At 59.1% G+C, this 57671-nt stretch carries 48 protein-coding genes, 6 tRNA genes, 1 pseudogene and 1 riboswitch (2 of these 56 running past the window's edge); of the genes and pseudogenes, 26 read left to right on the top strand and 29 right to left on the bottom strand.

Features of this window, described 5'->3' with window-relative positions:
- The 11 genes from IWX87_RS04405 to IWX87_RS04355 form a co-directional block, all read left to right on the top strand.
- A protein-coding gene (locus tag IWX87_RS04405) for an efflux RND transporter permease subunit (RefSeq protein WP_196862303.1) crosses the window boundary here: on the top strand, positions 1 to 1243 show its 3' portion. The gene continues 1982 nt to the left of window position 1, outside the view; only the last 1243 of its 3225 coding nucleotides appear in the window; its start codon lies off the left edge, out of view; it ends in the stop codon at positions 1241 to 1243.
- Between the two features lie 122 nt (positions 1244 to 1365).
- Positions 1366 to 1452: transfer RNA gene (locus IWX87_RS04400), tRNA-Leu, on the top strand.
- 111 nt (positions 1453 to 1563) lie between these two features.
- Positions 1564 to 2874 (top strand): trigger factor, encoded by a 1311-nt coding sequence (gene tig / locus IWX87_RS04395; RefSeq protein WP_196862302.1) that lies wholly within the window; start codon positions 1564 to 1566, stop codon positions 2872 to 2874.
- A gap of 93 nt (positions 2875 to 2967) precedes the next feature.
- Positions 2968 to 3618 (top strand): ATP-dependent Clp endopeptidase proteolytic subunit ClpP, encoded by a 651-nt coding sequence (clpP, locus tag IWX87_RS04390; protein WP_370583759.1) that lies wholly within the window; start codon positions 2968 to 2970, stop codon positions 3616 to 3618.
- A gap of 129 nt (positions 3619 to 3747) precedes the next feature.
- Positions 3748 to 5013 carry an ATP-dependent Clp protease ATP-binding subunit ClpX gene (gene clpX, locus IWX87_RS04385; RefSeq protein ID WP_196862301.1) on the top strand — a complete coding sequence of 422 codons (1266 nt, stop codon included), beginning with the start codon at positions 3748 to 3750 and terminating at the stop codon, positions 5011 to 5013.
- Between the two features lie 120 nt (positions 5014 to 5133).
- Positions 5134 to 7563, top strand: a complete 2430-nt coding sequence (gene lon, locus IWX87_RS04380) for an endopeptidase La (RefSeq protein WP_196862300.1) — start codon at positions 5134 to 5136, stop codon at positions 7561 to 7563.
- A 62-nt stretch (positions 7564 to 7625) separates the two neighbouring features.
- A tRNA-Gly gene (locus IWX87_RS04375) sits at positions 7626 to 7701 on the top strand.
- A 70-nt stretch (positions 7702 to 7771) separates the two neighbouring features.
- A tRNA-Cys gene (locus tag IWX87_RS04370) sits at positions 7772 to 7845 on the top strand.
- A 78-nt stretch (positions 7846 to 7923) separates the two neighbouring features.
- Positions 7924 to 7999, top strand: a tRNA-Gly gene (locus IWX87_RS04365).
- A 70-nt stretch (positions 8000 to 8069) separates the two neighbouring features.
- Positions 8070 to 8143, top strand: a tRNA-Cys gene (locus IWX87_RS04360).
- Positions 8144 to 8228: 85 nt separating this feature from the next.
- Positions 8229 to 8315: transfer RNA gene (locus tag IWX87_RS04355), tRNA-Leu, on the top strand.
- Between the two features lie 38 nt (positions 8316 to 8353).
- Here IWX87_RS04355 and IWX87_RS04350 read toward each other — a convergent pair.
- Both IWX87_RS04350 and IWX87_RS04345 read right to left on the bottom strand, forming a co-directional pair.
- On the bottom strand, positions 8354 to 9205 hold the full coding sequence (locus IWX87_RS04350) for an alpha/beta fold hydrolase (RefSeq protein WP_196862299.1): 852 nt from the start codon (positions 9203 to 9205) through the stop codon (positions 8354 to 8356).
- The gene (locus IWX87_RS04345; protein WP_196862298.1) at positions 9202 to 10785 is read right to left on the bottom strand and encodes a benzoate-CoA ligase family protein; all 1584 of its coding nucleotides are present in this window, start codon (positions 10783 to 10785) and stop codon (positions 9202 to 9204) included. The genes IWX87_RS04350 and IWX87_RS04345 overlap by 4 nt, the downstream gene beginning before the upstream one ends.
- Positions 10786 to 11114: 329 nt before the next feature.
- On the opposite strand from IWX87_RS04345, the gene IWX87_RS04340 reads away from it, so the two are divergent.
- The 6 genes from IWX87_RS04340 (at position 11115) to IWX87_RS04315 (ending at position 19072) form a co-directional block, all read left to right on the top strand.
- Positions 11115 to 12089, top strand: coding sequence for a helix-turn-helix transcriptional regulator (locus IWX87_RS04340; RefSeq protein ID WP_196862297.1), 975 nt, complete (start codon positions 11115 to 11117; stop codon positions 12087 to 12089).
- Positions 12090 to 12194: 105 nt separating this feature from the next.
- Positions 12195 to 13850 (top strand): 2,3-epoxybenzoyl-CoA dihydrolase, encoded by a 1656-nt coding sequence (gene boxC / locus IWX87_RS04335; RefSeq protein ID WP_196862296.1) that lies wholly within the window; start codon positions 12195 to 12197, stop codon positions 13848 to 13850.
- A gap of 97 nt (positions 13851 to 13947) precedes the next feature.
- Positions 13948 to 15375, top strand: a complete 1428-nt coding sequence (gene boxB / locus IWX87_RS04330; protein ID WP_196862295.1) for a benzoyl-CoA 2,3-epoxidase subunit BoxB — start codon at positions 13948 to 13950, stop codon at positions 15373 to 15375.
- Positions 15376 to 15580: 205 nt separating this feature from the next.
- Positions 15581 to 16873 (top strand): benzoyl-CoA 2,3-epoxidase subunit BoxA, encoded by a 1293-nt coding sequence (gene boxA, locus IWX87_RS04325; protein ID WP_196862294.1) that lies wholly within the window; start codon positions 15581 to 15583, stop codon positions 16871 to 16873.
- Between the two features lie 184 nt (positions 16874 to 17057).
- The gene (locus tag IWX87_RS04320) at positions 17058 to 17594 is read left to right on the top strand and encodes a TlpA disulfide reductase family protein (RefSeq protein ID WP_196862293.1); all 537 of its coding nucleotides are present in this window, start codon (positions 17058 to 17060) and stop codon (positions 17592 to 17594) included.
- A gap of 359 nt (positions 17595 to 17953) precedes the next feature.
- Positions 17954 to 19072 (top strand): transglutaminase-like domain-containing protein, encoded by a 1119-nt coding sequence (locus IWX87_RS04315; RefSeq protein WP_196862292.1) that lies wholly within the window; start codon positions 17954 to 17956, stop codon positions 19070 to 19072.
- Positions 19073 to 19536: 464 nt separating this feature from the next.
- On the opposite strand, the gene IWX87_RS04310 is transcribed toward IWX87_RS04315, so the two are convergent.
- From IWX87_RS04310 to IWX87_RS04290, 5 genes and pseudogenes are all read right to left on the bottom strand, one after another.
- Positions 19537 to 20445, bottom strand: coding sequence for an RluA family pseudouridine synthase (locus IWX87_RS04310; RefSeq protein ID WP_196862291.1), 909 nt, complete (start codon positions 20443 to 20445; stop codon positions 19537 to 19539).
- The gene (gene trmB, locus IWX87_RS04305) at positions 20442 to 21206 is read right to left on the bottom strand and encodes a tRNA (guanosine(46)-N7)-methyltransferase TrmB (protein ID WP_196862290.1); all 765 of its coding nucleotides are present in this window, start codon (positions 21204 to 21206) and stop codon (positions 20442 to 20444) included. The genes IWX87_RS04310 and trmB overlap by 4 nt, the downstream gene beginning before the upstream one ends.
- A 178-nt stretch (positions 21207 to 21384) precedes the next feature.
- A pseudogene (locus IWX87_RS04300) lies at positions 21385 to 22247 on the bottom strand (DMT family transporter).
- 105 nt (positions 22248 to 22352) lie between these two features.
- The gene (gluQRS, locus tag IWX87_RS04295) at positions 22353 to 23378 is read right to left on the bottom strand and encodes a tRNA glutamyl-Q(34) synthetase GluQRS (protein ID WP_280757859.1); all 1026 of its coding nucleotides are present in this window, start codon (positions 23376 to 23378) and stop codon (positions 22353 to 22355) included.
- Positions 23379 to 23668: 290 nt separating this feature from the next.
- The gene (locus tag IWX87_RS04290) at positions 23669 to 24640 is read right to left on the bottom strand and encodes an NAD(P)/FAD-dependent oxidoreductase (protein ID WP_231374598.1); all 972 of its coding nucleotides are present in this window, start codon (positions 24638 to 24640) and stop codon (positions 23669 to 23671) included.
- Between IWX87_RS04290 and IWX87_RS19550 the strand changes: the two genes are divergently transcribed.
- Positions 24542 to 24880: a hypothetical protein gene (locus IWX87_RS19550; protein ID WP_231374608.1), complete on the top strand. Its 339-nt coding sequence runs from the start codon at positions 24542 to 24544 to the stop codon at positions 24878 to 24880. The two genes, IWX87_RS04290 and IWX87_RS19550, sit on opposite strands and share 99 nt — an antisense overlap.
- On the opposite strand, the gene IWX87_RS04285 is transcribed toward IWX87_RS19550, so the two are convergent.
- Positions 24875 to 25828 carry a LysR family transcriptional regulator gene (locus tag IWX87_RS04285; RefSeq protein ID WP_196862287.1) on the bottom strand — a complete coding sequence of 318 codons (954 nt, stop codon included), beginning with the start codon at positions 25826 to 25828 and terminating at the stop codon, positions 24875 to 24877. The genes IWX87_RS19550 and IWX87_RS04285 overlap by 6 nt on opposite strands.
- Before the next feature lie 108 nt (positions 25829 to 25936).
- Between IWX87_RS04285 and IWX87_RS04280 the strand changes: the two genes are divergently transcribed.
- The 6 genes from IWX87_RS04280 (at position 25937) to IWX87_RS04255 (ending at position 29474) form a co-directional block, all read left to right on the top strand.
- Positions 25937 to 26638, top strand: coding sequence for a pirin family protein (locus IWX87_RS04280; protein WP_196862286.1), 702 nt, complete (start codon positions 25937 to 25939; stop codon positions 26636 to 26638).
- A gap of 236 nt (positions 26639 to 26874) precedes the next feature.
- On the top strand, positions 26875 to 27288 hold the full coding sequence (locus tag IWX87_RS04275; RefSeq protein WP_196862285.1) for a DoxX family protein: 414 nt from the start codon (positions 26875 to 26877) through the stop codon (positions 27286 to 27288).
- Positions 27288 to 27866 (top strand): flavodoxin family protein, encoded by a 579-nt coding sequence (locus IWX87_RS04270; protein WP_196862284.1) that lies wholly within the window; start codon positions 27288 to 27290, stop codon positions 27864 to 27866. Before IWX87_RS04275 ends, IWX87_RS04270 begins: the two co-directional genes overlap by 1 nt.
- A 55-nt stretch (positions 27867 to 27921) precedes the next feature.
- Complete coding sequence (locus IWX87_RS04265; protein ID WP_196862283.1) at positions 27922 to 28329, top strand: OsmC family protein; 408 nt, start codon at positions 27922 to 27924, stop codon at positions 28327 to 28329.
- Entirely contained in the window at positions 28326 to 29201 is an 876-nt protein-coding gene (locus IWX87_RS04260) for a pirin family protein (RefSeq protein ID WP_196862282.1), read from the top strand. Before IWX87_RS04265 ends, IWX87_RS04260 begins: the two co-directional genes overlap by 4 nt.
- Before the next feature lie 39 nt (positions 29202 to 29240).
- The gene (locus IWX87_RS04255) at positions 29241 to 29474 is read left to right on the top strand and encodes a hypothetical protein (protein WP_196862281.1); all 234 of its coding nucleotides are present in this window, start codon (positions 29241 to 29243) and stop codon (positions 29472 to 29474) included.
- On the opposite strand, the gene egtB is transcribed toward IWX87_RS04255, so the two are convergent.
- Both egtB and IWX87_RS04245 read right to left on the bottom strand, forming a co-directional pair.
- Positions 29468 to 30778, bottom strand: coding sequence for an ergothioneine biosynthesis protein EgtB (egtB, locus tag IWX87_RS04250; RefSeq protein WP_196862280.1), 1311 nt, complete (start codon positions 30776 to 30778; stop codon positions 29468 to 29470). The two genes, IWX87_RS04255 and egtB, sit on opposite strands and share 7 nt — an antisense overlap.
- A 32-nt stretch (positions 30779 to 30810) precedes the next feature.
- Positions 30811 to 31587 (bottom strand): sulfurtransferase, encoded by a 777-nt coding sequence (locus IWX87_RS04245; protein WP_196862452.1) that lies wholly within the window; start codon positions 31585 to 31587, stop codon positions 30811 to 30813.
- Positions 31588 to 31678: 91 nt separating this feature from the next.
- Between IWX87_RS04245 and dnaE the strand changes: the two genes are divergently transcribed.
- Positions 31679 to 35191 carry a DNA polymerase III subunit alpha gene (dnaE, locus tag IWX87_RS04240; protein WP_196862279.1) on the top strand — a complete coding sequence of 1171 codons (3513 nt, stop codon included), beginning with the start codon at positions 31679 to 31681 and terminating at the stop codon, positions 35189 to 35191.
- 68 nt (positions 35192 to 35259) lie between these two features.
- On the opposite strand, the gene tolA is transcribed toward dnaE, so the two are convergent.
- The 19 genes from tolA to IWX87_RS04145 form a co-directional block, all read right to left on the bottom strand.
- The gene (gene tolA / locus IWX87_RS04235; RefSeq protein ID WP_196862278.1) at positions 35260 to 36417 is read right to left on the bottom strand and encodes a cell envelope integrity protein TolA; all 1158 of its coding nucleotides are present in this window, start codon (positions 36415 to 36417) and stop codon (positions 35260 to 35262) included.
- A 36-nt stretch (positions 36418 to 36453) separates the two neighbouring features.
- Positions 36454 to 36888 carry a biopolymer transporter ExbD gene (locus IWX87_RS04230; RefSeq protein WP_196862277.1) on the bottom strand — a complete coding sequence of 145 codons (435 nt, stop codon included), beginning with the start codon at positions 36886 to 36888 and terminating at the stop codon, positions 36454 to 36456.
- A gap of 175 nt (positions 36889 to 37063) precedes the next feature.
- Positions 37064 to 37756, bottom strand: a complete 693-nt coding sequence (gene tolQ, locus IWX87_RS04225) for a protein TolQ (protein WP_196862276.1) — start codon at positions 37754 to 37756, stop codon at positions 37064 to 37066.
- 19 nt (positions 37757 to 37775) lie between these two features.
- Positions 37776 to 38192 carry a tol-pal system-associated acyl-CoA thioesterase gene (ybgC, locus tag IWX87_RS04220; protein WP_196862451.1) on the bottom strand — a complete coding sequence of 139 codons (417 nt, stop codon included), beginning with the start codon at positions 38190 to 38192 and terminating at the stop codon, positions 37776 to 37778.
- A gap of 200 nt (positions 38193 to 38392) precedes the next feature.
- Entirely contained in the window at positions 38393 to 39589 is a 1197-nt protein-coding gene (locus IWX87_RS04215) for a pyridoxal phosphate-dependent aminotransferase (RefSeq protein WP_196862275.1), read from the bottom strand.
- A gap of 35 nt (positions 39590 to 39624) precedes the next feature.
- Positions 39625 to 40146, bottom strand: a complete 522-nt coding sequence (nusB, locus tag IWX87_RS04210; RefSeq protein ID WP_196862274.1) for a transcription antitermination factor NusB — start codon at positions 40144 to 40146, stop codon at positions 39625 to 39627.
- Positions 40147 to 40179: 33 nt separating this feature from the next.
- The gene (gene ribH, locus IWX87_RS04205; protein ID WP_196862273.1) at positions 40180 to 40644 is read right to left on the bottom strand and encodes a 6,7-dimethyl-8-ribityllumazine synthase; all 465 of its coding nucleotides are present in this window, start codon (positions 40642 to 40644) and stop codon (positions 40180 to 40182) included.
- A gap of 12 nt (positions 40645 to 40656) precedes the next feature.
- A complete protein-coding gene (ribBA, locus tag IWX87_RS04200) occupies positions 40657 to 41784 on the bottom strand; it encodes a bifunctional 3,4-dihydroxy-2-butanone-4-phosphate synthase/GTP cyclohydrolase II (protein WP_196862272.1) in 1128 nt (375 codons plus the stop codon).
- A complete protein-coding gene (locus IWX87_RS04195; RefSeq protein WP_196862271.1) occupies positions 41785 to 42441 on the bottom strand; it encodes a riboflavin synthase in 657 nt (218 codons plus the stop codon).
- 102 nt (positions 42442 to 42543) lie between these two features.
- Complete coding sequence (gene ribD, locus IWX87_RS04190) at positions 42544 to 43668, bottom strand: bifunctional diaminohydroxyphosphoribosylaminopyrimidine deaminase/5-amino-6-(5-phosphoribosylamino)uracil reductase RibD (RefSeq protein ID WP_280757665.1); 1125 nt, start codon at positions 43666 to 43668, stop codon at positions 42544 to 42546.
- Between the two features lie 4 nt (positions 43669 to 43672).
- A complete protein-coding gene (locus IWX87_RS04185; protein ID WP_280757664.1) occupies positions 43673 to 44152 on the bottom strand; it encodes a type IV pilin protein in 480 nt (159 codons plus the stop codon).
- A complete protein-coding gene (locus tag IWX87_RS04180; RefSeq protein WP_196862270.1) occupies positions 44149 to 47931 on the bottom strand; it encodes a pilus assembly protein in 3783 nt (1260 codons plus the stop codon). Before IWX87_RS04180 ends, IWX87_RS04185 begins: the two co-directional genes overlap by 4 nt.
- A gap of 21 nt (positions 47932 to 47952) precedes the next feature.
- Positions 47953 to 48729 (bottom strand): PilX N-terminal domain-containing pilus assembly protein, encoded by a 777-nt coding sequence (locus tag IWX87_RS04175; protein WP_231374579.1) that lies wholly within the window; start codon positions 48727 to 48729, stop codon positions 47953 to 47955.
- Positions 48704 to 49780 carry a PilW family protein gene (locus IWX87_RS04170; protein WP_196862268.1) on the bottom strand — a complete coding sequence of 359 codons (1077 nt, stop codon included), beginning with the start codon at positions 49778 to 49780 and terminating at the stop codon, positions 48704 to 48706. The genes IWX87_RS04175 and IWX87_RS04170 overlap by 26 nt, the downstream gene beginning before the upstream one ends.
- Positions 49777 to 50367 carry a type IV pilus modification protein PilV gene (pilV, locus tag IWX87_RS04165; RefSeq protein ID WP_196862267.1) on the bottom strand — a complete coding sequence of 197 codons (591 nt, stop codon included), beginning with the start codon at positions 50365 to 50367 and terminating at the stop codon, positions 49777 to 49779. The genes IWX87_RS04170 and pilV overlap by 4 nt, the downstream gene beginning before the upstream one ends.
- Positions 50368 to 50386: 19 nt before the next feature.
- The gene (locus IWX87_RS04160; protein WP_196862266.1) at positions 50387 to 50941 is read right to left on the bottom strand and encodes a GspH/FimT family pseudopilin; all 555 of its coding nucleotides are present in this window, start codon (positions 50939 to 50941) and stop codon (positions 50387 to 50389) included.
- An 87-nt stretch (positions 50942 to 51028) separates the two neighbouring features.
- On the bottom strand, positions 51029 to 51478 hold the full coding sequence (gene nrdR, locus IWX87_RS04155) for a transcriptional regulator NrdR (protein WP_196862265.1): 450 nt from the start codon (positions 51476 to 51478) through the stop codon (positions 51029 to 51031).
- Positions 51479 to 51605: 127 nt separating this feature from the next.
- Positions 51606 to 52850, bottom strand: a complete 1245-nt coding sequence (gene glyA, locus IWX87_RS04150) for a serine hydroxymethyltransferase (protein ID WP_196862264.1) — start codon at positions 52848 to 52850, stop codon at positions 51606 to 51608.
- A 59-nt stretch (positions 52851 to 52909) separates the two neighbouring features.
- Positions 52910 to 53041: riboswitch (ZMP/ZTP riboswitch) on the bottom strand.
- 38 nt (positions 53042 to 53079) lie between these two features.
- Entirely contained in the window at positions 53080 to 53964 is an 885-nt protein-coding gene (locus IWX87_RS04145) for a lytic transglycosylase domain-containing protein (protein ID WP_196862263.1), read from the bottom strand.
- A 1084-nt stretch (positions 53965 to 55048) separates the two neighbouring features.
- Here IWX87_RS04145 and IWX87_RS04140 point away from each other — a divergent pair.
- Positions 55049 to 57671, top strand: partial view of a DUF349 domain-containing protein gene (locus IWX87_RS04140; protein ID WP_196862262.1) — the 5' portion only. It continues 239 nt past the right edge of the window; only the first 2623 of its 2862 coding nucleotides appear in the window; the start codon lies at positions 55049 to 55051; the stop codon falls past the right edge of the window.

Raw genomic sequence — 57671 nt, 5'->3', positions numbered from 1 at the left:
GCAGACCAATGTGTCGCAGATGATCGTCCTGTCCAAAGACCTGACGGTGCGCGAATCGCTGCGCATCAAGCTCCCGGCCTTGCTGGCCACCGAATTCCCCGAGGTGCGCGGCCGCGTCAAGCTGCTGCCCAATGGGCCGCCGGTGCCATACCCGGTGCAGTTTCGCGTCGTTGGCAGCGACCCGCTGGTACTGCGCCAGCGCGCCGACGAGGTCAAGGCGCTGATACGGGGCAACGCCAGCATGCGCGGCGTCAATGACAACTGGAACGAGTCGGTCAAGGTGATACGCCTGGAAGTCGACCAGTCGAAAGCGCGCGCGCTGGGCGTGACCAGCCAGTCGATTGCGCAAGGGGCGCGCACGCTGCTCAGTGGCTCGACGGTGGGCCAGTTCCGCGAAGGCGACAAGCTCATTGACATCGTGCTGCGCCAGCCGCTCGACGAACGCAACGCCATTACCGACATCGGCAACGCCTATCTGCCGACCGCCTCTGGCCAGTCGGTTCCGCTGACGCAGATCGCCAAACCTGTGTTTGCCTGGGAGCCGGGCGTGATGTGGCGTGAAAACCGTGACTACGCCATCACTGTTCAGGGGGACATCGCCGAAGGCCTGCAAGGCGCGACCGTCACCGCACAACTGCTGCCCGCGCTCAAGGCGCTGGAAGCCCAATGGCACAGCAATGGCATGGCGGGCTACCGTATTGCCGTGGCCGGTGCGGTCGAGGAAAGCAGCAAGGGTTCGGCGTCGATTGCCGCCGGCATCCCTATCATGCTGTTCCTGACCTTCACGCTCTTGATGCTGCAACTGCACAGTTTCAGCCGGGCCATGCTGGTGTTCCTGACCGGGCCGCTGGGCATCGCGGGCGTTGCCGGGGCCTTGATATTGTTGGGCCGGCCGTTTGGCTTCGTGGCCTTGCTGGGCGTGATTGCGCTCATGGGCATGATCCAGCGCAACTCGGTCATCCTGATTGACCAGATTGAGAAGGACCGGGCCAGTGGCATCCCTGCCTGGGACGCGATTGTCGAGTCTGCCGTGCGTCGTCTGCGGCCCATCGTGCTGACGGCGGCAGCGGCCGTGCTGGCGATGATTCCCCTCTCGCGCAGCGTGTTCTGGGGACCGATGGCCGTTGCCATCATGGGCGGGCTGATCGTGGCCACAGTGCTGACCTTGCTGGCCTTGCCGGCGATGTACGCGGCCTGGTTTCGTGTCAAGCGGGAAGAGGGCGCCACCTCAGCTGTTGCTTGATTCGGCCCTGCGCAATGTATTGTCAAAAAAAGCGGCTCGCGGATACAGGCTAAAATATAAAGTTGACCGATTTCAAGCGGGAATCTGGAGCGTAATCCGGATTCCCGCTGTTTTTTTCAGGAGCGCGGGTGGCGAAATTGGTAGACGCACCAGGTTTAGGTCCTGACGGTAGCAATACTGTGCGGGTTCGAGTCCCGCCCCGCGCACCATCCCTGAGGCTTTGCCATGGCAGTTGTGCCGCTGGCCCTCAGAAGCTGCTTGACAGCAGCCGAACAGGCAAAAGCCCAGTTTTGAATATCTTTGATTTTTAGGAAACCATCATGGCCGTGACTGTTGAAAATCTTGAAAAGCTCGAGCGCAAAATGACGCTCACGCTGCCCCTCAATACCATCCAGTCGGAGGTCAATACCCGTCTGAAGAAGCTGGCCCGTACCGTCAAGATGGATGGTTTTCGTCCCGGCAAGGTGCCGATGAGCGTGGTCAGCCAGCGCTATGCCTATTCGGTGCATTACGAGGTCATGAACGACAAGGTCGGCGAGGCTTTTGCGGTCGCTGCCAACGAAGCAAAACTGCGCGTGGCTGGCCAGCCCCGCATCAGCGAAAAAGAAGATGCGCCTGAAGGCGAACTGGCCTTTGATGCGATTTTCGAGGTCTACCCTGAAGTCAAGATTGCCGACCTGGCCAACGCCGAAGTCGAAAAAGTCAACGCAGAAGTCAGCGACGCCGCCATCGACAAGACGCTCGACATCCTGCGCAAGCAGCGCCGCACCTTCGCCCAGCGCGCAGCCGATGCGCCCGCCCAGGACGGCGACCGCGTGACCATCGACTTTGAAGGCAAGATGGACGGCGAGACTTTCGCTGGCGGCAAAGCGGAAGATTTCCAGTTCATCGTTGGCGACGGCCAGATGCTGAAGGAATTTGAAGATGCAGTGCGCGGCATGAAAAACGGTGACAGCAAGACATTTCCGCTAGATTTTCCAGCCGATTACCACGGCAAGGATGTCGCCGGCAAGCAGGCCGATTTCCTGGTGACGGTCAAGAAGATCGAAGCTGCGAACCTGCCTGAAGTCAACGAGGCGCTGGCCAAGTCGCTCGGCATTGCCGTCGCCACGGTCGAAGGCCTGCGTTCAGACATCCAGAAGAACCTTGAGCGCGAAGTCAAATTTCGCCTTTTGGCCCGCAACAAGAATGCGGTCATGGACGCGCTGGTGGCCAATGCCGAACTCGACCTCCCCAACGCCAGCGTTCAGGCCGAACTTGAACGCCTGGTCGAAGGCGCACGCGCCGACCTGAAAAAGCGCGGCATCAAGGACGCCGACAAAGCGCCCATTCCCGATGACATCTTCCGCCCACAAGCTGAAAAGCGCGTTCGACTGGGTCTGGTGGTGGCGGAATTGGTTCGCGCCAATGAGTTGCAGGCCAAGCCAGAACAACTCAAGGCGCACATCGAAGAACTCGCCGCCAGCTATGAAAAGCCTCAGGAAGTCGTTCGCTGGTACCTGAGCGACAACACCCGCATGGCCGAAGTCGAGGCTGTGGTGATTGAAAACAACGTTACAGACTTTGTCCTCGGCAAAGCCAAGGTCAGCGAGAAGGTAATTTCGTTTGACGAACTGATGGGCCAGAACTGAGGGGCTGACTTCTCCTGACGCTGGGGCTTGTGCTTTGCGGTACAGGCCCCAACTCATTTTCGGTACAGTACACATATCACTGGAGAAAAATCAATGGTCAGAAATATCAATTACGGTGGCTATAGCAGCCCCCAATCCGCCAGCCAGGAAATTCAGGGCCTGGGCATGGTCCCCATGGTCATTGAACAATCCGGCCGTGGCGAGCGTTCTTACGACATTTATTCGCGACTGCTGAAAGAGCGCGTGATTTTTCTGGTTGGCCCGGTCAACGACCAGACGGCCAACCTGGTGGTCGCGCAGTTACTGTTTCTGGAAAGCGAAAATCCTGACAAGGATATTTCCTTTTACATCAACTCGCCTGGCGGTTCGGTCACCGCCGGTATGGCAATTTACGACACGATGCAGTTCATCAAACCCGACGTGTCGACGCTTTGCGTGGGTATGGCGGCCAGCATGGGCGCATTCCTGCTGTCAGCCGGTACCAAAGGCAAGCGCTTTTCGCTGCCCAACTCGCGCGTCATGATTCACCAGCCTTCGGGTGGTGCGCAGGGGCAAGCGTCGGACATCGAAATTCATGCACGAGATATTCTGAAGACACGCGATCAGTTAAACCGCATATTGGCAAAAAATACCGGCCAGACAGTTGAAAAAATCGAGCGCGACACCGAGCGCGACTATTTCATGTTTGCCGACGAAGCCCAAGCTTATGGCGTGGTCGATCAGGTAATTTCCAAACGACCCTGATCGGCCCTGTAGAGCTTCGAACGGCTTTGCAACAACGGCGTTTTTCTGTTACAGAAACGCCGTTTTTTTATTGGTTATTATTGGCGAAGCGCATAGTTTCACCACGTCACGTTAAAGGTGTCCCCCACAATGGCAGAGAAAAAAGGCTCCTCCAGCGAAAAGACTTTGTATTGCTCTTTTTGCGGCAAAAGTCAGCATGAAGTCAAAAAATTGATTGCTGGTCCATCCGTTTTTGTCTGTGACGAATGCATTGATCTGTGTAATGAGATCATTCGTGACGAACTGCCTGCAGGCGGCGAGGTCACCGAGACGCGCAGCGATCTGCCAACACCAGCAGAAATCAAGGCGACACTGGACGGATATGTGATTGGCCAGGAACCTGCCAAGCGTACATTGGCCGTTGCTGTTTACAACCATTACAAGCGTCTACGTCATAAGGAATCAGCCAAAAAGGATGACGTCGAACTAACGAAAAGCAACATCTTGCTGATCGGGCCAACAGGTTCTGGCAAAACGCTGCTGGCACAAACACTGGCCCGGACCCTGAATGTGCCTTTTGTGATGGCCGACGCCACCACCCTGACCGAAGCTGGTTATGTCGGTGAAGACGTGGAAAACATCATCCAGAAACTGCTGCAAAGCTGTAACTACGAGGTTGACCGCGCCCAGCAGGGGATTGTCTATATCGACGAGATTGACAAGATCTCGCGCAAATCGGACAACCCGTCAATCACTCGCGATGTGTCCGGCGAAGGCGTGCAACAGGCGCTGCTCAAACTGATGGAAGGTACGATGGCTTCGGTGCCACCGCAAGGTGGACGCAAGCATCCAAATCAGGATTTTCTGCAGGTTGATACCACAAACATCCTCTTTATATGCGGCGGTGCTTTTTCTGGTCTTGAAAAAGTCATTGAAGGACGCACGGAAGCCTCGGGAATCGGGTTTGGCGCAGCTGTAAAGAGCAAAAAGACCCGCAGTTTGACTGAAGCATTCAAGGATGTCGAACCCGAAGACTTGATCAAGTTTGGCCTGATTCCTGAACTGGTGGGGCGTATGCCAGTCATTGCCACCTTGGCCGAACTCAGCGAAGACGCGCTGGTGCGAATTCTGACGGAGCCAAAAAATGCCGTGGTCAAGCAGTTCAGCAAACTGCTTGCCATGGAAGGTGTTGATCTGGAAATCAGACCGTCGGCCCTCAAGGCCATTGCCCGCAAAGCGCTCGCTCGTAAAACTGGTGCACGCGGCTTGCGTTCGATTCTGGAGCAATCCCTGATTGACACCATGTTTGATTTGCCAACTACCAGCAATGTCGACAAGGTGGTCGTTGATGAAGCGACAATCGAGGAAAACAAGCCGCCTTTGCTGGTCTACCGCGAAGCCGCCAAGAAAGCCTGAGTCCCTACCGTACGAGGCAGGTGCCTGCAATGGCAAGCCGGGCCTCCGGTTACTACAATTTCGCACTGCCCCTAAAGGGAATGTGGCGTTCTGCCTTCTTATGAAGGTTTAAGGTTTTATATGTCTGCACAAACTTTTCTTCCTGCAATTCCTCTCGAACTGCCGCTACTGCCGTTGCGGGACGTTGTTGTCTTTCCGCATATGGTGATCCCGTTGTTTGTGGGCCGTCCCAAGAGCATCAAGGCACTTGAACTGGCCATGGAGTCTGAGCGCCGAATCATGCTGGTGGCCCAGAAAACCGCTGCCAAGGACGAACCTTCGGTCGATGACATGTTCGAGGTGGGCTGTGTGGCCACAATCCTGCAACTCCTGAAATTGCCAGATGGAACGGTCAAGGTTCTAGTCGAAGGGCAGCAGCGCGCGCGGGTTAACAAGATTGAGGAAGGCGAGCAGCACTTCACCGCTAATGTGTCACCGGTCGAGCCACTGGTTGATGTCGCAGGTGACAAGGGCAGCGAGATCGAGGCGCTGCGCCGCGCCGTGACGCAGCAGTTTGACCATTACGTCAAATTGAACAAAAAAATACCACCTGAAATACTGACATCGATCTCTAACATCGACGATGCCGGGCGGCTTGCAGACACGATCGCTGCGCATTTGCCGCTCAAGCTGGATGCCAAGCAGGCCATTCTGGATCTGGACAATGTCAAGGCGCGCCTTGAGAACCTGTACGAGCAGCTCGAGCGCGAAGTTGACATTCTCAATGTAGATAAAAAAATCCGTGGGCGCGTCAAGCGTCAGATGGAAAAGAACCAGCGCGACTTTTATTTGAACGAACAGGTCAAGGCCATCCAGAAAGAATTGGGAGAGGGTGAAGAAGGCGCTGATCTTGACGAAATCGAAAAGAAGATCAAGAGCGCCAAAATGCCGTTGGAAGCCCGTAAAAAGGCAGAAAGCGAACTGAAAAAACTGAAGCTGATGTCACCCATGTCGGCGGAAGCAACGGTTGTTCGCAGCTATATCGATGTGCTGCTGGGCTTGCCTTGGAGCAAGAAAACCAAGATCAAACATGACTTGGTGAATGCTGAAGCAGTGCTTAATGAGGACCACTATGGCCTTGAAAAGGTCAAGGACCGTATTGTCGAGTATCTTGCAGTTCAGCAGCGGGTTGACAAACTGAAGGCTCCTATTCTGTGCCTTGTAGGCCCTCCGGGTGTTGGAAAGACGTCGCTTGGCCAGTCGATTGCAAAAGCCACCGGCCGCAAGTATGTTCGTATGGCCTTGGGGGGTATGCGCGACGAGGCAGAAATCCGTGGACACCGCCGTACTTATATTGGCGCTTTGCCGGGAAAAGTTTTGCAAAACCTGAGCAAGGCAGGTACACGCAATCCGCTGTTCCTGCTTGACGAGATTGACAAGCTTGGCACTGACTTTCGGGGCGATCCTTCAAGTGCGTTGCTCGAAGTGCTGGACCCGGAACAAAACCACACCTTTGGCGACCACTATGTCGAAGTCGATTTCGACTTGAGTGACGTGATGTTTGTTGCAACATCGAATTCGATGAATATTCCACCGGCGCTTTTAGACCGTATGGAAGTCATCCGCTTGTCTGGTTATACCGAGGACGAAAAAACCAGTATTGCCATGCGTTATCTGTTGCCCAAGCAGGTCAAGAACAATGGCGTGAAAGATGAAGAACTGGAAGTGCAGGAGCAAGCGGTTCGTGACATCGTGCGCTACTACACGCGCGAAGCGGGTGTCCGCTCACTGGAGCGGGAGTTGTCCAAAATTTGCCGCAAGGTGGTCAAAGGCATACAGCTGAAGAAAATGACGCCCAAAGTGCTCGTCACGCCTGATAACCTGAATGAATTTCTGGGTGTCCGTAAATACGACTACGGCCGTGCAGAAAAAAATAATCAGGTGGGCCAGGTCGTCGGGCTGGCCTGGACTGAAGTGGGCGGTGACCTGCTTACGATCGAAGCAGCCGTCATGCCGGGCAAAGGCGTCATCACCCGCACCGGGTCATTGGGCGATGTCATGAAAGAGTCAGTCGAGGCCGCACGGACCGTTGTCCGCAGCCGGTCCAGGGGTTTGGGCATAAAGGATGAGATGTTTGAAAAGCGTGACATCCATATCCATGTTCCTGATGGTGCAACGCCCAAGGATGGCCCTAGCGCCGGAGCTGCCATGACTACCGCGTTTGTTTCTGCATTGACAGGCATTCCTGTCCGTGGCGACGTGGCAATGACAGGTGAAATAACCCTGAGGGGAGAAGTCACGGCCATTGGCGGTTTGAAGGAAAAGCTGTTGGCTGCCTTGCGAGGAGGCATCAAGACAGTACTGATTCCGCAAGAAAATGCCAAGGATCTTCAGGAAATTCCGGATAACGTTAAAGCGGGTCTGGAAATCATTCCGGTGAAGTGGATTGACCAGGTGCTGCAGGTGGCCCTTGAACGGCAGCCAGTCCCGTTGACTGATGAAGAAGTTGCGTTGATTGCCGCCGCCAGTGCTGCCCTTCCTTCACCAGCCGTCGGTACGGTCAAGCACTGAGCAAAGTTCTCAAATTTTGATGAGTGGGTTGAAAAACCACGCTATAATATGAGACTAGACTCGCGGGAGTAGCTCAGTTGGTAGAGCGCAACCTTGCCAAGGTTGAGGTCGAGAGTTCGAGCCTCTTTTCCCGCTCCAATTCAAAGGGCAGCACTTCAAAATGCTGCCCTTTTTGGTTGGAGAGTTTGAAAAATAAAGCGAAAAAGAGGGCGCGGTAACAAAGCGGTTATGTACCGGATTGCAAATCCGGCTAGCCCGGTTCGACTCCGGGCCGCGCCTCCAGGAATAAACAGACGTTTAAGTTTTTCATTTGATTAACTTGAACGTCAAAAAACCAAGCTATAATTTGCAGCTAGACTCGCGGGAGTAGCTCAGTTGGTAGAGCGCAACCTTGCCAAGGTTGAGGTCGAGAGTTCGAGCCTCTTTTCCCGCTCCAATTCAAAGGGCAGCACTTCAAAATGCTGCCCTTTTTGGTTGGAGAGTTTGAAAAATAAAACGAAAAAGAGGGCGCGGTAACAAAGCGGTTATGTACCGGATTGCAAATCCGGCTAGCCCGGTTCGACTCCGGGCCGCGCCTCCATCAAGTTATTGCCATCTGCACATCAAAAAGACGTTCTGTTTGACGATAACAAGCAGATGAAGTCGGAAACTCCTGATTGCTAACAGCGAGAGTGGCGTAATCGGTAGCCGCAAGAGACTTAAAATCTCTCGTCCTCACGGGCATACGGGTTCAAGTCCCGTCTCTCGCACCATTTTTTTGCAACAGCGCTTTAGTTTCGGTTTGCGCATTTCACAACCCGGTGTTGTCATGCGCATACCGAACTGCGCGATTTAATTGCTGGTGGTTCTTGTTTACGAAGCCATTAATAGCCGCAATCAGCTTTTCGGGTTGGTCACGCTGGGGTGAATGCCCGCAGCAGGGTAGTTCCAGCAATTCGGTCTGCGCTACCTGCCGGGCAATGCCGCGAATCTGCTCAAGTGTGCCGTATTTGTCGTCCAGTCCCTGAACCGCCAGCAGCTTGCAGCGAATGGCACCTATTTCCTCCTCTATCGTCCAGAGCCTGAACGCCGGCATGAGCCAGATGTCATTCCAGCCCCAGAAGGATGAGTCTGGATCATCATGATGACGCGCCAAGCGTTGACTAAGATCGGTTTGCAAATAAGCGGCACGCACTTTTTCGATGCTGCAAACCGATATATCTTCAACCAGGATATGTGGTGCCAGCACGACGGCGCCTGCAATGCTTGACGAAAAGTGGGCCGCGTAGAGCAGGGCGATAGAACCGCCGTCGCTGTGGCCCAGCAGCCAGGGTTTGTCTGTGGTGGTATCGATGCCCAATGCGTCCAGCAGGGCGGGCAGCACTTCAAGCGCTTGCCGGTGCATGAAGTCTGTCCCCAACGCTTCTTCGCGTGCGCGCGGCGTCGAGCGGCCATAGCCGGGGCGCGAATACACCAATCCCCTGCAAGCTGCTGCTGCGCACAGGCGATGCGGAAAATCTTGCCACATCGAGAGCGATCCCAAGCCTTCGTGTAAAAAAATGATCAGTGGCCCGGCGGACTGGTGGCGGTTAACCCAATGGTGTTCAATGCGTATCTGGCGGCCAGCCCAGTTGATGTCGACGAACTCTACTGCCGGATTCATTGGGTCGGGCTTTGCAGGTCACGCAGCTTGAAGCGCTGGATCTTGCCGGTGGCGGTTTTAGGCAACTCAGACAAAAACTCAATCGAACGTGGGTACTTATAGGGCGCAAGCCGCTCCTTGACGAAGGTTTTGAGTTCGTCTTCGCTGACTTGCCGGCCTGATTTGAGGACGACATAGGCCTTGGTTTTGGTCAGGCCTTCGCCATCGGGTGCACCGATGACGGCAGCTTCCAGAATCGCCGGGTGCTGCGACAGCGTGGCTTCAACCTCGAAAGGCGAGACGTAAATGCCGCTGACCTTCAGCATGTCATCGCTGCGGCCCGAATATGTGTAAGTGCCATCAGGATTGCGCACATACTTGTCGCCGGTTTTGGTCCAGCCTCCCTGAAAAGTATCACGCGACTTGTCGCGGTTGCCCCAGTACATCAAGGCGGCGCTGGGCCCTTTGACATACAGCTCGCCTGTGTCGCCGTCGGGTACGGCGTGGCCGTCATCATCGCGCAGTTGCACCTCGTAGCCGGGAACTGGCCAACCCGTGGTGCCGTAGCGCACCTTTCCCGGAAGGTTGGACAGGTAGATGTGCAGCATCTCGGTCGAACCGACACCGTCGATGATCTCGACACCAAAGTGGGCGGTAAAGCGCTCGCCCAGATTTGCCGGCAATGCCTCTCCCGCCGAAGATGCCAGTCGCAACGACACCTGGCTTTTGGCGGGCAGGTCGGGCGCTGCCAGCATGCCTGCAAAGCCTGTAGGCGCGCCAAAGAAAACCGTAGGCTGGTGCTCCACCCAGCGTTTGAATGTGGCAGCGGGCGTGGGCCGCTCGGCCATCAGCACCACAGTCGCGCCCACGCTGAGTGGAAAACTCAGCGCATTGCCCAGACCATAGGCAAAAAACAGCTTGGCAGCTGAAAAACACACGTCACGTTCAGTCAGCCCCAACACAGGCTTGCCGTAAAGTTCAGCCGTCCAGTACGGATTGGCCTGAGTGTGCAGCGTGCCCTTGGGGCGGCCGGTAGAGCCGGACGAATAAAGCCAGAAGCCCGGGTCGTCGGGACAGGTTGCGGCCGACGGGCGCATTGGCGGATGCTGGCTCAGCAGCGTGTCCATGGCCACGGCGCCAGCAGGCAATTCACCAGGCGGATGTGAAACTATCAGCGTCTTGACCTCATGAGCGGCAATGGCCAGAGCTTCATGCAACAGCGGCAACAGCGCACCTGAAACCATCACCGCCTGAGCACGGCTGTGTTCCAGCATAAAGGCATAGTCTTTGGCAGTCAGAAGGGTGTTGACCGCCACTGGAACGATGCCTGCGTACATTGCCCCCAGAAAACTCACTGGCCAGTCATTGCAGTCGTGCATCAGCAGCAGTACCCGCTCTTCGCGACGCACGCCACAAGCGAGCAAACTGCTCGCAAGACTGCGTATCCGGCGCTCCAGCTCTCCATAAAGCAGACTTCCCGTGTCGTCGATGTAGGCGATGCGATCGGGATGCGCTGCATTGCGCGAAATCAGATGCTGCGCGAAATTAAAGCGATCGCCTGGCGGATTCAACGGGGAAATGATTGGGAATTCTGTAGCCATGCTGTTTCCTGCGGTTTTCTCAAACTGGCGTTGTCTGCAGATGATCCTGCACAGCGGTGTTCACCTGCCAGTGGCAGCACAGGCAATGGGAAAGAAATTCGTTGATGGATTGGTTTTCCTGAAAAATTGCTGACTGACAAATTGGAGGCTGACTTTGGCCAAGAAATTGAGCGTCGATAGTGTTTGCTGGAAACTGTTGACGGCCATTTGGTTCATTTTTTGGCTTGATTGTTCAGAGATGAATGTGTTTTCCGTACAGTGGCTGAACTTGTCAAGTCACATAATATGAATTATTGTGCTTGTATCAACCTTAAATCTTGAAAAACATCATGTCAAGCAATATATTGCATGTATCGGGGTTAACACCTGTTTCTTCTAAAGTACCGTTTTCCACGAACGATGCCCCGCTTTCTGCACTCCACGATGCCGAAGCAGATGAAAAAAACCCCTTCCTTGTTGCCTTGGGCGAGCGTGTCAAGGTCCTGCGCGCACGTCGCGGCATGACCCGCAAGGCCGTGTCGGTTGCGGCCGACGTGTCCGAGCGGCACTTGGCGAATCTTGAATATGGTGAAGGCAATGCGTCCATTCTTGTTTTGCTGCAGGTGGCGAGGGCACTGCACTGCTCGCTGGCCGAACTGATTGGCGATGTGACGACCTCGTCGCCAGAGTGGCTGTTGATTCGCGAATTGCTGGAAACCCGCGATGATGCATCGCTGCGCCGTGTGCGCATAGCCGTCGCCGAATTGCTGGGCAACGGCAGTGGCCACACCACGCTTTGCACCCGCGTGGCGCTGATTGGCTTGCGCGGAGCGGGTAAATCCACGCTGGGGGCTTTGCTGGCCGAAGACCTGGGATTTCCTTTTGTGGAACTGAGCCGTGAAATTGAAAAAATTGCTGGCTGCAGCGTGTCGGAAATCCAGGCGCTTTATGGCATGAATGCCTACAGGCGCTATGAACGTCGCGCGCTGGAAGAGGTGGTGCAGATTTACCCGGAAGCCGTTATCGCCACGCCAGGCGGTCTGGTGTCAGACCCGGCAACCTTCAACCAGTTGCTGTCCCACTGCACCACCGTCTGGCTGCAGGCCGCCCCTGAAGACCACATGAAACGCGTGCTGGCGCAGGGTGACTTGCGCCCCATGGCCGCCAGCAAGCAGGCGATGGAAGACTTGAAGGAAATTCTTTCCGGCCGTGCGGCCTTTTATTCAAAGGCCCAGTACAAGGTGGATACCAGCGCCCAGCCGCAAGAGGAGGCATTCCAGATTTTGCGCCAAACGGTGCGGCAGGCGTTGCACCTGTCAGTCTGAAATTTTGCAAAATAATGCTTGCATGAAAAATATTTTATGCATTATTATGCTTATACAAAATTTTAATGACTGCATTTTTATGCATTGAACCAAGGACGACAGGCCATGACCGTGTCAAGCGTGAATTACCAGACAGACCCATCACAGTACAAACACTGGAAACTCAGTTTCAATGGCCCCGTCGCCACGCTGACGGTCGATATTGATGAAAACGCGGGTCTGCGTCCAGGCTACAAACTCAAGCTCAACAGCTACGACTTGGGCGTTGACATCGAACTGAACGATGCCATCAGCCGCATCCGCTTTGAACACCCAGAAGTCCGTACGGTGGTGTTGACCAGCGCAAAGGAAAAAGTTTTTTGCTCCGGGGCCAACATCTTCATGCTGGGCGTTTCCAGCCATTCCTGGAAAGTGAACTTCTGCAAGTTCACCAACGAAACGCGCAACGGTCTGGAAGATTCCTCACGCTACAGTGGCCTGAAGTTCCTGGCGGCCGTCAACGGCGCTTGTGCCGGTGGCGGGTATGAGCTGGCGCTTGCCTGCGATGAAATCATTTTGATCGATGACCGCTCCAGCGCCGTCAGCCTGCCCGAAGTGCCTTTGCTCGGCGTGCTGCCCGGCACTGGCGGCCTGACCCGCGTCACTGACAAGCGCCATGTGCGCCATGACCTGGCCGACCTGTTTTGCACCAGCGTGGAAGGTGTGCGCGGCCAGAAGGCCAAGGACTGGCGTCTGGTCGATGACATCGCCAAGGCCGTCGATTTTGCCCAGAAGGTACAAACCCGTGCGCTGGCACTGGCCGAGCAGAGCGACCGTCCCGCCGACGGCAAGGGCGTGGTCTTCAAGCCGTTGCATTGCACCGTTGAAGCCGATGCGCTGCGTTATTCCAACGTGACTGTCGAAATCGACCGCGCCAAACGCACCGCCACCTGGACGGTCAAGGCGCCCACGGGCGAGCAGCCCTCAGACATCGCCGGCATTGAAGCGCTGGGTGCCGACTGGTTTGCGCTGGTGTTGGCGCGCGAGCTTGAAGACGCAATTTTGATGATGCGCACCAACGAACTCGACATTGGCGTCTGGCTGATCAAGACCGAAGGCGATGCAGCCGCTGTCTTGGCGATGGACGCCGTGTTGCTGGCAAACCAGCACCACTGGCTGGTGCGCGAAACCATTGGTCTGCTGCGCCGTACGCTGAGCCGCCTTGACTTGTCGTCGCGCAGCCTGTTTGCGCTGATCGAGCCCGGTTCGTGTTTTGTCGGCACGTATCTGGAACTGGCCTTGGCCTGCGACCGCAGCTACCATTTGGCGCTGCCGGATGACGAAGAACGTGCACCCAAAATCACCGTGGCCGACACCAACTTTGGCCTGTACCCGATGGTCACCGGCCAGAGCCGCCTGGGTCGCCGCTTCTACGACGAGCAGCCGGCCCTGGAAGCCGTGCGCGCCAAGGCCGGCCAGCCGCTCGACGCCGACGCCGCGTTCGCGGTTGGCCTGGTGACGGCCAACCCCGACGACATCGACTGGACCGACGAAGTGCGCATTGCCATCGAAGAGCGCGTGTCGATGTCGCCCGATGCACTAACCGGCATGGAAGCCAATCTGCGCTTCAACGGGCCCGAAAACATGTTTACCCGCATTTTCGGCCGCCTGACTGCCTGGCAAAACTGGATTTTCCAGCGGCCCAACGCCGTCGGTGAAAAAGGCGCACTCAAGGTGTATGGCAAGGGCGAAAAATCCCAGTTCGACTGGAACCGCGTTTAAAAACGCCTGTATTTTCTCGTTGTGCGGCGCGGTCCGGGTGGCGCGCCGCAACCGAAATTCAGCCCCCGAATCCGTCAGTTATTTTTGGAGCCCCCTCATGTCCAGCATTAATTACAGCGAAACGATTCCCAACAACGTCAACCTCGGTGAAGACCGCACGCTCAAGCGCGCGCTGGAGCAGTGGCAGCCGAACTTTCTCAACTGGTGGGATGACATTGGCCCGGAAGGCTCGACCAATTCAGATGTCTATCTGCGAACCGCTGTCAGTGTCGATCCACAGGGCTGGGCGCAGTTTGGCCATGTCAAGATGCGCGACTACCGCTGGGGCATTTTCCTGAATCCGGGCAGCGCCGACCGCGACATTCATTTTGGCGACCACAAGGGCGAAAAAGCCTGGACTGAAGTGCCCGGCGAACACCGCGCCAACCTGCGCCGCATCATCGTTACACAGGGCGACACCGAGCCGGCATCGGTCGAGCAGCAGCGCCACCTTGGCCTGACCGCACCCAGCATGTACGACCTGCGCAACCTCTACCAGATCAATGTCGAGGAAGGCCGTCACCTGTGGGCGATGGTGTATCTGCTGCACAAGCATTTCGGCCGCGACGGCCGCGACGAAGCCGAAGGCCTGCTGGAGCGCCGCAGCGGCGACGAGAACAACCCGCGCATTTTGGGCGCTTTCAATGAAAAGACGCCGGACTGGCTGAGCTTTTTCATGTTCACCTATTTCACCGACCGCGACGGCAAGTTCCAGCTGGCCGCACTGGCCGAAAGCGCGTTTGATCCGCTGGCCCGCACAACCAAGTTCATGCTGACCGAGGAAGCGCACCACATGTTTGTCGGCGAAAGCGGCATTTCCCGCGTCATCCAGCGCACCGCGCAAAAGATGAACGAGCTGAAAACCGACGATGTCGGCAAGCTGCGCGCTGCTGGCGTGATCGACTTGCCTACGGTCCAGCGCTATATCAATTTTCATTACAGCGTCACCATCGACCTGTTCGGCGCCGACGAGTCGAGCAACGCCGCCACCTTCTACAGCTCGGGCCTCAAGGGCCGATACGAAGAAGGCAAGCGCGTCGATGACCATGTGCTCAAGGGCCAGACCTACAAGGTCATCGAGGTCAAGGACGGACAGCTGGCCGAAAAAGAAGTGCCGATGCTCAACGCGCTCAATGAAGTGCTGCGCGACGACTACATCCGGGACTCGGTGGCCGGCGTCGAGCGCTGGAACAAGGTGCTGGCCAAGGCCGGCGTTGCGGTCCAGCTCAAGGTGCCGCATAAGGCGTTTCACCGCAACATTGGCGCATTGTCTAAAGTCAAGGTGTCGCCTGATGGCCGCGTGGTGTCGGACACCGAGTGGAACGCCTGCGTCAACCAGTGGCTGCCCAGCAGCGAAGACCGCGCCTACGTGGCCAGCCTGATGGGCCGCTGCATCGAGCCCGGCAAGTTCGCCAACTGGATTGCGCCGCCAGTCATGGGCATCAACCGCCAGCCGGTGGATTACGAGTATGTGCGATTTAACTGACCCCCACGCTCCCCACTGCGTGTGGTTCGCTGCCCCCCGAGGGGGCCGCTGCGCCTGCGGTCCGGCAAAGCCGGTCCCGTGGCCCCTGCTGGTGGGGAGACAAAACGCCCGCGCTTGCTGAGAGTGCGGGCTTTCCCTCTCAGTTACAGGCTTTGTCATTCACCTTTAACGCGTAGTTGCCTTCAAGCCCCTATCGGAAACCGCCATGGACATGACCGAAATTCACGTGATCAAGCAGCATCTGATTGACCCTGAAATCTGCATCCGCTGCAACACCTGCGAAGCGACCTGCCCGGTGCAGGCGATCACGCATGATTCGATGAACTATGTGGTGGATGCCGACAAATGCAATTTCTGCATGGCCTGCATTTCCCCGTGCCCGACGGGCTCGATCGACAACTGGCGCACGCTGCCGCGTGTCATGGCCTACAGCCTGGAAGCTCAACTGGGTTGGGACGAGTTACCGGTTGAACTGACCCCTGAAGAACTGGCTGCCGAAGGCGTTTCTGCCGGTGCCGTTCCCGACATTGAACCGGTGGCGCCTTCGCTGCCGGCTGCGGCCACCGGCGAGGCGGTTTTCAACAGTGCACAGTACGGCGCAATCTTGCCGCCATGGTCGGCCGTGCATGCCTATGTCAACCTCTACGGCCCGAAAGCGGCTGAAAAATCCATCACCGCCACCGTGACCGGCAATGTGCGGGTCACCGAGGTCGGTCTCCAGGCCGGCAGCGACTACGACACGCACCACCTGGTACTTGACTTCGGCCGGATGCCTTTTCCAGTGCGCGAAGGCCAGTCCATCGGTATCCTGGCACCGGGCGTGGATGCACATGGCCGGCCACACCATGCACGTCAGTATTCGATTGCCAGCCCGCGCAACGGCGAGCGGCCCGGCTACAACAACGTGTCGCTGACTGTGAAGCGTGTGCTTGAAGACCACCAGGGCAAGCCGGTGTGCGGCGTGGTGTCCAACCACTTGTGCGACCTCCAGGTCGGTGACAAGGTCGAGGTGATTGGGCCGTTTGGCGCGAGCTTCCTGATGCCGAATCATCCGCGCTCAAACATCGTCATGATCTGCACCGGCACCGGCAGTGCGCCGATGCGGGCCATGACCGAGTGGCGTCGGCGGCTGCGCAAGTCAGGCAAGTTTGAAGGAGGCAAGCTGATGCTGTTTTTCGGAGCCCGCACCCAGCAGGAACTGCCTTATTTTGGCCCGCTGCAAAGCCTGCCCAAGGACTTCATCGACATCAACTTTGCGTTTTCCCGCACGCCGGGGGCGCCCAAGCGCTACGTGCAGGACGTGATGCGCGATCGAGCGGCTGACCTGGCGCTGCTGCTGCAGGACTCTTCCACCTTCTTTTATGTGTGCGGCCTCAAAAGCATGGAAGAGGGTGTGGTGCTGGCGCTGCGCGATGTAGCGCAGCAAGCGGGGCTGGACTGGGAAACCCTCGGCGCGGCGCTCAAGTCCGAAGGGCGGCTGCATTTGGAGACTTATTGACTGCCAGAGCGCATTGGTTTCAATCAATGGGTTGATTTTTAATGAAATAGGCCTCCGGCGCATATCTGGTATGGGTAAGAAGCTATTAATTCAGTAGCGATCGAGTTTTATCCGACTTGTGCGCCATCAGGGTTTTCGCTCCACCATATGGGCGGCTAAAAATTCTTTGTTACGCTTGCCACCCATGTTTGCTTCATTTCCTGTTCCAGGCTCACGCCGTTCCTTTTTGCAGGCCTCGCTTGCCACCCTCGGCGTGGCTGTGTTGCCGCAAGCTGTTGCCACCGAAGCTTACGACGTCAGTCCGTGGGCCGGTCCGGTGGCGGCTTTCCAGTTGGTGGACACCACCGGCAAGGTCTGGCGACCTGCCGATTTCAAGGGGCGGGCAGTGTTGCTCAATTTTTGGGCCAGCTGGTGTGAACCCTGCCGCGCCGAAATGCCTTCGCTCCAGCAGGCAGCCGCCCTGCATGGCGCCGACAAGCTGCTGGTGCTGGCCATCAACTTCAAGGAAAAACCGGCAAGTGCCTTGCAGTTTGCCCAGCAGGCTGGCATCACGCTGCCGGTATTGCTCGATGTCGATGGCCAGTCCGCGCGTCAATGGGATGTCAGGATTTTTCCGACCACGCTGACCCTCGACCGCCGGGGCCAGCCAAAGCACCGGGTGCGAGGCGAGCTGGACTGGGCTGGCCCGGCCGCCAGCAAGCTGATTGCCAGCCTGCTTTAAGCCTGCAATCGACATTGGTTTTTTCAGCGTTCTTCCAAGGCATGGCATGGCATTTTCAGCCTGCGGGGTGCCTCGCGAATGTTGCGTGCGTGCACACGGCCGTGTGCTTGCTACAGGGTTGACGGGAATCACTTTGGCTGGCCAGTCGTGGCAAACGCCGGGCATTGACCAATTCCGCATGAGAAGCCGGCAATCCGCCGTGACCCAATCCGCTCCAGAGCGTCTCCAGCCATAATCCAGTGCTGCCGGTGGCTGGCACATTGCCTTGCAGTGGGCGTGCAGCCCGGCACCACTTCCCGGTGTTTCTTTCCCTGCGCCGGTGCTGTGACCCTTTCACCATCCTTTGCCGGAGTTCATTGATGACCACACTACGCCGCAACTTCCTGAAAAACACGGCTGTCACTGCCTTGGCCGCTTCTCTGCCAGGCCTTGGTTTTGCCCAAGCAACATTCCTTGCCTCGCGCGCCCTGTTTGCACCGCAAAGCGGCGCCTGGCGTACGTTCGAGGTCACGACCCGGGTAGACATTGCCCAGTTGAATGGTGCCACCCGCGCGTGGCTGCCGATTCCCTCGGTGAACAGCGACTACCAGCGCTCGCTGGAAAACAGTTTCTCCAGCAACGGTGCAGCCAAGATCATGGAGGTCGGCCAGGAGGGCGCCATGATGCTGTACGTTGACTTTGCTGCCGGCGAGGCCAAGCCGTTTGTCGAACTGACCAGCCGCGTGCAGACGCAAAACCGGGCAACCGACTGGTCGCAAAAGACGGCATCTACCGAAAATGCCGACACGCTGCATTACTTCACCCGCGCCACTGACCTGATCCCGCTTGACGGCATTGTGCGCACCACCGCGCTGGAAGCGACCAAGGGCGCCGAGACCGACCTGCAAAAAGTCCAGCAAATCTACGACTGGGTGGTCACCAACACCTACCGTGAGCCCAAGGTACGCGGTTGCGGCGAAGGCGACATCCGGACCATGCTGGAAACCGGCAACCTGGGCGGCAAATGCGCCGACCTGAATGCGATCTTTGTCGGCCTGTGCCGCGCCGTCGGCATTCCGGCACGCGACGTGTATGGCATCCGGCTGGTGCCGTCAGCCTTTGGCTACAAGGAACTGTCGGGCAACCCGGCCAGCCTGAAGGCCGCGCAGCACTGCCGCAGCGAAGCCTATCTGAAGGACTACGGCTGGGTGGCGATGGATCCGGCCGATGTCGCCAAGGTGATGCGCATGGAAACCGCCGACTGGATCAAGAACACCACCAGCCCGGTGGTCGCGCCGGTCAACAAGGCGCTGTTCGGCGGCTGGGAAGGCAACTGGATGGCCTACAACACCGCGCATGACGTGTCCTTGCCGAATGCCAAGGGCAGCCCGCTGGGTTTCTTCATGTACCCCGTGGCTGAAAACGCTGCCGGACGCTTCGACTCGTATGCGCCGGATGATTTCAAGTACCAGATCACGGCGCGGGAAATCAAGGCTTGAAGCTGATTTTTGACAACTGCTAACGCTTGCGCATTGATGGCTCTTTTTTTGTACTTCGGCATGGGGCGCTGGGTAATATCTTCTGTGGTTTGAGGGGTGAGCGCCTTCCCGGCGGGGGGTAACTTTCTTTTCTGGCAAAAAAGAAAGTCACCAAAGAAAGTTGCCTTGGGCAGCGGGAGCGGATCAGAGCTGAACGCTCTGACGGGCCATCGCTTCGCTTGGCCTTGGGTTCTCTGATCGGCAGCTAGGGACCCATGCCTTGGCTTGCTGGTTTGACCGCTCGTTCGCCAACAGCTTCACGCTCTGCTTGATCGTTACTTTTGTGCCTCAAGCACTGCTGACGCGACAGATGTCAGGTTGGCGAAGCCTGACCCGACATCTGCGACTTATGCAACTTATGCCAAACAGGCGTTTTGCGCTTTCTGAATAAGCATAGCGTAGCTATCAAAATGAAAGTTTTTTACTCATTCCAGGCTTAAACCGAGCCGGCTTTCAAACCGGCGCGGCTTGCCTGTCAGCGGGTCGGTGAATGCAATCGACCGGGCCAGCAACTGCAGCGGCTGGGTGTAGTCATCATCCGGTGTCACATCGACCGGCGGGTACATCCGGTCGTTGCGGATCGGCAGGCCCAGCGCATTCATGTGCACCCGCAGCTGGTGCTTTTTCCCGGTGACAGGGCTTAGCGCATAAAGCGCCTGCTCGCCACGAATTTGCAGCACATCGATCAGCGTTTCGCTGTTGGCTTCGCCCGGCACTTCGCGCTGCCGGAAAAAGGGCTCGTCTTCCACGATGCGGGTCTTGCGCAGCAGGGGAAACTGCAACTCGGGCCGCCAGGGCGCAACCGCTTCGTAATGCTTGACGATTTCATGCTGCCGGAACAGCGCCTGGTAGGCGTTACGTTCTTCGGGCCGGACAGAAAACAGCACCAGGCCGGCGGTTTCGCGGTCGATGCGGTGGATCGGAATCAAGCTGTCGATGCCCAACTGGTTTTTCAGCCGCACCAGCAATGTTTCCTGCAGGTAGTGGCCCGAAGGCGTGACCGGCAGGAAATGCGGCTTGTCGGCCACCACCAGGTGCTCGTCCTGGAACAACACGGCGGCTTCGAACGGAATGCGCGCCTCGAAGGGCAGGTCGCGGTAGTAGTACAGCCGCATGTGGCCTTGGTACGGGCGCTGGGCTGTCACTTGTGCGCCAAATTCGTCAGCCACCAGGCCGGCGGCCATGCGCTCCAGCCAGGTGGCCCGCATGATGGCCGGAAAGCGTTCCGCCAAAAAATCGGTGAAGGTCGGCCAGCTGCCCGCCGGCAGGCTGACGCAGCTCGGGCCGACGCCGTGGCGCGTGGGCAACCCGCCGTGGGCCAGAGGCGGGTTCACGTGCGCGTGAACACCAGATCCCACACGCCGTGGCCGAGCTTGATGCCCCGGTTTTCAAACTTGGTCAGCGGGCGGTAGCCGGGCTTGGGCGCATAGCCCTCGCCAGCAGGGCCAGCCGTGTTCACCAGCAGGGGCTCGGCTGCCAGCACTTCCAAAATCTGCTCGGCATACGGCTGCCAGTCGGTCGCGCAGTGCAGGTAGCCGCCCGGTTTGAGGCGCGCGGCCAGCTTGGCGATCAGGGGCGCCTGGATCAGCCGTCGCTTGTTGTGCTTGGTCTTGTGCCACGGGTCGGGAAAAAAGATGTGCGCGCCGTCCAGGCTGGCCAGTGGCAGCATGTGGTCGATCACCTCGACCGCGTCGTGCTGCAGGATGCGGATGTTGCCAAGTGCCTGCTCGTCGATGCGTTTGAGCAGCGCGCCGACGCCGGGCGTGTGCACTTCGCAGCACAGAAAATTCTTTTCCGGCATCAAGGCGGCGATGTGCGCGGTGGCTTCGCCCATGCCAAAGCCGATTTCAAGAATCGTCGGGACGTCGCGTTCGTAAACCGCCGTGAAGTCCATGGGCGCGCCGGTGTAGGCCAGCAGGAACTTGGGGCCGACATCGGCAAAAGCCTTGGCCTGGCCAAGCGTGGTGCGGCCGGTGCGGCGCACGAAACTGCGGATGGTGCGGTGATGGCTCACGTCGGCCGGAACGCCTTCGTGAAGGTTCGGCGTGGCGGGGGTGGCGGTGGCGGGCGGGGTGGGGGAGGAAGATTCAATCACCCGGCGATTTTAATGTGCATTCATTTCGGCTAGAAAACCAGGTTTTACGCATTAAAAAGGCATCTTGCGCGTGCTGTGTCTGCGCTAACAGCTATTGTTTAAGTAGCAAAAATATTGATTTCCTGCATGCAGGATTGCTCGCCAAGCAGGTTGACGCCTAGTCATCGTCTTTTCCCCGTCAGGATGCAGGCACGCGCACAACCCGTTTTTGCAGCACCACCAGCGCGATGCCACCCAGAATGGCGACCGATGTCAGCGTCAGGCGCAGGGTCAGCGGCTCGCCAAGAAAGGCAATGCCGCCGAGCGCGGCCAGTACCGGAACGCTCAGCTGCACGCTGGCTGCGGTGGTGGCTTTCAATGCAGGCACCACGGTGTACCAGACCGCATAGCCGAAGCCCGAGGTCAGTGCGCCCGACGCCACCGCCAGCCACAGACCCGCTGCGTCCAGCGATGCGCCGCGTGACAGCAGCATCACCAGGCCCAGCCCCGCGGCCAGTGGCGCTGCCCGCAAAAAGTTGCCGGCAGTCACCCGCGTCGGGTCCCCCGCGCCCTTGCCGCGCAGCGAATAAATGCCCCATGAAACGCCAGCCAGCAGCATCAGCACCGAGCCGGCCAGCGGCGGCGCCGACACACCGGGCAGCAGCAGGCCGGCCAGCCCGCCAAAGGCCAGCACCAGACCGGCGAGTTGCAGCGGCCGCAGCCGTTCACCCGACCAGACGCCGAAGCCGATCATCAAGGCCTGCACCGCGCCGAACAGCAGCAGCGCACCGGTTCCCGTGGGCAGGCTGACGTAGGCAAATGAAAAGCAGGCGGCATACGAAAACAGCGCCAGGGCCGACCACAGTTGCCTTGACCCGCTTGCGCGCCGCGCGTGCTGCGCGCCACGGCCCAGAGCACCAGCGCACCGGAAATCAGGCGGATGGCGGTGAACGACGCGGCATCGATGCCGGTTTCTTTCAGCGCCATGCGGCAGAGCAGTGAATTGCCGGCAAAGGAAGCCATTGCGCCAGCGGTGAGGAAAAGGATGCGTAACGGGGACATGGCATTGCATTTTCAAGTTGATCAGGCCGGCCGTTGCTTCGCCTTGCCGTGTTGCAGCACTGCCTGCGGCTTCGCGGCTGATGCCGAATTGATTTGCAAACGCAATCACTGCACCGGCTGACGCGGATGTTTTGCGAAAAGGTCATCGCCGCAAGCCGGACCCTGCGCAGGAAGAGCCTGCAGGTTCCGCCAGGCGTTCACCCAACTGGCCAGCGCATCGGCCATCGTACCGGTCTGCGCCGGCAGGCCCAGCACGCCAGCCGCCTGGTTCAGCGCTGCGAGCGGGTCATGGGTGTCGAGCGCCTGCGCGCCGTTTTGCTTGGACAATTTTTCGCCATTCGCGCCCCGCACCAAAGGCGTGTGCAGGTAGCGCGGCGTTGGCAGGCCCAACGCGGATTGCAGCAGGATTTGCCGCGCCGTGTTGTCGGCCAGGTCAGCGCCGCGCACCACATCGGTGATGCCTTGCGCAGCGTCATCGACCACCACGGCCAGCTGGTAAGCCCACAGGCCATCGGCGCGCCTGAGCACGAAGTCGCCCACCTCGCGGCTGACATTTTGGCCTTGCGCGCCGAGCCGCCGGTCGCGCCAGCGTACGTTTGCTTCTGCTACCCTGCTGGCAGGGTTAACTATGAAATCAATAGCTGCTTGCGCCCATCCAGCTTGCGCAAGAGCAGGTTTTGGTTCATTTTTATCAGTCCGGAAGCGCCAAGCCCGCGCTGGCCGTCCCTGCAGGCCTTGGCGGCAGGTGCCCGGATAGACCAGTTCGCTGTGCCGCTGCCGTGAATGTCCCGATGCGGCCAGTGCGCGGGCAATGTCCTGGCGCGTGCAGCCGCAGGGATACGCCCTGCCGCCTAGCACCAGCTGGTCAAGTGCCTGCTGGTAAAACGCGTTGCGCTGCGACTGGTAAACCGGCGGTGCGTCGGGCACCAGCCCGCAGGCGGCGAGTTGCTGCAGGATGGTCAGGTCGGCGCCCGGCACGCAGCGCGGCGTGTCGACGTCTTCGATGCGCACCAGCCACTGCCCGCTGTGCGCCCGCGCGTCCAGCCAGCTGGCCAGTGCGGCGACCAGTGAGCCGGCGTGCAGCGGGCCGGTCGGGGAGGGGGCAAACCGACCCTGGTAGATGGCCGCCACGCTACTAGGTATCGCCCCCACGCTCCCCGCTTCGCGTGGTTCGCTGCCCCCCGAGAGGGCCGCTGCGCCTGTGACCCGGCAAAGCCGGTTCCACGGCCCCTGCTGGGTGGGAGGGGGTGCTTCTACGCTCGCTGTGCTGGCTTGCATCGTCGGTTCGCGTAACACTATGTCAAAGGAAGCGGCTGCATTTTGGCCTAGCAAAGCCGGTTCCACGGCGCTTGCTGGGTGGCAAGAAATGCCTCCACGCTGGTCGCTTTGTTCGCAGCTCCGTCCAGCATCGCCTCAACCTGTCAAAGAATCGCCAGCGCCATTTCCAGTCCGGACACGAAGCCGTCTTCGACACGGTGGCCCAGGCACCAGTCGCCGCAGGCGCCGATGTGCGATTCGGCGTCCCACGCATGCGTTTTGCCAAGGGGCTTGGTGGTCTGGGCATAGCGCCAGCGGTGTACCGACGCGTAGGGCGGCTCGGCGCGGATGCCGGTCACTTCGGTGAAGGCCTTCAGCAACTTGGCCTTGACGCGTTCGGCGTCGTCTTCAAGGTGGCGCTGCGACCAGGCGGGGCTGGCCTGCACGGTCCAGCGTTCAATCGGGCCGCGCCCCGGTTTGGACGACTCGCGCGCCAGCCAGGAAATCCGGTGGTGGGTGCTGCGCGCCACGTTCCACTGGGGGCCCAGGCTTTGCAGCGTGGGCTGCTGCGCCTGCGGAAAGGCCACCATCAATGTCCAGCAGGGCGCCACGTTCACGCCTGCCAGGTCGGCCAGCAGCGGCGCGGCCTGCTCTGAATCGCGCAGCAGGGCGTGCGCTTGCGGTGCGGGAATCGCCAGCACCACGGCATCAAAGCCGGAATGCACGCCGGCGCCCGGGCCGTCGGTTTGCAACTGCCAGCGCTTCGGGTCCAGCTTGTCTTCCTCGATATAGACGACGCGTGTGTCCAGCACCAGCTGGCCGGCATCGACCAATGGCTGGGCCCACTGGCGCACCAGCGCATTCATGCCCGGCTTGGCCACCCAGTGCGCTTCCTTGGCGGGCAGCGAGGCCGCCACAACGCGCCCCAGGTCGTCCAGCACCTGCACGCTGCTGGCGCTCCAGGGCCGCACCAGCCCGGAGGCGGTGGCCAGGGCTTTTTCAAAGCGTTCATCGCGCACGGTGAAATACTGCGCGCCATGGTCAAAGCCGCCAAATTCGGTGGTTCGCGTGGACATGCGTCCGCCAGCGCCCTTGCTTTTTTCAAAGACGGTGACACGGTGCCCGGCCTGGACCAGCGTTCGGGCGCAGGTGATGCCGGCAATGCCAGCGCCTACGACGGCGATGTGACGCTGTACGGCAGGTTCAAAGAAAGCAGCGGTGAAGGGTTTGTTTGTCATGACTTTTTTGCTTTTTCTGAGGTGAAGGAAAAGGTCGGGAAGAAATGGCATCGTGACGAAAAGTCAGGCATCAACGAACGCCATGCGCACACTCTACACCGCAGCCGGCGCCTGGCGGCCGCGTGCGCGGATTTATAGCGAGTGGGCGCGCTCCAGCAGCGCCTTGCGGGTGGCCGGTTTGCCGAGTTGCTGCAGCCACCATTGCAGTGCGCGTCCTTCGGCAGCCGGCGCCCGGCAGCGCCAGGCGTAGCGCATCGGAACCATCCGCGTGGCGCGCTGCATCTGCTTTTCGACCAGGCGCCCGGCGTCAATGTGCGGCCGCGCCAGGTATTCCGGCAAGAAGCCGCCGCCCAGCCCGCGCAACTGCGCATCAAGCTTTTCAGGCATGCCGGGAACTGTGAAAACGTCCTGCCCGCCCAGCAGCCCGCTGGTCACGCCGCTGCCCTGCCTGACCGAATCGGCCACCACCACGGCGCGGTGCAGCAGCAACTGCGCGTCAGGCACCGGTTCGGCGGCTTGCGCCAGCGGATGGTGCGGCGCGACGGCATAGATAAAGTGAACGGTGCCCAGCGGTCGGCTTTGCAAAGACAGGTTGGGCGCGGGATCCAGCGCAACGCCGATGGCCAGGTCAGCCTGGCCCGATGTCACCGCTTCCAGCGTTCCGGACAGCGCTTCCTCCCGGATTTTCAGGCGTGTCGGCGGATTCAAGGCAAAAAAGGCTTCGCACAGTTCAAGCACCGTGGTGCGCGAAATCACGCTGTCCACCGCCAGCGTGAGCTGCGGCTCCCAGCCGGTTGCCACGCGCTTGACGCGGTTGGCAATGGCGTCGAGTTCAAGCAGCAGCCGGTTGCCTTCGCGCAGCAGTTCCTGGCCGGCGACGGTCAGCCTGGCCTGGCGCGACGAGCGGTCGAACAGCAACACGTCCAGCGCGTCCTCGACCTGCCGGATGCGGTATGTCAGGGCGCTGGGCACCACGCCCAGTGCGCGCGCGGCGGCTGCCATGCTGCCCGAGCTGTGGATGGTGTCGATCAGCCGGATAACATCTGGCGTCAGCGCGTTGCGCACCGGATTTTTAGGTAGGAGCATGAAAACCCTTCAAAAAATTTGAATGATGCCAGCAAACTGGCGCAACGATGCAAGCGCTGTCGGCACCTAAAGTCAAGGCATTGCAATACACCTTGAAAGGGGCACTTCATGATGACATTACGGCTTTCGGGCGAACGCGGCTATGCCGACCACGGCTGGCTCAAGTCTTTCCATTCTTTTTCTTTCGCCGGTTACCACGACCCGGCGCACATGGGCTTTGGCAACCTGAGGGTCATCAACGAAGACCGCATTGCCGCCGGCCGGGGTTTTGGCACGCACAGCCACCAGAACATGGAAATCATCAGCTACGTGCTGAATGGCGAATTGGCGCACAAGGACAGCATGGGCAATGTCAAGGGCATTCCCCCCGGAGACGTGCAGCGCATGAGCGCGGGCACCGGCGTGCAGCACAGCGAGTTCAACCATGCCGAAGGCCAGACCACGCACTTTCTGCAGATCTGGATTGAGCCGAACGTCACCGGCATTGCGCCTGGCTATGAGCAGAAAACCTTTGCCGAGCTTGACAAGCGCGGCGCGCTGCGGCTGGTGGCCTCGCCCGATGGCGCGCAGGATTCGGTGCTGATCCATGCCGACGCCAGGCTGCATGCCGGCCTGTTCGACGGGGGTGAAGCGGCCGTGCTGGTGCTTGACCCCAAGCGCAAGGCCTATGTGCACCTGGTTCGCGGCCAGCTGGAGGTCAATGGTCAAATGCTTCACACTGGCGACGCCGCGCTGCTCCAGGCAGAAGACCGTCTGAGCCTGGAAAACGGACAGGATGCAGAGGTTCTGGTGTTCGACCTGGCACCCTGAGAGGCCAGGCCGATCACCGCCAGCGGCAAATCGGTTTGACTGGCTATAACGGAATGTGGAAAAACCAACATTTTGCTACTTAATTAATAGCTATAAGTGCATATATAGTAAGCGCTAAAGACCAATTTAGTGGTAAAAATTGGTTTTGGTCAGAACCCGGGGCCTTTGGCCGCGCAGCCGGCTTGCCCGTCGGCTTTTTTTAATTCATCATCGCGTTAATTTTTTAAGGATTTCTCATGTTCGTTGCACTTCAAAATCCCCTGTCGCTCATTGGCCGCGTGCTGCTGGCGTTGTTGTTCATTCCAGCCGGTTTCAGCAAGATTGGCGGCTTTGCCGGCACGGCCAGCTACATCGCCTCCAAGGGCGTGCCGTTTCCAGAACTTGCCGCCGCCGCTGCCGTTGGTGTCGAACTGGGGCTGGGCCTGCTGCTGCTGATCGGCTGGCAGACACGCTGGGCAGCGCTTGGCATTGCCTTTTTTACGGTGGTCATCACGTTTATCTTTCACAATTTCTGGGCGGTGCCGGCCGAGCTGGTCACGTCCCAGCAGCAGTCTTTCTTCAAGAACATCGCGGTGGTGGGCGGCTTGCTGACGGTGGCCGCCTGGGGCGCTGGCGCCTGGAGTGTTGACGGCAACCGGCGGGGTGCTTGATGGCTAGCGCTGTCATTTCCAGCGAGCCCGTCGTGGTCGTCGTCTACCACTCCGGCTATGGCCATACCCAGCGCATGGCGCAAGCCGTTGCGTCAGGCGCCGGCGCCGATTTGATTGCCATTGATGCCGAAGGCAATCTGCCTGCAGGCGGCTGGGAAGCGCTGGCCGCTGCCGACGCCATCATCATGGGCTCGCCGACCTACATGGGCAGCGTCAGCTGGCAGTTCAAGAAGTTTGCCGACGCGTCGTCGAAGCCCTGGTACACCGAATCCTGGAAGGACAAACTGTTTGCCGGTTTCACCAACAGTGCGGCGCTGAACGGCGACAAGTCTTCCACGCTGATCTACCTGTTCACCCTGGCCATGCAGCACGGCGGCATCTGGGTCAGCCAGGGCATGATGCCGAGTAACAGCAAGGCCGCGCAGCGCAACGACCCGAATTTTCTGGGTTCCTACAGCGGCGCGATCGCGCATTCGCCCTCGGATGCTGGCGCCGGTGAAATGGCGCCGGGCGACCTGGAGACGGCGCGCAGTTTCGGCGAGCGCGTGGCGCAGGTGGCGGGCCGTTTCAGCCGCTGAGGTATTGCTGCTCTGCGGCACGGCGGTCCTTTTCCATGTTTCAAAAGGAAAACGCATGACGATTGAACTCCTGCTGGACCGCACCGCCACGCTCGCGCAAACGGTGCATGTCCGTTCTCACGAACTGGTGGCCGACGTCAGCCAGGCCGAAGGCGGCGGCGACACCGGCCCCAGCCCGCATGACCTCTACGATGCCGCGCTCGGCGCCTGCAAGGCCTTGACGGTGATGTGGTACGCCCGCAAGAAAGGCATTCCCGTCGATGACATCCAGACCCGGGTCGAGCGCGACGCTGCCGACGAGCGCAAGGGCATTTACCGCTTGACCACCACCCTGAAAGTGCATGGTGCCCTGAGTGATGCGCAGCTGAAGGAACTCGAAGCCGTGGCTCGGAAATGCCCGGTTCACAAGCTGATGACCACGGTCACCACGGAAATCACCACCCGCATGGAGCGCCTGCCATGAGCATCGACGTCACACTGACCGGACAGGACAAGGACCTGGGCGGCGGCTTCCTGGTCAGCCGCCTGTTGCCGGCGGCCAACCGCCAATCGGTGGGGCCGTTTGTATTTTTCGACCATTTCGGGCCGCTGGAGGTTCAGGCCGGCGACAACCATGACGTGCGGCCGCATCCGCACATCGGCCTGGCGACCGTGACCTATCTGTTTGACGGCGCCATACTGCACCGCGACAGTCTGGGCTCGGTCCAGCGCATCGAGCCCGGCGCCATCAACTGGATGACAGCGGGGCGTGGCATCGTGCATTCCGAAAGGGCGCCCGACGACCTGCGGAACCAAGCCTACCTTCAGCATGGCCTGCAGTTGTGGGCGGCGCTGCCCCAGGCGCATGAAGAGGCAACGCCGGATTTTGTGCACACGCCAGCCGCTGACATTCCTGTCGTGGTTCTGGGCGCAGCCGAGGTGCGCGTGCTGATCGGCGAGGCGTTTGGCCAGACCTCGCCAGTCAAGACCTTTTCGAAAACGGTTTACCTGGATATTCGTCTCGGCGCCGGCGGCCATGTCGATCTGCCGCCGCTGGCCGACGAACTGGCGCTGTACGGTGTGCAGGGCGATCTGGCGTTGGACGGCGAAGCACTGGCGGCACGCACCCTGGCCATTTTGGCGTCAGGTACGGCAACGCGCATCAGCGCCAAGGCGCCCGCCCGCTTCATGGTGGTGGGCGGCGACGCGCTGGACGGGCAGCGCTTCATCTGGTGGAATTTTGTCTCCAGCCGCAAAGAGCGCATCGCGCAAGCCGGTGACGACTGGCTGGCCCAGCGCATGGGCCAGGTCGCCGGCGATGCCGAATTCATTCCCCTGCCCGAGCGCAGGCCATAGGGCAGGACAGCCCCAACCCCAACCTTTTCAACCAACGCCATGTCAACCATTCCTGAAATATCCCCCACGCCGGCGCAGCCCGAAATGCCGCCAGTGACGCCTGCAAGCCCTGAAATCACCCCTTCGCCCACAGAGCCTGAAATGCCGGTCAGGCCCGACAACCCGGAAATGCAGCCAACACCGGACATGCCCGAGATACCGCAAACGCCCGATAACCCCGTCATGCCCGACAGGCCCGGCTCGCCGGGAATACCCGCGCCAGGTCCCTATTGAACGTTGCGCGCCAGCCGCACGCCGCTGAACTGCCATTGCGCGTCCGGCGGAAAAAAATTGCGGTAGCTGGCACGCACGTGGCTTTGCGGCGTGGCGCAGGAACCACCGCGCAGCACGAACTGGTTGCACATGAACTTGCCGTTGTATTCACCTACCAGCCCCTCCCACGGCTGGTAGCCCGGGTAGGGGTTGTAGTTGGACTGCGTCCATTCCCACACATCGCCAAACATCTGCGAAGGTGACGCCAGGCTGGCGTGCTGCTGCGGCAGCGGATGGAAAGCCCCGGTTCCCACAAAATTGCCCGTCTTTGCGCTTGAAGCGGGCAGCCGGCGTGCGGCCAGTTCCCATTCAAACTCGGTCGGCAGCCGCGCCCCGGCCCAGCGCGCCAGCGCATCGGCTTCAAAATAACTGAGGTGGCAGGCGGGCGTGTTGGGGTCAACGTCCTGCAGCCCCTGCAGCGTGAAATGCCGGTAGCGGCCGGCATCGTCTTCCTGCCAGTACAGCGGGCGCTGATGCTGCCCGGCCTGCACCCAGTCCCATCCCATCGACAGCCACAGTTCCGGCCGCCGGTAGCCGCCGTCCGCCATGAATTCGATCAATTCCCCGTTGGTGACCAGCCGGCTGGCCAGCTCGAACGGCGCCACATAGACCGGATGGCGCGGGGTTTCGTTGTCAAATGTAAATTCGCCATCCAGCGCAGCGTCAAATCCATGCTTGACCAGACCGCCTTCATAGCCATGCCAGCGCAGCGCTTGGGGCGCCGTGCTCGTCAGCGGCCAGCGCCTGGCATAGGCCGGACGCAGCGGATTGAATGACAGTGCATGCTGGATGTCGGTCAGCAGCAGTTCCTGGTGCTGCTGCTCGTGCTGCAGGCCCAGGCGGATGAGCTGCGCCAGTTCAGCATGGTCGGCATCAGCGGCAGAAATCACACCTTGCACGCGCGCATCGACCTGCGCCCGGTAGGCCAGCACTTCGTCCAGCGACGGACGGCTGATCAAGCCCCGATGCGGGCGCGGGTATTTGTCGCCCACGCCGTTGTAGTAGCTGTTGAACAGGACGCGAAAGCTGGCGTCGAAGGGCTTGAAATTGGGCTCGAAGCGTTCCAGCACGAAGGTTTCAAAAAACCAGGTCAGGTGGGCCAGATGCCATTTGGCCGGGCTGGCGTCGGGCATGGACTGCAGCTGACAGTCCTCGGCGCTCAACGGCTTGATTAAATTCACAGTCTGGCCGCGAACGTGCTCAAAGCGCAGCGCCATCGCTGAGGTGGCTGCGGCGTTGGGCCGGGCGTTTTGAAAGGAGGGCATGGTGGGTTTCGTCTGGTTCATGCTGCCAAGCTTCACACGGCATGAGCGGCGTCGCTGTCAGACGATGCCCCAATATCGACGCGGGGTTTGAGTGCTGAATCCACCCCCCGCCTGTCGTCGAACACAAAGCATTCGCCGTCGAAATGCGCCGGCCCGCATTCTTCAAAGTATTTAAGGATGCCGCCCTCAAGCTGATAGACCTGTTCAACGCCGGCTTCACGCAGGTAAATCGCCGCCTTCTCGCAGCGAATGCCGCCGGTGCAAAAGCTCACGACGGTCTTGCCGGCCAGCTCGGCGCTGTGGTCCTGCACCGCTTGCGGGAATTCGGTGAACTTGGCCAGGCGCCAGTCAATGGCCTGGCGGAAGGTGCCCGCATCGACTTCATAGGTGTTGCGTGTGTCCAGCATGGCCACTGGCCGTCCGTCATCGTCACTGCCCTGGTCCAGCCATCGCTTGAGCGTGGCCGCGTCCACCGCTGGCGCGCGACCTGACGACGGCTGGATGGCCGGATGGTTCATGCGGATGATTTCCGGCTTGACCTTGACCAGCAGCTTGCCGAAAGGCTGGACCGCCGACCAGCTTTGCTTGATGTCAAGGTCCTCAAAACGCGCATCCTGCTGCAGCCATGCCAAAAAATCATGAATCGCGGCGCTGTCGGCGGCCAGGAAAAGATTGATGCCTTCTTCGGCCAGGAGCACGGTTCCCAGGATGCGGCGGGCTGTCAGCGCCTGCGCGATCGCGTCCTTCAGTTCGGGTAACCGCTCCAGCGCCACAAAACGGTACGCAGCAATATTCAAGATTTTCATGATGCGAATTGTAGGCAGGCGCTCTGGCGCATGACCCGTCGCGCTGGCGGGTTGGCGGCATCCGCGCAGCTTCCAGAGACCTAAAATGAGCCGCATGTTTGTCCATTTAAGAATCCACACCGAATTTTCAGTCGTTGACGGTACCAACCGCATCGATGAAATTGTTGAAGCCGCCGCCGCCGACCAGCAACCCGCGCTGGCTATCACCGACCTGAGCAACCTGTTTGGCACGGTCAAGTTTTACAAGGAAGGCCGCAAGGTCGGGGTCAAGCCCTTGATCGGCGCCGACATCTGGCTCGAATCGCCCGGCAAGGAAGCCAGTGCGCCAGCGTCGCGCTTGCTGCTGCTGGTGCAGGACAACCAGGGTTACCTCAACCTGTGCGAGCTGATCACGCGCGCATGGACCAAAAACGTGGTGCGCGACCAGGCGGTCGTCAAGCTGCAGTGGCTACAGGAACTCAACGAAGGGTTGCTGGCCGTGTCAGGCGCGCAGCGCGGCGCCGTGGGTCAGGCCTTGGTCCAGGGCGACAACGCGCGGGCGGCGGAATGCGCGCAGCACTTCTCCAACATGTTTCCGCAGCGCTTTTACCTGGAGTTGCAGCGCTCCGGACATGTCGATGACGAACGGCATGTCCGGGCTGCCGTGCAGTTGGCGGCACAACTCAAGCTGCCGGTGGTGGCCACGCATCCGGTCCAGTTTTTGACATACGACGACTACGAGGCGCATGAAGCGCGGGTGTGTATTTCGGAAGGCGAAATCCTGGGCAACGCGCGCCGGGTGCGCAAGTTCACCCGCGAGCAGTATTTCAAGTCATCGGCACAAATGCAGGCGCTGTTTGCCGATGTGCCGTCGGCGCTGGCCAACACGGTCGAAATCGCCAAGCGCTGCAACCTGACGCTGGAGCTGGGCAAGCCCATGCTGCCCGAATTCCCGACGCCCGAGGTCAATGGCGTTCGCATGCTGCCTGAAGACTATTTTCGCCACACGTCCTTCGAAGGGCTGGAAGAGCGGCTGCTGCACCTCTACCCGAGCCCGGCCCTGCGCGACGCGAAGCGGCCTGAATACGTCGCCCGGCTGGAGTTCGAGATCAACACCATCCTGAAGATGGGTTTTCCCGGCTACTTCCTGATCGTCGGCGACTTTATCCAGTGGGCCAAGGCCAACGGCTGCCCGGTGGGGCCGGGACGCGGCTCCGGTGCCGGATCTCTGGTGGCCTATGCGTTGAAGATCACCGACCTCGACCCGCTGCGCTACAACCTGCTGTTCGAGCGCTTTTTGAACCCCGAGCGCGTCTCGATGCCCGACTTTGACATCGATTTTTGCCAGAGCAACCGCGACCGCGTCATTGACTACGTGAAGGACAAGTACGGTCATACGGCCGTCAGCCAGATCGTCACCTTTGGCACCATGGCAGCGCGCGCGGCCATTCGCGACGTGGGCCGGGTGCTGGACTTTCCCTACGGCTTTTGCGACGGCATTTCCAAGCTCATTCCGAACAAGCCCGGCCAGGCCGTCACGCTGCAGCTGGTGCCGGCCGACCGCAAGAAAAACGACAAGATGGTCTATGCGCTGGAAGCCGAGCCCATTCTGGCCGAGCGCGAAGCCAAGGAAGAAGACGTCCGCACCCTGCTGGAGCTGGCGCGCAAGCTTGAAGGCCTGACGCGCAACGTCGGCATGCATGCCGGCGGTGTGCTGATTGCGCCGGGCAAGCTGACCGACTTCTGCCCGCTGTATCTGCAGCCCGGCAGCACGTCGGCGGTCAGCCAGTACGACAAGAACGACGTCGAGGCGATTGGCCTGGTGAAGTTCGACTTTTTGGGACTGGCCACGCTGACCATTCTGGAAATTGCGCGCGAGTTCATCATCGCCCGCTACCCGGCGCAAAAGGACTTCAAGTTTGAAGACCTGCCGCTCGACGATGCGCGGGTTTACCGGCTGTTCGCCGATGGCAAGACCGAAGCCGTGTTCCAGTTTGAAAGTATCGGCATGCAGCGCATGCTGAAGGACGCGCGGCCGGACCGGCTCGAAGACCTGATCGCGATGAACGCGCTCTACCGTCCCGGCCCGATGGACCTGATTCCAACCTACATTGCCCGCAAGCAGGGCAAGGAAGTGCCCGAATACCCGGACCCGCGCGTCAAGCCGATGCTGGAGGAAACCTACGGCATCATGGTGTACCAGGAGCAGGTGATGCAGACCGCGCAGATCCTGGGCGGCTATTCGCTGGGCGGCGCCGACATGCTGCGCCGCGCGATGGGCAAGAAGGACGAAAAGGAGATGGCCCAGCACCGGGAAATCTTCCGCAAGGGCGCCGGCATCAATGGCTTGACCGAGGAAAAGGCCGACGAGGTGTTCGACCTGATGGAAAAGTTCGCGGGCTACGGCTTCAACAAGTCGCACTCCGCCGCCTATGCGCTGCTGGCCTACCACACGGCCTGGCTCAAGGTGCATTTCCCGGCCGAATTCTTCGCGGCCAACATGACCGTTGAAATGGACGACACCGACAAGTTGAAAATCCTTTTTGGCGACGCGCACAAGATGGGGCTGACCTTCGAGGTGCCTGACATCAACGAGGGCGACTACCGTTTCGAGCCGATCACCGCCCGGTCGGTGCGCTACGGGCTGGGGGCCATCAAGGGCACCGGCCAGCAGGCCATTGCCGCCATCGTCGCCGCCCGCAAGGAAGGCGGCCCGTTCACCTCGCTGTACGATTTCTGTGTGCGCGTGGACCGCAGCAAGCTGAACAAGCGCACGGTCGAAGCGCTGATCAAGGGGGGCGCTTTCGACAAGCTGCACCTGAACCGCGCCGAGTTGATGGCATCGGTCGAACGCGCCTTTGATTTTTCTGCCGCCACGCAGGCCAATGCCAACCAGAGCGGCCTGTTCGACATGTCCGACTCGCACGCGGCCAGCACGCAGGAGCCGGAGCTGGTCGCGGCGCCCATGTTCGGCGTCAAGGCGCGTTTGGTGCTCGAGAAAACCGCCATCGGCTTTTACCTGTCGGGCCACCTGTTTGACGAGGTGGAGCAGGAAGTGCGGCAGTTCGCCAAGCGAAAGATCGACGACCTGATCGACTCGCGGGACTCGCAATTGCTGGCGGGCATCGTCACCGACATGCGCATCATCAATGGCAACCGTGGCAAGCTGATCATCTTCAAGCTGGATGACAAGACCGACGTGCTGGAAGCCTCGGTGGACGAGGCGACCTACAACGCCAACCGAAATTTGCTGAAAGAGGACGAGCTGGTGGTGGTGCAGGGAACGCTGCAGGGCGCGTCCGAGCGCTTTGGCCGGCGCTTCAAGCTGACGCAGGTCTGGGACCTGGAGTCGGCGCGTTGCCGTTTTGGCAAGTTCCTGCGCGTCGCGGTCAATGGCACGGTGCCGGACATTTCAAGGCTGGTCCGGGACTTTCCGCCGCGCCAGAGCGGCCTGGCCGATGTGTCAGAGCCGGTGCGTGGCCTGGCCGTGCGGCTGAGCCTGCGCCGCCAGGGTGCGACGGCCGAGCTGCAGCTGGGCGACGCTGCCCGGTTTTTCCCGACCGACGCGGCACTGGCCAGCTGGACGGCGCAGGCCGACAACGGCCTCGCACGTATCATTTATGAATGAAATAGTGCTTTTGCGCATACTGTACGGGCGCAAGCAGCTACTTATTTTATAGCAATCACCGGGCCAGCCTAGTTGGGCCGGAATTCGATGATCATGGGGGTCGGCACCCGGCCATCGACATCGCGCGGCAATGAGCCCGTGCGAATGATGGCCTTGAGTACGGCGTCGTCCCAGGCCTTGTTGCCGCTGGATTTCGTCAATCGCTGGCTCATGATGGTGCCGTCTGCGGTCGTGGCGACCGTGACTTCAGCCACGGGGTTGCCCGCGATGTCGTCGTTGAACACCACGTTCGGCAGAACCCGCGCCCTGACCTTGCCGGCATAGCCTGCCGAAGGACCGCTGGATTTAGACGCGCCCGCGCCTGACGGCCCGTCGGAATTTCCCGCACCAGCCATGTCCATGATGCGTTTCTGAATGGCCGCCTGGCGTGCCTTTTCTGCGCCTGCGGCGGCTGCGGCCTTTTGTTTGGCAGCCTCAGCGGCAGCGGCTGCCTCTTTTTGCTTTTCGGCATTGGCTGCGGCTGTGGCGGCAGCAGCAGCTTTTTGTTTTTCAGCGGCGGCCTGCTTTTGTTTCTCAGCGGCGGCATTGGCGGCAGCGGTTCGTTTTTCCTTCTCTTTTTCTTTTTCCTTCTCGATAGCCAGTTGCCGGGCTTCCTGCTTTTTCGCCTCGGCCTTTTCAGCCACTTCCCGGGCCTTGCGCTCCGCCAGTTCTTCCTTGGCTTGTTGTTCTTTTTCCTTCTTTCTCTCAAGCTCTTTCGCTTGCCGGGCCTGCAAATCGGCTTCACGCTTTTCCTCCAGCTTTTGCGCCTTCAGCACTTCAGCCTCTTTTTGTTTCTGCAGCAGCTTGCGTTTCTTTTCTTTTTCCAGCGCAATGTCCACGTCCGGCAGCGGCGGCGTTTCCTTGACTTCGGGCGCCTTGGGGGCTGGGGGAGTCGGTGGCGGGGGCGGGGGAAGCTCAGGTGGCGGTGCCGGCTCGGTTGGCGGTGCTGGCACCGGCTCAGGAGGCGGTGGCGGCGGGGCTTCAACCTGCCGGGGCGCGGCGGGTTGCGGCACGCCAGACCACAGTTCTGCTTCAAACGAGGCCGCGTCGTCGGTGCGTTTCCAGTTCACGCCCCAGGTCAGCGCGGCAATCAGCAGGACATGGACCAGCAGCGCCAGCCCGAATGCGCGCGGCGAAGCCTTCTCGCGCGGCGGGGCAAATTCAAGGCGGTCTGCGTTGCTGGACATGGGTTTGCGGCGTTCTTGGCAGTTGTGCGGGGTGAATTATTTGCTGGTTTGCACGGACAGGCCAACACGGGCCACGCCGGCTTTTTGCAGGGTGTCCATGACCTGCACGACGGTTTCGTACTTGATCGACTTGTCGGCGCTGATCACCACCGGAACGCCTTCGCCGCCTTGTGCTTTCACGCCGGGCTCCCGGCTGACGATATCGGCAGCCACGCCGCGCACCGTGCTCGACACCGTGTCGGTCTTGAAGCGGATCTGCACACTTTCGTCCTTCTGGATGTCAATGCGCACTGGATTTTGCGGCTGCTTGGACGCCTGGCCGACTTTGGGCAGGGCAATCATGCTCGGCGTGATCAGCGGCGCCGTCACCATGAAGATGATCAGCAGCACCAGCATCACATCGATGAAAGGCACCATGTTGATTTCACTGATGGTGCGGCGTCCCCGGCCGCGTGAACTGACTGCTGGCATGGTGATTTCCTTAGACTGACGATGACGGCCGCAGCATGGGCCGCGTTACAACAAGCGTGGAGAAATCTTCTCCCCACCAGCAGGGGCCGTGGAGCCGGCTTTGCCGGGCCGCAGGCGCAGCGGCCCCCTCGGGGGCAGCGCAGTACGCGAAGCGACAAGCGTGGGGGCCATATCTTTAGTGGCCTGAAGGCGATTGCGCGCCCAGGTTGCGCTGCAGAATATTGGAAAACTCTTCAATGAAGGTTTCCAGCCGGTTGGCGATTCGGTCGATGTCGTGCGCGAAGCGGTTGTACGCCACCACGGCAGGAATCGCTGCGAACAGCGCAATGGCCGTGGCCACCAGCGCCTCGGCAATGCCGGGTGCAACGGTGGCCAGCGTCACCGATTCCATCGCCGCCAGTCCGGTGAAGGCATGCATGATGCCCCAGACCGTGCCGAACAGGCCGACATAGGGCGACACCGAGCCGACCGTGGCCAGGAAGGATAAATTCGCCTCGATCGTGTCCATCTCGCGCTGGTAGCTGGCGCGCATGGCGCGGCGTGCGCCGTCGAGCAGCGTGCCCGCGTCGCTGATGTGGCGCTCGCGCAACTTTTGGTATTCGCGCATGCCACTGGCAAAAATGCGTTCCATCGAACCCGAGGTCTTGGCGTTTTGCGCCGCACCGGCAAACAGGTCGTTCAGGCTGGTGCCCGACCAGAAGCCACGGTCAAACTCGTCGTTAAGCTGCTGGGCGAGCTTGAGCGCCACGATTTTGCGAAAAATCGCCGCCCAGCTGGCAATTGAAATGCCAACCAGCAGGACAACGACGGCTTGGACGACCCAGCTGGCATGGAGGAGGAGGCTGACAATGGAGAGGTCTTGGTTCATGTTGAAGCTTTTTGTGTCATCAGTTTTTCAAGCGGTCCAGAATGGAAACAGGGATGCGCCGGGGTTGCAGGCTGGCACCATGCACCCAGGCAATGCGTATCGTGCCTTCACACAGCAAGATGGCGGGCTGGTCGTTTGAATGCTCTGATTTTAGTAGTGCCTGCTGCTTGATCGTCATGGACGCACGGCCCATTTCAATCATTCTGGCTGTCACCACCAACTCATCGTCAAGGCGGGCAGGGCGCTGGTAGCGCAGCGTGGTATCGGTCACCACAAACATGCAGCCGCTGCTGTCCTTCAGATTTTGCTGTTGAATACCGAGTGATCTGAGCCACTCGGTGCGCGAACGTTCAAAGAATTTCAGGTAATTGGCATAAAACACGATACCGCCGGCATCGGTGTCTTCCCAGTACACGCGCACTGGCCACTGGAAAATAGCCCCCACGCTCCCCACTGCGTGTGGTTCGCTGCCCCCCGAGGGGGCCGCTGCGCCTGCAGCCCGGCAAAGCCGGTCCTGCGGCCCCAGCTGGTTTGGAGCGGGGGCATTCACGCGCGCCGCTACGAGCGGCTTACTGTTTGTGGAGGGCGCTATTTGACCTGCGGTCCCGCCGATGCTGGGTTGGGTCATCTGTTGGACTAGCCCAGGACCGACTCTAGCCGTGCCACGGCTTCCTTGAGCTGCGCCATGGAGCTGGCGGTTGAAAACCGCACGAACTGCTCGGGCGCCGCATGGCCGAAATCGCGTCCCGGCGTGACGGCCAGGTGCGCGCGTTTCATCAGTTCAAAGGCAAAGTCCCAGCTGCCGCTGACACCGAGCCGGGCCGCTGCTTCGGTGCAGTCGGCATAGGCGTAGAACGCGCCGTCGGGCATGGCGGGCACGCGCAGGCCCAGGCGATTCAGTTCAGGTATGAAGTAGTCGCGCCGCGCCTTGAATTCAGCCCGGCGGCTTTCGTATTCGGCCAGGCTTTCTGGCTCGAAACAGGCCAGCGCTGCATGCTGGGCCACCGTGCTGGCGCAGATGAACAGGTTTTGCGCCATGCGCTCGATGACGGGCGCCAGCGCTTCGGGTACCACGAGCCAGCCCAGGCGCCAGCCGGTCATGTTGAAGTATTTGCTGAAGCTGTTGATGCTGATCACGCTCTGGCCGAGTTCGCCGGGCAAAGCCAGTGCCGAATGGCCAAAGCGTTCCTCGTAGCTCAGCCCCAGGTAAATCTCGTCGATCAGCGTGATTCCGCCGCGGCTGTGAACGAATTCATGAATACTTTTGAATTCTTCAGGCGCAATCGAGGTGCCCGTCGGATTCGAGGGCGATGCCAGCAGCACGCCGCGCGTTTTGTGGTTCCAGGCGGCTTCGACCTTTTTGCGGGTCAGCTGAAAACGTTCGTCGGCGGTGGTTGCAATCAGCACCGACGTGCCGTCGGCTGCAGTGACGAAATGCCGGTTGCACGGATAGCTCGGGTCAGGCATCAGGATTTCATCGCCTGACTCGATCAAGGCCAGACAGGCAAGCTGCAGCGCGGCCGATGCGCCTGCCGTGATGACGATGCGGCTGGGCGCCACGTCGGCACCAAAGCGCGACAAATACCAGCCGCTGATTCGCTCGCGCAAGGCGGGCAGGCCCATCGCCTGGGTGTATTGGGTGGTGCCCTGTGCAATCGCGCGGCTGGCTGCTTGCTGCACCAGCGGCGGGGCGGTGAAGTCAGGCTCGCCGATATTCAGGAAAATCATCGGCGAGTCGGTATGCGCCACCTGCTGCGCCAGCGCACTGGCGGCCTTGGCCACCTCCATGACGTAGAAGGGCTCGATGCGGGCGGCCCGCTGGGAAATTTTCAAGGCGGGGCTTTCAAAGAGGGGCAAAAGACAAGTTTTCAGGCATGACGCGCTTGGTCGGCCGCGACTTCTGCCGCGCGCAGCGAAGGCGCCATCTTGTGCAGCACGCCATTGACGTACTTGTGGCCGTCAGTGCCGCCAAAAGCCTTGGCCAGCTCAATGCATTCGTTGATCACGACGCGGTAAGGCACGTCCAGGCAATGCGTGAATTCGTAAGCGCCAATCCACAAAATGGCATGCTCCACCGGCGAAATTTCGGCCATTTTCCGGTCCAGCAAGGGAACGATGGCGGCGTTGAGCGTTGGCTCCGATTCAATGCAGCCGTGCAGCAAGGCATCAAAATGCGCCGAATCGGCCTTGTGGAATCCGACCAGGTCGCGGGTGAAAGCGTCAATCGAGTCGGCCGGGTTCTGGCCCACCAGATGCTGGTACAGGCCCTGCAGCGCAAACTCGCGCGCGCGGGTGCGTGCCGATTTGTCGGCGGCTTTTTTCACGCCGGTATCGGTCAGGCCGGTGCGGGTTTGCGGCGGTCGCTTGGTTTTGATAAGAGGTTCAGCCATGAAAGTCCGTTATATTTTTGTAAAGAAGGATGTTCAGGCAAGCGCTTCAAGCAGGTTTGCCATTTCGACCGCGACACGTGCCGCGTCACGGCCTTTTTCTTCCTGGCGCGCCTCGGCTTGTGCCTGGTTTTCGACCGTCAGGATGGCATTGGCAATTGGCAGCTGGTAGTCCAGCGCCAGTCGAGTCACAGCCGCGCCGCTTTCGTTGGCAACCAGTTCGAAATGGTAGGTTTCGCCGCGAATGATGCAGCCCAGGGCAATCAGCGCATCGAAGTTTTCGGTTTCTGCCAGCGCCTGCAGCGCACAAGGCACTTCCAGCGCGCCGGGCACCTTGACATGCGTGATGTTCTTATCTTGCACGCCCAGCGCTTCGAGCTCCTGAAGACAGGCTGCCGCCAGAATGTTGGTGATGCCTTCGTTGAAGCGCGCCTGGACGATACCGATCGAGAGTTTTTTACCGTCGAGCTTTTCGCCCAGACCTTTGTCTGCATTGAGCATGGTGCGCTTTCCTTAAACGGTTTGAGGCTGGGTCTGGTGTTTGCCGATGTAGCCGACGATCTCCAGGCCGTAGCCGGTCATGCTCGGCATGCGGCGCGGATTGCCCATCAGGTGCATTTTCTGTACACCGCATTCCCGCAGGATCTGCGCGCCCACGCCATAGGTACGCAAGTCCATGCGGCCGCGCTCGGGGGCCTGGGCGGCTCTGGCCGTGCCTTCAAATTGGGCCATCAGCTGGTCAGCGCTTTCGCCGCAGTTCAGCAGCACCAACACGCCCCGTCCTTCGGCTTCAATGTGCTTCAAGCTCTGGTCCAGGCTCCATGAATGCATGATTCGGCCGGTCTCTAACAGATCGAGCATCGACAGCGGTTCGTGCACGCGCACCGCCACCGTGTCGTCAGCGGCCCATTGGCCCTTGACCAGCGCCAGGTGCAGGTCGTGGTTGGTCTTGTCCTTGAATGCATGCGCGGTGAACTCGCCAAAGGCAGTTTGCAGCGTGCGGCTGCCGGCCTTTTGCAGCAGCGACTCGGTGCGGCTGCGGTGTTCGATCAGGTCGGCGATCGTGCCAATCTTCAGGCCATGCGTGGCGGCAAACACCTGCAGATCCGGCAGCCGGGCCATGGTGCCGTCGTCGTTCATGATCTCGCAAATCACCGATGCCGGTGAACAGCCGGCCATGGCGGACAGATCGCAACCCGCCTCGGTATGGCCAGCACGCATGAGCACGCCACCATCGACCGCCTGCAGGGGGAAGATATGGCCGGGCTGGACCAGGTCGCTGAACGTCGCGCCAGCGGCCACGGCGGCCTGCACCGTGCGTGAACGGTCGGCGGCCGAAATGCCGGTGGTCACGCCTTCGGCGGCTTCGATCGACACCGTGAACGCCGTTGAATACTGCGCACCGTTGCGCGCTGCCATGGGGGGAAGTTTCAGCAGTTCGCAGCGATCTCGCGTCAGCGTCAGGCAAATCAGGCCACGGCCAAACCGTGCCATGAAGTTGATGGCTTCAGGTGTCACATGGTCGGCGGCGAGCACCAGGTCGCCTTCGTTTTCGCGGTCTTCTTCGTCAACCAGAATGACCATGCGGCCGGCGCGCATCTCGGCAACGATGTCTTCAACAGGGGAGATCAGTGGGGTCATTTAAAGGGTTGCTTGTTTGAGGAGGGAGTCTTGCAGCATGCGCTCGACATAACGCGCGATCAGGTCGATTTCAAGGTTGACCGGCGAACCTTGGGCCAACTGGCCCAGCGCGGTATTTTCGACGGTGTGGGGAATCAGGTTGATGCTGATCTCGCAGCCCGGTGCTTCGTCCACTTGGCCCGCCAAGTCTTGCACGCGGTTCACCGTCAAGCTTACGCCGTTGACGGTGATGGAACCTTTGTAAGCCAGATACTTGCCAAGCGACTGCGGCGCGCGGATGCGAAGCTCCCAGCTTTCGCCCACCTGGGCAAAGTGCGTGACACGGCCAATGCCATCGACATGGCCGGACACGATATGACCGCCAAGCCGGTCATGGGCGCGCAGTGCTTTTTCGAGGTTGATGATGCCGATTTCAGTCAAGCCGCAGGTCTTGTCCAGCGATTCGGCGGAAATGTCGATGGTGAACTGGTTGTGGGTGGGGTCCAGTGTCGTGGCCGTCATGCAGGCGCCGTTGAGCGCAATGCTGTCGCCCAAGCCCACATCATCGAGATAGCCCGGAGGTGTTTCGATGGTGAGACGCAAGCCATGGTCTGAAGAGCTGCCCAGGCGATGGATGGCGACGATGCGCCCCATGCCAGTGATGATTCCGGTAAACATGAGGTTATTTTCGCAGGGAAAAGAGGTGGAACGCCCGGGTCGACTCTAAAGGCGTTGAAAAGTCTTGCACATACCCTTTGAACGCCTCGGCCCAAAAGAGGCTTAAAACTGGTCGCGCCCGGTAACGCGCGCCACGATGCGCAAGTCAGCGCCTATTTGTTCGGTGGAGTGAAACTGCAGCTCAACTGCGTCAGCCAAGGCGTGTAAAGGACCGAATGCTGCCATGCCCTGGCCTGGCCCAAGCAGTTTGGGCGCCAGGTAAAGCAAGAATTCATCGACCAGTCCGGCACGAATCAGTGAGCCATTGAGCTTGCTGCCGGCCTCGACATGCAACTCGTTGATTTCGCGGGTTCCCAAGTCTTTCATCATGGCCGCCAGATCGACTTTCCCGTTGGCGTCGGGCAGCATGACGACCGTGGCACCACGTGCTTCAAGCGCTGCCTTTTTCGCATCATTTGGAACTGCAGCGTAAATAATGCAAGTGCGATCAGCTATGAAAAGATGAGCATCCAGCGGCGTTTGCAGCCGGCTGTCCACCACCACGATATGCGGCTGGCGTGGCGTGGCTACTTCGCGCACATCGAGGCGCGGGTTGTCTTGCAGCACAGTGCCAATACCCGTCATGACAGCGCAAGCGCGCGCGCGCCAGGCGTGGCCGTCTGCCCGCGCTTCGGACGCGGTGATCCACTGGCTTTGCCCGTTGGATAGCGCCGTCGTGCCGTCCAGCGAGGCCGCCATCTTCATTCGTACCCACGGCGTCTTGCGGATCATGCGGCTAAAGAAACCGATGTTGAGTTCGCGAGATTCTGCAGCGCCGGGGCCGACTTCAACTTCAATGCCGGCAGCTCTGAGTCGAGCGAATCCTTGGTCTGATACGAGAGGATTGGGATCGGCAATGGAGGCTACGACTTTTTTAATACCTGCGGCAATCAGTGCATCGCAGCATGGGCCAGTTCGACCGTGGTGGGAGCAGGGTTCAAGGGTGACGTAGGCGGTTGCGCCTTCAACTGAATGGCCTTGGGTGGCTGCGTCGCACAGGGCCATGATTTCGGCATGCGGGCCGCCTGCGGCTTGGGTGTGGCCTTGGCCAAATACGATGCCCTGAGCAGAAACCAGAATGCAGCCGACCCTTGGGTTTGGCTGGCTTAGGGTGATGGCTGATTGAGCCGTGGCCAGTGCCTTCGCTGCAAACGCATCACTTGTCGCTGAAATGGATTGCGGGTTCACAAGTTCAGCGATCCCAGCATTCGCGGGTGATTGCACCGCGGTTGCCTTGACCTGCCGCACCTTTCAGGTTGCGGTTATCAAGCAACATCACACCACAGGTGTCATTGGCCTGGGCATTTGCCGGCGTGGCAAGCAGGGTAAAAGCTGTTGTAGTCGGATTGGCCGAAAAGGTGATGTTGTAGCGTGCAGTTCCGCTCAAGGGTGTCTGATTCAGACCCCAGGACGCAATCAGGGCATCATTGACGACAGCGGCATTTCCTGCAGCGTCTTTGGTGATCGCATAGCTTGACTCCAAGGTATAGATTTGTTCAAGCCGCTGTGCCACAGCCAGTAGCGTGTTTTTGGCTTCTGCCCGATGGCTTCTTAGCACGTAACCGTTGTAGCTAGGAAGCGCTATGGCAGACAGGATCGCGACGACGGCCACCGTGATCATCAATTCGATCAACGTGAAACCGCAATATCTCTTCATTGTCAAAGGGCTCATGGCAAGCTCCGCGTCAAGATTTCACGCCACGAATAACGTCCCTTGGGCGCCACGCCTCGGACAAGGAACGGGCTGTTCTGGCCTTTGCAATCGTCCTGATTGCACAGTATTTTTTCTCCTTTGTCGTTGGAATAAGTACTGCTGACCTTGATCACTCCGGTGGAACTAAGGCCTACGCCTCCAACCAGCATGCTTCCATCAACGACCATCTCACCAATCTTGCCTTTGCAAATATCAACAGCCATCAAAAATCCAGTGTTACCCGGCGTGCACACATCTCCTGTGGGCCGGGTGGAGGCGAAAAGCACCTTGCCGGTGTCAGGCGGCAGGGTGGAGTTGGACAGTATGCGTTCACCTCCTGCGAAAAGCATTTTCCATCCTCGCTTGTTGATCAGGTTGGGCGTTGTCCAATTTCTCACTGCGGTTGTGGAAACGGTTGACGATGTATAGGGAATATTCACAATATCGGCAGCAGCAACCGTCAACGCAGAAGAAGGGCCCTTGTCGATAACGGCATAAAGGCTTCTGGTCGCTGAGTCCGAATAGTCCGTATCTTCATTAAGTTTTCCCGTGCCAAAAAATACATTCCAGCCAATGCCGTCACAAGCCGGAATAACAGATGGTGCAGTGGTAATGGGCTCTCCGGATGCATAGACCTTTCCGAGGTAGCGCCATACACCGCCACCTGCCGGGCCTGATTTTGCAACAACATAGTCTGTACCAGTTGAATTCAGTTTGGAAAACTGGAACTTGTGCATGTTTCCAAGTAAATCACCGGCATAAACTGTGTCTATCAATCCATCGTTGTCAGTATCGACCGGCCTGGGGGTTGAAAGGCCATTGTCGGGACCAGTGTTGTCAGCTACCAGTTTAGACACGCTACTGCCCGTGTTGGCATCCAGTAAAAACAGCGCTGCCCTTCCTGCCGTGGAGCCATAACCGTTGCCAACAATGACGCGCCATACGCCTGTAGATGTTGTCGCATCAGCCACCTTGGCAATTTGCGTACTGGCGTTGTTGATCGGATCTATTGCTGATTCGTTGAACGTATATCCCAAGTCGCCGTCTTGCGCAGAAGTGAATTCCCACAAAGGCAAAGTGGCGCTTAGTGTTAATTCGGTTGAACTGAAAAAACTGCTCTGGGTTGTGATGTCGAGCGCGTAATAACCTTTGCCGCCCGCACCCAGACCGCCTACTAAAACAGTACTCCAGGCACCTGTGCTTTTTTGAATATCTGCCACCATCGGAGTGCTGTCCACGAAAAACCTGTGCTCGAAATTCAAGGCGGTCAGTGCGGGAAGATTGGCAAAGACAGAGCCGGGGACATACCCAAACAATTCCTTACCATCAATTCCTGAAAATGCATGAAGCATACCGTCATTTGCGCCTACGTAAATCACGGGAGGGCGCGTCTTGTTGATGACGCGATAGGCGGTATGGCCCAAAAAATTCGGTCCTGAATAGGCGCTGCCCGCGCCCGACAGGGAAGTGATGCCGGAGTTGACAATGTCACCAAGCAGGGTATTTTCCCTTTTACGGAAAAGACCATTGTTTTCACTGGTCCGGTCTCCACGTAAATAATCCAGACGGGCTTGGCCCTGACTATCGGATGCAGCCAGAATACTTTGCTGAGCATTGTTTAGGCTGGTCCACTGTAGTGGCATCGAAGTAAATGATGCAGTGCGTGATGAAGTAAATATTTTTCTGGTTGAAGGCAGCAAAGGCGTTGTCACATAGGCAGGAAATGGCCCTGTGGTTTTAAACCAGTTGGAGGCTTCCCAAATTGGCGTGCTGGCACACTGGCTTGCACTTTGTGATGGAGAACAGGACATAACGGAACCAGTCCATCCTTTTGGGTTATAACTGGCGTACAGGCTTTGGCTTCCAAGGGTCTGGCGAGTGGAATTGACTGCCGCGCTGGAAGCAGAATTGGCTCCAGAACGGCTGGCAATGTCAGCGAACGCACCACTGAGTCCTGCACGCATTGTAATAGGATCATTTCCAGCAAACCAAGTGTCAGGTATGCCGTCCCTTACGCCATTTTTTAAGGCATTCCATGAATCAGGATTGGTGTTCGGATTATTTCCGGTCACTGCATCAGTTCTGAATCCACCATATTTGGTGGCAAGCCAGTACTGACTTTTTTTTCCTGGTGCAGAAGGTGACTCGAGAACATCAACCCAGTAAGTGCTGATGGTTTGTTTTCCAACCAAATCAGACCGAATATCATTGGTATTGGCCCAGTGCGCCAGTCCTGCTATATACGGCGTGTTGCCGCCGCTTACACCGCTTCCAGAGCCGACGCCAAAAGCCCCATTGTCCGCCATGCCCTCCAGATTGCGTGTGATATCCCAAAGGCTTTGGACATTCAGGTTGTCCGGATCAGTGGGCATGTCTGCACTGCATCGTGTATTGGTCGAGCCAGGGAGATTGCCGTCACAATGGGTATTGATGTCACCAATGCCGAGAATGAAATTCTTCTGGCATGAATTGATGATGGGATCACGCGTCCCCCCTCGTAAAAGGTTACTGCCGGTAATCACGGGGAAATTATCGGTTATGGCTGCGGTCAGGGGACTTGAATAAGAAGGAGGAGGTGCCCTGCCACGAAGATAAAGCTGAGCCGCGTAGAAAAGCTCGCTCACGTTGTCATAAGTTTCATAACTGCCGGAGTATCCAAATTTGTTCAGGTAGTTGATCAAGCCGGATTTTGTGTCGGTTTTGCCAATCAACGCATCCGTAGTTGAGGCGTCTGCTGCATCCGGGTTTTCATAAATGATGCCGGAAGTCGAATCCCATTCAGGAACCGGATTTGCTGCTATGCCACCGCCAGCTATGGCGGCGTTGGGACCGACGCTTTTCATCGCAGAGCGCAACACAGCACCATCACGGTAATCATTCACATTGAGATACCCCAGCGCAGCAAATCGCATATTTCTGCTGTACTCCTGAATCAATCCTTCTGGCTTGGCCACTCCAGAATACTGGCTTTTACAGTTTGCTTCTTTACTCACATCCGGGATGGTTGCCCCAACCGGAACTGCTACGCAAGCTTCGACTCGTATGTTGAAGCAGGTGCTTGTGGCTGGCAGTGATGGCGTAGCCACTGCACAGCTTGCCTGCTGATTTGCCGCTGATAAGTTGATGAAATTGTTGCTGTCCGACACTACAAATTTTGAACCGTAGCCAAAAGAACGAACAATTTTATTTACGCCTGTCAGGGGCATTCCCTGAGTGGTAACAATCAAATTTTTCAATGGGTTGTTGTTGAGGCCGCCCTGCTGGCTGCCGAATGACCGGATCAGTACCGTGCGGCCTGTCGTATCTCCGTTGTCCGGGTTGGGACTGCGTTTGGCCATTGTGGAAAAATTGTCACGGGTGCCTCCCGTCATGACAGACCTGAACTGATCCAGATTGGTCATGGTGAGCCAGTTCAGCAGGTTGCCACTCCACTCGCTGGAGCTTGGGCATGCGCCGGTGTTGATGATTTGCTTACTGACAGGTTTGAAGACTTCGTTGACCGTGTCGTAAACATAGCATTTGCGGTTGTCGAAATAGCCGTAGTAGCGTGTGGCGAATGTATATCCGGTGGAGGTATATGAAACCTGGTTACCTGTTGGAAATTCCACCGACAAGGCCAGCACCACATTGCCAGGAATGGAGATGCCTTCTGGCGGCCTCTGGCTTGGCGTAAAAGCAGATGTCAGGGAAGAAAATGCCAGAGCGGCCATCAGCAAAGCAGTTCTGAAACTATATTTTTTTTGAATAACCGAATTCATTGTGGTTTCCTTGCCCGAGGACTAAAGAGGAGAAAAAACCGATTGAAGCGTGACGGATGTAATGACACTGCCGCTTCCCAAAATTCGACCGAATCCCACTGCCGTTATCCTGAAGAATATTTTGGCGGACGTGTTTCTGATATTCAGATCGACGGGGGTGAACACTTCAATTATGTAGCGCGGGGGCCGCGATCCTTGCGTGTTGGCGGGCGCAAATGACGTCAGCGGCGCATTGGTAAATGTGCCGTACTCGATGGTGGGTACCGCTTGCGTGAGGGTTCCACTGCAAGGATAAGACGCTGTATTGGGACCCCAGTCTGCGCCACTCCAGAGCGGCCTGACTAAGCCACAGGTACTGCCGGTTACGTCTACGGCATAGACGCCCCGGTTTTCGGGGGTAAGGCTCAAGCCTCCGTCCCGAAGCGCTATGGGGGTGACAGGGTCCGTGAGAGCCTCGTTTCGTGCGGACCAGAAGGTGGCTGCTTCTGTCGCATTCAATGGACGGGAGCCGGCCGGCCGCAACAATGTGCACAGGCCGGGTGCGCAGTACTGTCCATCAAAGCGCACGCCCAGTATGTCGCGCTCTGCATCGCGCAAGGCAAGCTCTGCGTTTTCCCGGGCGAGCGAAAGGTCGCGATTATTCGCTGCAGATCGCTCTTCAAAAAGTGATCCGCGAACGGCCATGACGCCTAACAGTGACAGCACCATCAGAAAAATGACGGCCGTCACCAACACAAATCCTTGCTGCTGCACAGGGATGCGGGTGAAACAATCAGTTGGGCGAGGAGTAAATGGCATTTCTGAGCGTGGTTACTGAGGTGAATCGTTTCCAAAGCCGGTTGTCTCCCGCATTTCTGGCCACGTCCGCAAGAAAATTGCCGTTGTTGTCGCGTCGGCAGGTTGGCCGGAAGGGCTGTAGCGCTGCAGTACCTGAAGCCGCCGAACCGCTGGTTGTCGCTGTAGCGGACACCATGCAAACCTCCACCGCCGAGACATTGGCCCAACCCAGCGCGGAGGCTGCTACCGTGGCTGCGTTGACATACTGCGACTGGGCTCCCCCGGCCGCTGGCACTGTATTGCCTAGAGCCGCTGCAACCCCTGGCTGGGCTGTTTGATAGCGCAGTACAAATTCCTCAACACCTCGCGCCAAGGGTTGCGGAATGTTGTTCCCGGAGCCCGCGCAGTACAACTCGTTGATAGTGTCGGTACTGGTCTGTACAAAGTACCTGTTGATGATGATTTTTGCACCTGCAGGCGCGATGCCCTGTTGGTTGCAGTCGCGTCCTTCACCTGTGGCAGCATTAGGTGACAGCAGGCTTTTGATGGGATTAGCGGTTGCACTGGGAGCCGCCTGAAATGCTATCTGCAGGGATTGCTGTGTGGCATTGGCGGCGCCGCATGCCGGCGCTGCTGTTCCTGCAATCATGATGGCATTGGGTGTGCCGGTCATTGCGCCATCGCAGCCAAAGACCGGCAACAGGCCTGGGAAAAACTGTGTCAGCGGCGCTTCGAGGGCTGCGGCTTCTGGTACGCGCTGGTAAAGGTTCGACAACTTGGCATTCCCTGGATTGAACAGGGACGCAGCCTGGGGTTGACCGGAAATATCGAAGTCGAAAATGTCGACATAGCCTGCCAAGGAAAGGTCATGCTGCAGCAGCCGCTGGACGATAGAAGCAGGTTCATTGAGTTCTGACTGATTTTCCCGTTGCCTCGCAAGATTGGTACTGTTGAGATAGGCTGTGCCGATAGCAATCAGAATGACCAGTGCTATCGTGAGTGCAACCAGTACCTCGATTAGCGTCATCCCGTTTTGGCGTTGATCAAGCTTGCGGGTTTTTTCGTTTGTCATGGAGTTACCAGCACGGTAAGGCATCGAACACCTCCTACCCGAGGTGCAGGGCAGCCTTGATCGACCGGTACTGGATCGGGATTGGCCGCCGTGCCGACTTCGTTCTGCTGCTTTTCCTGCCACATGACGATCACCTGCCGCGCGGTTCGATCGGTTTCCCCGCCAGCACCTGTGAGTGGGAAAATAGCACCTCGACCGTCAGGCAACGCTTGAAGTGACAAGCGCCAGTCACGCATGTCCTTGACGGCTGACTGTGCTGATGTGCAAGCTGTCGTCAAACCGCAGACAGGGTCAGCAGGTAAGGCAGCCAGTGTTGCAGCTGCATAAGCCTGGGGGGCAAGATAGGTGCTGGTCGGATTGGGTGGAGTAGCGTCGATGACCGCATTGCTGTTTGCCTTGATTTTTTCGGTGATGAATTGAGCCTGCATCACGGCCTGGTTGCGCATCTGTGCGGTTTGCTGATAGCGGGTGGCAGCCAATTGAAGACCAGCCGCACCAAGCAAGCCTATCGCGACGACGAGCATGGTCACCAAAATTTCGATCAGGGTGGCCCCTTGCTGGTTTTTTATGGATGTATTCAGCGTCATTTTGAATACCGTCGTCCGCTTATGCGCCACAGGTTGTGGTTAAATTTAAAAACTGGTCATTGTTGTAGACCCTGAGCCGGCCCGTCCTAGCAATGCATATATATTTGGATAGCGAACTGTCGACAGCTGGAAAGTCTCTCACCATCAAATGAGCTCCTGCAAAGTTGCCAACAGGCAACCCATTGGGCAAAAAGGTAATGGAGCGGGCTGCGTTGATATTTGGGGTAAGGGTCGCTCGGTTCACAGGCAGCGTGTCTTGCAATATGTTGCCACCAACTGCCGTTACGACGATCCAGCCCATCTCATAACCTGAGGCGGTGCAAATAGCCCCATCGCTGCTCGCACAAATAGTTATAGCTAGATTTTGCCGAACGGCCTCGTTGCGCGCGAAATAAAACGACTGAGTCCAATCGTTTACCGAAACCCGAATTCGGTTGCTCACGACCATTGCGTTCCATGATGGTGTGGCCAATGCAGCAATGATTGCCACCATCGTCATCACCACCATAAGTTCGATCAGGGTAAAACCAGAATGGACAGATTTAGTGTGGTGATTTAGGGGCCAGCATTTCATTCTTTCAATATAAAACAAAATTTACATTGCACTGTCGGCATACCGCTGAAAGGTTATTTTCAATAGCTGAGCGGTAACGGGAAAGGGTTACCGCCCTACCTCATCCACCATCGCTTTGAACTCGTCAATATCCTCAAAACTCCGGTACACGCTGGCAAAGCGGATATAGGCAATCTTGTCGAGTTTCTTGAGTTGCTGCATCACCAGTTCGCCCAAGTGGGCCGACGCCACCTCGCGCAGGCCCAGGTTCAGCAGCTTTTCCTCGATCTGTTCGACGGCTGCATCCACTTGCGCGGTGCCGACCGGACGCTTGCGCAGCGCCAGGGTCATGGAGCCAAGAATCTTGCTGCGCTGGTAATCGGTGCGGCGGCCGTCTTTCTTGACGATGGACGGAAAGCTGACGTCGGCGCGCTCATAGGTGGTGAAACGCTTTTCGCAGGCCGCGCACTGGCGGCGGCGGCGAATAAAGTCGGCGTCTTCTGAAATCCGGGTTTCGACGACCTGGGTTTCAAGGTGGCCGCAGAAAGGGCATTTCATTTGTTTAACCCCGATTTATTTGATTAAACTGCCCTTTGGCCTAATGCCAGCGGAGGGCTATAGCTACTGAAAACGTAGCAGTCGTGGATCCCGGCACAGGGCCGGGATGACAGACTCGATAAATCGATCAGCCGTAAACCGGAAACCGGCTTGTCAATGCATGGACCTTGGCGCGAACCGCTTCAATATTGGCCGCATCGCGCGGATTGTCCAGCACGTCAGCGATCAGATTGGCCGTCATGCGCGCTTCCTCATCCTTGAAGCCGCGTGTGGTCATGGCCGGGGTGCCGATGCGCACTCCGCTGGTGACCATCGGCTTTTCCGGGTCGTTTGGAATGGCGTTCTTGTTGATGGTCATGTGGGCGCTGCCCAGCACGGCTTCGGCTTCCTTGCCGGTGATGCCCTTGGCGCGCAAATCCACCAGCATGACGTGGCTTTCGGTCCGGCCACTAACGATGCGCAGGCCGCGCTCGGTCAACGTTTCGGCAACGATCTGGGCGTTCTTCAGGACTTGCTGCTGGTAGGTCTTGAACTCGGGCGTCAGCGCTTCCTTGAAAGCGATGGCTTTGGCTGCAATCACGTGCATCAGCGGGCCGCCCTGCAGGCCAGGGAAGATGGCGCTGTTAATTGCTTTTTCGTGCTGGGCCTTCATCAGGATGATGCCGCCGCGTGGGCCGCGCAGGCTCTTGTGGGTGGTCGAGGTCACGACGTCTGCATACGGCACGGGGTTCGGATAGATGCCAGCGGCAATCAAGCCGGCGTAATGCGCCATGTCCACCAGGAAAATCGCGCCGACGTCCTTGGCGACTTTGGCGAAGCGCTCGAAGTCAATGCGCAGGCTGTAGGCAGATGCGCCTGCAATGATGAGCTTGGGCTTGCTTTCGTGGGCCTTACGCTCCATCGCGTCATAGTCGATTTCTTCCTTGTCGTTCAGGCCGTAGGACACGACGTTGAACCACTTGCCGCTCATGTTCAATGACATGCCATGCGTCAGGTGACCGCCTTCGGCCAGGCTCATGCCCATGATGGTGTCGCCGGGCTTGAGGAAGGCAAGGAAGACGGCTTCGTTGGCAGAAGCGCCGCAATGCGGTTGCACGTTGGCGGCATCGGCACCAAAAATCTGCTTGACGCGGTCAATGGCGAGTTGCTCGGCCACATCGACGTGTTCGCAGCCGCCGTAGTAGCGGCGGCCGGGGTAGCCTTCGGCGTATTTATTGGTCAGTTGCGAGCCTTGCGCGGCCATGACGGCAGGCGAGGCGTAATTTTCACTGGCGATCAGTTCGATGTGATGCTCTTGGCGGGCGTTTTCAGCCTCGATGGCAGCAAAAATTTCAGGATCGGTCTGTTCGATGAGAATATTGCGGTGGTACATGGCAGTCCTTCAAGACTTTGGTTCCTTGTCCTTTGGCTTTGATGCAAAGCAAAGGAAGCAAGGGCTGCCCAGGCGAACGGCTAAACGCTTTTTGGCCCAATGGCCGCAAACGGTGCGCTTCCCCGTGGTGTCCCACGTCCGCATCAATGGTTGTAAAACCTGGATGCCTATCGCCAGTCGCGCACCGCGCTAGTGTAGCGTAGCGTGTCCGGCCGACACGTTAAGGGCTTTACGATTCGTCCAATTGCACCATGTCCTGTGCGGGTTTGCGCTCAGCAGGAAAGGACACAGACGTGGTTTGCGCAGGGGCTGGTGTTGCCACAAAACGCGGTGCAGTCGTTGGTGGGCGCTGGCCGCCCACCACAGCCAGCAGTCGGGCACGTTCGGCCATGACCTTGTTGGCATAGCCGCCATCGCTTTCAAGGTTGGCAGCGCCAACATAGTATTTCAGTCCTCCTTCGATGGAACCAGCGCGCGTGATGCACTCCTGCAGCACCTTGACACCAACACGCAGGTTGGCCACCGGATCAAAGGCGGCGAGCCGGCCGCCGATCTTGGCATATTTGTCATGGTGAATCTGCGTCATTACCTGCATCAGGCCCTGGGCGCCGACCGGGCTTTGTGCAAATGGGTTAAAGCCCGATTCAATCGCCATGATCGCCAGGATCAAGGTCGGATCAAGCTTGACCTTGTGGCCAATATCGAAAGCTTCAGCCACCAATGTTCCGACGGGTTCCTGCGCCACCGAATACTTCTTGCTGATCCATAAAGCGACTGCCGCCTGTTGGCTGGAAAGAACCTTTGGCTTGTCGGCAGGTGAAGGTTCGGCCGTAGCCTGTTGTGCGGGCACGATGCTTTCGGATTCCACCGCAGTGCCGCGCCGCTCCTGCAGCCAGGCCATCAGCTTGACTTCGCTTGTGTCGCGCAGATCGGGTCGGGCCATCAGCGTGACAACGGCAAAGACAACGGCCAGGCCCAAAAGGGCAAAGCTGCTGTGCGTAATCACAAAAAATCCGCGGGCAATGTCGTCGGCAACTGTTCCAAAGCTGCTTTTCAAATTACTCAGACAAGTCTTGACGTTGAAATCAAAACGGTTATTCGCTAGCGCTGTCATAGCACTCCTTTCTTTGCATGCAAACCTTTTGAGGCGGAGCAGGCTTTGATCGGGTCGCCATCAAACCATGCAGCTGTCTGCAGGTTGTTGACCCTCGAGGATGCTGCCTGGAAAGGCAGCGCGTTCGGGTAAGCCCTTGCTTTGCAGGACTTGGTCGCATTCTAATTACGCGTTAAATAACCTGTCAATCATAAAGATTTACTTCAATATATGAAAAAATGTTTAAAAAAGACCTTTTTTGTCGAAAATCTCGTTATTTTCCGAATTCGAGCGTTTCTTTGCAATGCTTGCTTCATGTAACGTCTTGTGCTGATCGGTTGGAGATTTTTTGAAAAGGACCCAAAATGATCCAAAGAAAATCTCAATCAATTCGGTTTACGTGATTGAAAACTTAGACTTGCCGTTGTAAAGCGATGGTTTTAATCTTCACTTGTCCGGGTTTTCGGACGCCAACCGGGTAACCAATCCCGGTAATGCCTGGAAGCAATCACTTGCTTCCATCGCACTGGGGACGATTCATCTCTCCTTTTGCGTAGCCAGATGGCATGGGTTTTATGCCCGCCATCAACCCCGGTCAGTCATGCTGACCGGGGTTTTTTTATATTGATTTCTTTCGGCATGCAATTCTGCGCGGCCAAACTGTCTGAACATTTTTTGTTCTTGGGCCAGTTCGGTGCTTCATTCACTTCGCTGACATCAACGTGTGACCTGTACTGCGGGAGCTTGTCTGCTTCTTCGCAAAGTGCAAGATGGTCAAGAAACACTTGGTTTTTAGTGATTTGCCGCCTTCCGGCTGTTTTGAGAACTGCCCGGACCAAGCCGCCAGACGCAAAATGGACACCGTACACCGAACTTAATTTGGCAATGCCATAAAAACAGCGAAAATACGTGGATTGCTTTAATGTCTAAAGTTGTAGGTAGCCAGGCCTTGCAAGCCACAAACCAAATTTTTCTTCGCTGACAGAACTTCCTGCTCTTCGCCCCTTGAGTCTTGACGCTGCCGGCAGGCACGCCCGTCGGGGGCTTTGAATGCGTGGCGCAGGTGCTGTTGCTGGCGGCTTTTTTTCCGAAACGATTGTTAACTATGCTGCGCTTTCCCTTGTCCAAATCTTCCAAAGCCGACGCCACGCCGGCCGCCGCCGTGAAAACCGGCACTGCCAAAACCGCCAAAACCGCAGAAGCCCATCCGCTGGATGGCCTGACCGGCGGCGCTTTTTCAGCCTCCACCTCGGGCGAGCGGGCTTCCCGCATCCGTCAGTGGCTGACCACCGATCCCAGCGTCGAGCAGATGGCCGAGGTGTACAAAGACCTGGCCAACCGCGACAAGGGCGCGGCCAAGCCTTTGAAGGAAAAGCTTGACGAAGCCCGGCGCAGCAAAGGCCAGGAAGCTGTCGCCGCCGAATGGGCTGAAAAAGCCCAGGCGCTGCTGGCGTTGCCCAAGCTCAACCTGGCCAATGCCCTGGCCTGGCAGCGCGACGCCGCCAAAGCCGGTGCGCCTCTGTCCAAAGAGCCGCTGGCCGGACTGAAGGTGCAGCTCGCCGAGCGCGTCAAGACGATTGAAGACCTGCAGCACCGCACCCAGGTGCAACGCGAAGCCGCCGTGTTGATCGCCCAGCGCATTGAAGTGCTGTCGATCAAGCCGTGGCGCGACGCCGAGTCCGTGCTTGAAACGCTGCGCACCGACGTGGCGCACTGGCAGGCACAGGCTGACGAAGTGGCGCAGGACGCCAATTGGGCCAGCGTCGATGCCAAGTTCCCGCCGCTGCTCGACGCCTCGCGCGGCCAGTTGCTGGCGGTCTGGGATGCGTTTCAAAGCGCCCTGGCCGTGGCCATGAAGGCTGCTGAAGACAGCGCTGCGCCGCTGCCTACCGTGCCGGTCTGGGCCGACGAGCTGCGCGCCGCGCGCGGCCTGCCAACTTTGAAATCCGAGCAGCAGGGCGCTGCCGACGCCGGCCAGCCTGCCCGCGCGCCCAAGACCCGGATGGACCCGGCCGCGCTGAACGACCTGCGCGCCAAGTCCTCCGCCTTCGTGCAGCAGGCCCTCGCCAGGCTGGAACACGAAGTCACCGAAGGCCACGGCAAGTCCACGCCCAAGGTGGCCGCCGAGCTGCGCCAGGCGCTGAAGGACAACATCCGCAACATCGACAGCAAGCTGGAAGCCGCCGCGCATGCCGCGCTGACCGCTGCTGGCGAACTCGAAGGCTGGCAGCGCTGGCGTGCCGACCAGATCCGCGAGGAACTGGTCGTAAAGGCCGAGGCATTGCTCGTCAAGCCACTCGGCGGTCGCAAGCAACAGGACGCGCTGCGCCACATGCGCGAGCAATGGAAGACCAGCGACCAGGGCGGCACGCCCAACCACGCGCTGTGGAAGCGTTTTGACGATGCCTGCAACGAAGCGCACAAGGTCGTCGAAGCCTGGCTGGAAAAGGTCAAGGAACAGGCCGAAGCCCAGAAGGCTCAGCGTCAGGCGCTGATCGACGAAGTGCTGGCCTGGGCCGAAGCCCACAAGGACAACAGCGACTGGAAGATGCACATTCGCAGCCTGAACGGCTTTGTCGAAAAATGGCGCGAAGCCGGCCACTTGGGCGACAAGGCGTTCGCCGAAATCCAGCCGCTCTGGAAAGCCGCCATGGACCAGGCCGACGCCGGCCTGACCGCCGCCCGAGGCGCGAGCCTGGCGCGCCGCCGCGCGATGATTGAGGAAGCACAAGCATTGGGCGCCGAGCCGCAGCTGCGAATCGACGCCGTGAAGTCGCTGCAGCAGCGCTGGCAGCATGAGGCGCAAAGCGTGCCGATCGAGCGCAAGCAGGAGCAAAAGCTCTGGGACGCTTTCCGCAAGCCGATTGACGACGCCTTCCAGCGCAAGACTGTCGAGCGCGAAAAATCTGCCGCCGCGCTGGGCGAGCACGACCGCTACGTGCTCGAAGCCGCCAAGGCCGTCGAGCAGGCCACCGCCAGCGGCGACGCGCAAAAAATCCATGCCGCCGCCAAGGCACTGGAAGCCGCCGTGCGCGGACAGGTCGCCGCCGCAGCCCAAGCCAAAACCGCCGCCGATGCCGCGCCTGCGGCCCCGGTTTCCGAATCAGATCAGCCTTCCGCGCAGGACGCGCCTATACAGGAAGCTATCGAAAGCGTAGCAACCGAGGCGACTGTCGATGCCGACGGCAACCCGACCGCCGAAGCCATTGAAGAGGGTTTTTCCGAGTCCTCGGAACCCGCCATCGCGCCCGCAGAGCCGGTCGCCCCGCCCAAGCCGGCGCCCAAGAAGATCGTCGCCATGCGCGGCGACGACCGCCCCGGCGCCCGCCGTGCCGAGCCCGCGTCCGCAGGCCGTGGCGGCAAGTTTGGCGACCGCAAAGACGCGCGACCGAGCGGCAAGCCCAGCGGCCCGCGCCAGAGCACCGACAACAAGTTCGAGCCTTACCGTCCCGAGCGCACCGAGCGTTTCAGCGAACGCAGCGAGCGTCCGGCATTTGAAGAGCGCGGCCCGCGCCTGGGCGATGCCGCCTTCCGCGCCCAGCGCGAGGCTTTCGAGGCCGCTAACCATGCGCTGAAAAAGCTCGCCATGCAGGCGCACGGCGAAGTGCTGACCAACCTCTTGACCGCGTGGGAAAAGCGCGACCCCGAGCAACTGCCTGCCGCGCAGGAACTGGGCAAGCAGGTTGCGCCAGCGGTGCGCACCAGCTGGGTGAAGGCGCTGGGCGAGC

The sequence above is a fragment of the Polaromonas sp. CG_9.7 genome (assembly GCF_015752205.1).
In the GTDB taxonomy this organism is placed as follows: domain Bacteria; phylum Pseudomonadota; class Gammaproteobacteria; order Burkholderiales; family Burkholderiaceae_C; genus Polaromonas.
The sequence above is the reverse complement of the archived record's forward strand: the minus strand, read 5'-3'. Positions and strand labels throughout refer to the sequence as shown.

Coding starts and splice junctions, on each gene's coding strand:
- IWX87_RS04160 (WP_196862266.1), bottom strand. CDS start 50,941: ATGAAATGCTGGCCCCTAAATCACCACACTAAATCTGTCCATTCTGGT.
- nusB (WP_196862274.1), bottom strand. CDS start 40,146: ATGGCTGAACCTCTTATCAAAACCAAGCGACCGCCGCAAACCCGCACC.
- nrdR (WP_196862265.1), bottom strand. CDS start 51,478: ATGAAATGCCCTTTCTGCGGCCACCTTGAAACCCAGGTCGTCGAAACC.
- IWX87_RS04275 (WP_196862285.1), top strand. CDS start 26,875: ATGTTCGTTGCACTTCAAAATCCCCTGTCGCTCATTGGCCGCGTGCTG.
- IWX87_RS04185 (WP_280757664.1), bottom strand. CDS start 44,152: ATGAGCCCTTTGACAATGAAGAGATATTGCGGTTTCACGTTGATCGAA.
- IWX87_RS04270 (WP_196862284.1), top strand. CDS start 27,288: ATGGCTAGCGCTGTCATTTCCAGCGAGCCCGTCGTGGTCGTCGTCTAC.
- tolQ (WP_196862276.1), bottom strand. CDS start 37,756: ATGAACCAAGACCTCTCCATTGTCAGCCTCCTCCTCCATGCCAGCTGG.
- glyA (WP_196862264.1), bottom strand. CDS start 52,850: ATGTACCACCGCAATATTCTCATCGAACAGACCGATCCTGAAATTTTT.
- IWX87_RS04195 (WP_196862271.1), bottom strand. CDS start 42,441: ATGTTTACCGGAATCATCACTGGCATGGGGCGCATCGTCGCCATCCAT.
- ribBA (WP_196862272.1), bottom strand. CDS start 41,784: ATGACCCCACTGATCTCCCCTGTTGAAGACATCGTTGCCGAGATGCGC.
- IWX87_RS04175 (WP_231374579.1), bottom strand. CDS start 48,729: ATGCCATTTACTCCTCGCCCAACTGATTGTTTCACCCGCATCCCTGTG.
- lon (WP_196862300.1), top strand. CDS start 5,134: ATGTCTGCACAAACTTTTCTTCCTGCAATTCCTCTCGAACTGCCGCTA.
- clpX (WP_196862301.1), top strand. CDS start 3,748: ATGGCAGAGAAAAAAGGCTCCTCCAGCGAAAAGACTTTGTATTGCTCT.
- IWX87_RS04145 (WP_196862263.1), bottom strand. CDS start 53,964: ATGACAGCGCTAGCGAATAACCGTTTTGATTTCAACGTCAAGACTTGT.
- dnaE (WP_196862279.1), top strand. CDS start 31,679: ATGTTTGTCCATTTAAGAATCCACACCGAATTTTCAGTCGTTGACGGT.
- IWX87_RS04340 (WP_196862297.1), top strand. CDS start 11,115: ATGTCAAGCAATATATTGCATGTATCGGGGTTAACACCTGTTTCTTCT.
- IWX87_RS04315 (WP_196862292.1), top strand. CDS start 17,954: ATGACCACACTACGCCGCAACTTCCTGAAAAACACGGCTGTCACTGCC.
- boxC (WP_196862296.1), top strand. CDS start 12,195: ATGACCGTGTCAAGCGTGAATTACCAGACAGACCCATCACAGTACAAA.
- IWX87_RS04345 (WP_196862298.1), bottom strand. CDS start 10,785: ATGGCTACAGAATTCCCAATCATTTCCCCGTTGAATCCGCCAGGCGAT.
- tolA (WP_196862278.1), bottom strand. CDS start 36,417: ATGTCCAGCAACGCAGACCGCCTTGAATTTGCCCCGCCGCGCGAGAAG.
- boxA (WP_196862294.1), top strand. CDS start 15,581: ATGGACATGACCGAAATTCACGTGATCAAGCAGCATCTGATTGACCCT.
- IWX87_RS04320 (WP_196862293.1), top strand. CDS start 17,058: ATGTTTGCTTCATTTCCTGTTCCAGGCTCACGCCGTTCCTTTTTGCAG.
- pilV (WP_196862267.1), bottom strand. CDS start 50,367: ATGACGCTGAATACATCCATAAAAAACCAGCAAGGGGCCACCCTGATC.
- clpP (WP_370583759.1), top strand. CDS start 2,968: ATGGTCAGAAATATCAATTACGGTGGCTATAGCAGCCCCCAATCCGCC.
- IWX87_RS04255 (WP_196862281.1), top strand. CDS start 29,241: ATGTCAACCATTCCTGAAATATCCCCCACGCCGGCGCAGCCCGAAATG.
- ribH (WP_196862273.1), bottom strand. CDS start 40,644: ATGCTCAATGCAGACAAAGGTCTGGGCGAAAAGCTCGACGGTAAAAAA.
- IWX87_RS04260 (WP_196862282.1), top strand. CDS start 28,326: ATGAGCATCGACGTCACACTGACCGGACAGGACAAGGACCTGGGCGGC.
- IWX87_RS04265 (WP_196862283.1), top strand. CDS start 27,922: ATGACGATTGAACTCCTGCTGGACCGCACCGCCACGCTCGCGCAAACG.
- egtB (WP_196862280.1), bottom strand. CDS start 30,778: ATGCCCTCCTTTCAAAACGCCCGGCCCAACGCCGCAGCCACCTCAGCG.
- tig (WP_196862302.1), top strand. CDS start 1,564: ATGGCCGTGACTGTTGAAAATCTTGAAAAGCTCGAGCGCAAAATGACG.
- IWX87_RS04180 (WP_196862270.1), bottom strand. CDS start 47,931: ATGAATTCGGTTATTCAAAAAAAATATAGTTTCAGAACTGCTTTGCTG.
- IWX87_RS04285 (WP_196862287.1), bottom strand. CDS start 25,828: ATGCTCCTACCTAAAAATCCGGTGCGCAACGCGCTGACGCCAGATGTT.
- IWX87_RS19550 (WP_231374608.1), top strand. CDS start 24,542: ATGGTCAAAGCCGCCAAATTCGGTGGTTCGCGTGGACATGCGTCCGCC.
- boxB (WP_196862295.1), top strand. CDS start 13,948: ATGTCCAGCATTAATTACAGCGAAACGATTCCCAACAACGTCAACCTC.
- IWX87_RS04230 (WP_196862277.1), bottom strand. CDS start 36,888: ATGCCAGCAGTCAGTTCACGCGGCCGGGGACGCCGCACCATCAGTGAA.
- IWX87_RS04170 (WP_196862268.1), bottom strand. CDS start 49,780: ATGACAAACGAAAAAACCCGCAAGCTTGATCAACGCCAAAACGGGATG.
- IWX87_RS04350 (WP_196862299.1), bottom strand. CDS start 9,205: ATGAATCCGGCAGTAGAGTTCGTCGACATCAACTGGGCTGGCCGCCAG.
- IWX87_RS04280 (WP_196862286.1), top strand. CDS start 25,937: ATGATGACATTACGGCTTTCGGGCGAACGCGGCTATGCCGACCACGGC.